This is a genomic window from Mycobacterium sp. E136 (assembly GCF_001666865.1).
In the GTDB taxonomy this organism is placed as follows: Bacteria; Actinomycetota; Actinomycetes; order Mycobacteriales; family Mycobacteriaceae; genus Mycobacterium.
In genome coordinates this window covers 1-55786 of record NZ_LZJE01000036.1, presented here as the reverse complement: position 1 = coordinate 55786, position 55786 = coordinate 1, and the positions used below count along the sequence as shown (strand labels likewise).

Genomic DNA, 55786 nt, shown 5'->3' with positions numbered 1-55786 from the left:
GCAACCGCCGGATACCAAGCCCCCATCGTCACCGTCAGCTCCTCGCTGCCCAAACGCAAGGTCGACGCCTCGGTGCTGATCGTGCCCGTGGTCAACGGTGACGACGACTCCTCGGCGAAGGTGTTGGCCAGCCCGTTCCTCGACACCTCGGCCGTCGCCGAGATCGAGACCGCGCTGGCGGCGCTCGGCGCCAAGGCAGGCAGCGAGCAGGTGACGCGCGTGGTGGCGCCGTCGCTCCCGGTGGGCAGCGTGCTGGCGGTCGGGCTCGGCAAGCGGCGCGACAGTTACTCACCCGACGCGGTGCGCCGCGCCGCGGGCGTCGCCGCCCGTTCGCTCAACGGCACCGAGTCGGTGGTGACCACGCTGTCGGGTGTGGACCTGACCGCGGCGATCGAGGGGCTGATCCTGGGCGCGTACCGGTTCAGCGACTTCCGCAGCGAGAAGACCGCCCCGAAGGACGCCGGCCTGCGCGAGATCACCGCGCTGGCCCCCGACACCAAGTCGGCCACCAAGGAGTCCGCGCAGCGTGCGGCGGACATCGCGACGGCGGTGGCCACCGCTCGAGATTTCGTCAACACGCCGCCCAGCCATCTCTTCCCCCACGAGTTCGCCCGGCGCGCAAAGGCTTTGGGTGAGGCGGCCGGCCTGTCGGTTGAGATCCTCGACGAGAAGGCACTGGAGAAGGCGGGTTACGGCGGCATCATCGGCGTCGGCAAGGGGTCGTCACGACCGCCGCGGTTGGTGCGGTTGACGCACAAGGGCGCCAAGCGCAAGGGCAAGAAGGTCGCGCTGGTCGGCAAGGGCATCACGTTCGACACCGGCGGCATCTCGATCAAGCCCGCGGCGAACATGCACCACATGACCTCCGACATGGGCGGCGCGGCGGCCGTCATCGCGACGGCTGTCCTGGCCGCCAAGCAGAAGCTGCCGATCGACGTCATCGCTACGGTGCCGATGGCCGAGAACATGCCGTCGGCGACCGCACAGCGACCCGGTGATGTGCTGACCCAGTACGGCGGCATCACGGTCGAGGTGCTCAACACTGACGCCGAGGGCAGGCTCATCCTGGCCGACGCGATCGTGCGGGCCGGTGAGGACGAACCGGATTACCTGATCGAGACCTCGACGCTCACCGGCGCGCAGACCGTCGCGCTCGGCTCCCGCACACCGGGCGTCATGGGCAGCGACGAGTTCCGCGACCGGGTGGCGAGGATTTCGCAGGCCGTCGGCGAAAACGCCTGGCCCATGCCGTTGCCGGAGGAACTCAAGGACGACCTCAAGTCGACGGTCGCCGATCTCGCCAACGTCAGCGGGTCCCGCTTCGCCGGGATGCTGGTCGCCGGCACATACCTGCGCGAATTCGTGCGCGAGGGCGTGCAGTGGGCCCACATCGACATCGCGGGACCGGCGTACAACACGTCAGGCCCGTGGGGCTACACCGGCAAGGGCGGCACGGGTGTGCCGACTCGGACGATGTTCGCGGTCCTGGAAGATATAGCCGCGAGCGGCTGACCGGCAGTAGCCGCGAGCGGCTGACCGGCAGTAGCCGCAAGCGGCTGATCCGACAGTAGCGGCGAGCGGCTAGAGGACCTTCCCGCGCGCGGTGCTGCGCATCACCTGCGGCAGCAGATGCGCGACGCCGTAGACGATGTGCGCCTCGGGCGTGACCGGGCGGATCGGTTTGTTCTTCTTGACCGACGAGACGATCGCGTCGGCGACCTTGTCGGGACCGTACTTGCGCCGGGAGAACGCCTTCTCCAGCTGTGCGCGGCGCGCCTCGACCTTGTCCAGCTTGGACGCGGGCGCGTCGAAGCGGGTGGTGTGCACGATGTTGGTGTCGATGACACCGGGGCACACGGTGGTCAGGCCGACACCCGCCTGATCCAGTTCGGCGCGCAGGCAGTCGCCGAACATGAACACCGCCGCCTTGCTGGTGGCGTACGCGTTCATCGACTGCTGCGGCGAGTACGCCGCCATCGACGAGATGTTCACGACGTGACCGCCCAGCCCGCGGTCGACCAGTCGGCGGCCAAATGACCTGCAGCAGTTGACGACTCCGCCGAAGTTGATGGCCAGCACGCGGTCGTACTCCTCGCGAGGGGTGTCGAGGAACATGCCCGCGTGCCCGACACCCGCGTTGTTGACCACGATGTCGGGCACGCCGTGATCGGCGCACACCTCGTCGGCGAACCGCTCGACGGCGTCGGCGTCGGACACATCGACGGTGTAGGCGTGCGCGACTCCGCCGCGGGCGGCGATCTGGGCCGCGGTCTCCTTCACGGTGCCCTCGTCGACGTCGCTGACGACGATCTCGGCACCCTCGCGGGCGAAGGCAAGCGCCGTCGCACGGCCGATGCCGCTGCCCGCACCGGTCACCGAAACCAGTGTGTCGCTGAAGTATTCGCGCGGCCGGCAGACCTGCGCGCGCAATAGCTCACGCGCCGGGGGCTCGCCCTCGAGATAGTCGACGAACTGCTCGACCGACGTGGCGACGGCCTGCGGATGCGACATCGGCGACCAGTGCCCGGCGGCGATGTCGCGGCGCCACAGCCGCGCCACCCACCGGCGGGTGTCCTCGTAGACGTGCGGCCGGACGAACGGATCCCTGGTGTTGACGATCAGCTGCACCGGAACGTCGACGTAGTGGTCCTTGCGTCCCGGCGCCATCGACCGCAGGTAGTTGGCGCCGTACACCTTGACGCCCTTCGCGGCGTCGGACTTGTAGGTCGCCGAATGGTGCAGTTGCTCGCGCGGGATGCCGTCGCGCACCAACAGGATCTGGCGCACGAGCTCGGCGACGAAGGCGCGCACCGCCAGCGGAGCCACCACCGGAATCGAGAAGAACCCCATGTACGAGAACGACAGGAACTGGCTCAGCGCGCGCACGAACCGGCGCGGACGCCACGGGCGCATCAGGGCGCCAGTGACGAAGATGTTGAGGTGATCGATGCTGGGACCCGAGATCGAGGTGAACGACGCGATCCGGTCGCCGGCGCCGGGCCGGGCAAGGTACTCCCACATGGCCGCCGAACCCCAGTCGTGGGCGAGCACGTGCACCGGCCCGCCCGGGCTGACCGCGGCGACGACCGCTTCGAAGTCGTCGGCGTACTTCGACATGCGGTAGCCCGAAACCCGTTTGGGCCCAGTCGATTCCCCGACGCCACGGTTGTCGTAGCGCACGATGCGGAACCGCTCGGCCAGCCGGGGTACCACTCCGTCCCACAGGACGTGCGTATCCGGCCACCCGTGCACGAGAACCAGCGTGGGACGGTCGGGGTTGCCCTCTTCGTAGACCGCGATCCGCACGTCATCCGTGCTATCGACGAATCGCTGCGCGATCTCCCCCATCACACCTCCCGTGAATTGGCGGAACCGCCGGTACCGTATCAGTGCTGCGGCTAGCGCTCCTCGAGTTCGCGCCGCACCGCACGTCGGCGCTCGATCCGGCGCCGCTCGTCGTAGTCGCGCATCCGCTGCGGATAGCCCACTTTCTGCACGTCATAGACGGGGATCTTCAGCCGATCGGACAGCTTGCGGGCACCCGCGTCTCCCCCGGCACGGCGCCGCGTCCACTCGCCGTCGGCGGCGACCAGCACGACGGTGACATCGGTGACGGTGGTCTTCGGTTCGACGAACGCTTCCACGTCGGTGTGGTCGGCGACCCACTGGCGCAGGTAGTTCAGATCGGCGGCGAGATCGTCGCGCGGGCCTGTGGACCCGCGCCTGCCGCGCCGGAACCTGTCGAGGACTCCCACTCCCGTCCGTTCTCCCTCCGATAGCTCTTTCGATAGTGCCAGAGCGTTGGGTCGGACAGTCTGCGGCGAACTGCGCGTCCGGACGTGACAGGATGGGTATGAAGACAATCACCCAGCACGATCGACGACCGTTCAAGGGAGCGAGGGAGTCAATCACATGGCCATCTCTGTTCAGATGCCCGCACTCGGTGAGAGCGTTACCGAGGGGACTGTCACCCGATGGCTCAAGCAAGAGGGTGACACGGTCGAACAAGATGAGCCGTTGCTCGAAGTCTCCACCGACAAGGTCGACACCGAGATCCCCGCGCCCGCTTCCGGTGTGCTGAAGAAGATCATCGCCCAGGAGGACGACACCGTTGAGGTGGGCGGCGAGCTCGCGGTCATCGGCGACGCCGACGAGGACGGGGGTGACTCCGGAGGCTCCGACGAGGACGAAGGCGACACCGGCGGCTCCGACGAAGCCGACGAGGAGCCCGAGGACCAGGAGGAGCCCGCCGAGGAGGAGAAGCCGGCAGAGGAGCCCGCCGCGCAGTCCGAACCCGCCTCCGAGGAGACGGAATCAGAACCCGAGCCCAAGGCCAAGCCCGCCGCGAAGTCCTCGGGTAAGGCGACACCGGTGCTGATGCCCGAACTCGGCGAGTCGGTCACCGAAGGCACCGTGACCCGTTGGCTGAAGAAGGTCGGCGACAGCGTGGAGGTCGACGAGCCGCTGCTGGAGGTCTCGACGGACAAGGTCGACACCGAGATCCCCTCGCCCGTGGCAGGCACGCTGATCGAGATCGTCGCCGAAGAAGACGACACCGTCGAGGTGGGTGGCGAACTGGCCAAGATCGGCGATGCCGATGCGCAGGCCGAACCCGAACCCGAGCCCGAACCGGAACCCGAGCCCGAACCGGAGCCCGAACCCGAACCGAAGCAGGAGTCGAAGAAAGAGCCCGAGCCGGAACCCAAGCAAGAGGCCAAGTCCGAACCCAAGCCCGAGCCGAAATCCGAATCGAAGCCGGAGCCCAAGCCCCAACCGAAGTCCGAACCGGAGCCGTCGAGCGACTCGGGCCCCTACGTCACCCCGTTGGTGCGAAAGCTGGCCGCGGAGAACAACGTTGACCTCGCCAGCGTGAAGGGCACCGGGGTCGGTGGACGGATCCGCAAGCAGGACGTTCTGGCGGCTGCGGAGTCGAGCAAGGCCCCGTCGACCGAACAGGCCGCCGAGGCCCCGGGCAAGTCGCCGGCGGCGGCGGCGGCGCCTGCAGACGCCAACGCCTCGCGCGCATCGCTGGCACACCTGCGCGGCACCACGCAGAAGGCCACCCGCATCCGGCAGCTGACCGCCAAGAAGACCCGCGAATCTCTGCAGGCGACAGCGCAATTGACGCAGACCCACGAGGTCGACATGACCAGGATCGTGTCGCTGCGGGCGCGGGCGAAGGCCAACTTCGCCGAACGCGAGGGCGTGAACCTGACCTATCTGCCGTTCATCGCGGTCGCGGTCATCGACGCGCTCAAGGCGCATCCGAACGTCAACGCCAGCTACAACGAAGAGACCAAGGAGATCACCTACTACGACGCCGAGCATCTCGGCATCGCGGTGGACACCGAACAGGGTCTGCTCTCACCGGTCATCAAGAACGCCGGCGACCTGTCACTGGGCGGGCTGGCCCGCGCGATCTCGGACATCGCCGCGCGCGCCAGGTCCGGTGACCTCAAGCCCGACGAGTTGTCCGGCGGGACGTTCACCATCACCAACATCGGTAGCCAGGGCGCACTGTTCGACACGCCGATCCTGGTGCCGCCGCAGGCGGCGATGTTGGGCACGGGTGCGATCGTCAAGCGGCCGCGGGTGATCGCCGACGAGTTCGGCAACGAGTCGATCGGCGTGCGGTCGGTGTGCTACCTGCCGCTGACCTACGACCACCGGTTGATCGACGGTGCCGACGCCGGACGCTTCCTGACCACTGTCAAGCGCCGCCTCGAGGAAGGCGCATTCGAGGCCGATCTGGGCCTGTAGAAGGTTCCGAGAGAAGGGCTTACGCCTGTCGTGTCCGAAGCCGTAATCGCGATCGCGGGATCGTCCGGTCTGATCGGCACGGCTCTGGTCTACGCGCTGCGCGCCACCGACCGCCGTGTGCTCCGCATCGTCCGGCGCGCGCCGTCGAACGCCGACGAGGTGTTCTGGAACCCCGACACCGGAGAGTTCGACCCGGCGACGCTGGCCGGGGTGGATGCCGTGGTCAACCTGTGCGGGGTGAACGTCGGCGAGAAGCGGTGGTCGGGTGCGTTCAAGCAGAGCCTGCGCGACAGCCGCATCGGACCGACCGAGGTGCTGTCCACCGCCGTCGCGGAGGCGGGGGTGCCCGTGCTGGTCAACGCCAGCGCGGTCGGGTACTACGGCGACACGGGACCCCGCGTCACCGACGAGACCGCTCCGGCCGGCGACGGGTTCCTCGCCAATCTCTGCGTCGACTGGGAGGCCGCCACCTGGCCGGCCCGCCAGGATGGCGCCCGGGTGGTGCTGGTGCGGTCGGGACTGGTGTTGGCGCAGGCCGGAGGGATGCTGGGCAGGCTCAAGCCGCTGTTCTCCCTGGGACTGGGCGCCAGGCTGGGCAACGGCCGCCAGTACATGCCGTGGATCAGCCTGGAGGACGAGATCCGCGCGCTGCTGTTCGCGATCTCGCACGACGAGCTGTCGGGTCCGGTGAACCTGACCGGCCCGGCGCCGGTCACCAACGCCGAGTTCACGACGGCGGTGGGCCGCGCGGTCAACCGCCCGACACCGTTGATGGTGCCCGGGTTTGCGCTGCGCGCCGCGCTCGGCGAGTTCGCCGACGAGGGTCTGCTCGGCGGTCAACGCGCCATTCCGGCCGCGCTCGAACGGGCCGGTTTCGTCTTCCACCACAACACCATTGGTGAGGCATTGGCGTTCGCCACCGCGTCGCCGGAGTAGCGTCGTCGGTATGGCGGATTCGATTCGTTCGGCGATAGCGCCGGTCGACGTGCGCCGGCTGGGGTCGGTCGAGTACGAGAACGCGTGGCAGCTGCAGCGCACGATCGCCGACCAGCGGGTGGCGGGCGGCCCGGACACGCTCCTGCTGCTCGAGCACCCGCCGGTGTACACCGCGGGGCGGCGCACGCTCGCCGAGGAGCGGCCCCGCCCCGGCGTCGGCACCACGCCCGTCATCGACACCGACCGCGGCGGGAAGATCACCTGGCACGGGCCCGGTCAGCTCGTCGGCTATCCGATCGTCGGCCTGGTCGAACCGCTGGATGTCGTCAACTTCGTGCGCCGCCTCGAGGAGGCGCTGATCAAGGTCTGCTCCGACCTGGGCGTGCCGGCCGGCCGCGTAGAGGGTCGCTCCGGGGTGTGGGTGCCTTCCGCGGCGGGCCGCGAATCCGGTACCGACGAAACCGGTCCGGCCCGCAAGATCGCCGCCATCGGGATCCGGGTGTCGCGGGCGACGACGCTGCACGGGTTCGCCCTGAACTGCGACTGCGACCTGTCGGCGTATTCGGCGATCGTGCCGTGCGGAATCGCCGACGCCGGGGTCACTTCGCTGACGGCTGAACTGGGGCGTCGCGTCGCGGTCGCCGACGTCGCCGACCCGGTGGCCGAGGCCGTGTGCGATGCGCTCGACGGTCGGCTGGTAGTAGCGTTGACGTAGTGACTGTCGCTCGTTCATCCAATGTCGCCGGCCATGCGGCTCCGGAAGGCCGGCGGCTGCTGCGTCTCGAGGTTCGCAACGCCGAGACGCCGATAGAGCGCAAGCCGCCGTGGATCAAGACCCGTGCCCGGATGGGTCCGGAGTACCAAGAGCTCAAGGCGCTGGTGAAGCGCGAGGGTCTGCACACCGTCTGCGAAGAGGCCGGCTGCCCCAACATCTTCGAATGCTGGGAGGACCGCGAGGCCACCTTCCTGATCGGCGGTGAGCAGTGCACGCGTCGGTGCGATTTCTGCCAGATCGACACGGGCAAGCCGGCCGAGCTCGACCGCGACGAGCCGCGCCGGGTCGCCGAGAGCGTGCAGGCGATGGGGTTGCGCTACTCGACGGTGACCGGTGTGGCCCGCGACGACCTGCCCGACGGCGGCGCGTGGCTGTACGCCGAGACGGTCCGCGCGATCAAGGCGCTCAACCCGAACACCGGCGTCGAGTTGCTGATCCCCGACTTCAACGGTGATCCGGATCTGCTGCGCCAGGTGTTCGATTCGCGCCCAGAAGTGTTGGCGCACAACGTCGAAACAGTTCCGCGGATCTTCAAGCGCATCCGGCCGGCCTTCCGGTACGAGCGCAGCCTCGAGGTTCTGACCGCGGCGCGCGAATACGGGTTGGTGACGAAGTCGAACCTGATCCTCGGCATGGGCGAGACGCCCGAGGAGGTGCGCACCGCACTGACCGATCTGCACGACGCGGGCTGCGACATCGTCACCATCACGCAGTACCTGCGGCCGTCGGCGCGCCACCACCCCGTGGAGCGATGGGTGCACCCCGACGAGTTCGTCGAGCACGAGCGGTTCGCGCAGGGGCTCGGCTTCTCCGGTGTGCTGGCCGGACCGCTGGTGAGGTCGTCATACCGCGCAGGTCGGCTCTACGCGCAGGCCAAGGCGATTTCGCAGACGGGAGCCGCGACGGCGCCGACATCGGACTCCGTATCCTGAAGCAATGGCGAAATCCCGCAACCCCGAGGCCCTGAAGGCCGCGAAGGCCGAGGCCAAGGCGGCCCGCAAGGCAGCGTCGAAAGAACGCCGCAGCCAGCTGTGGCAGGCGTTCCAGATGCAGCGCAAGGAGGACAAGCGCCTTCTGCCGTACATGATGGGCGCGTTCGTGCTGATCGTCGCCGCCTCGGTGGCGCTCGGCCTCTTCGCCGGCGGCTTCACCACTTACATGATGATCCCGCTGGGCATCGTGCTCGGCGCGCTGGTGGCCTTCATCATCTTCGGCAGGCGCGCGCAGAAGTCGGTGTACAGCAAGGCCGAGGGCCAGACGGGCGCCGCGGCCTGGGCGCTGGACAACATGCGGGGCAAGTGGCGCGTGACGCCCGGTGTCGCAGCGACGGGTCACTTCGACGCGGTGCACCGCGTTATCGGCAGGCCCGGCGTGATCTTCGTCGGTGAGGGTTCGCCGACGCGCGTGCGGCCGCTGCTGGCGCAGGAGAAGAAGCGCACCGCGCGGTTGGTCGGCGACACCCCGATCTACGACGTCATCATCGGCAACGGCGAGGGCGAGGTGCCGCTGGCCAAGCTGGAGCGCCACCTCAACAAGCTGCCCGCCAACATCACCGTCAAGCAGATGGACTCGCTCGAGTCGCGGCTGGCTGCGCTCGGCACGAAGGTGGGACCCGCCGCGATGCCCAAGGGTCCGCTGCCGGCACAGGCCAAGATGCGCGGCGTGCAGCGCACCGTTCGCCGCCGCTGACGGCACCGGCGCGCCGCCTTGCCGCCGCGCCGAACACTTCGCGATACTTCCCCGGCCATGTGTACCGCCTGCGAATGGGCACCCCATTTCTCCCGCCGGACGGTGCTGCGCGCGGGCGCGGTGGTCCTCGCCGCGACGGCGGCGAGCGCCTGCTCGGTGACGCCGGAACCCGAGACCGGCGCCGAGAACGCAACCGCCGACGTCGTCTTCCGTAACGGCCCGATCTACACCGTCGCGGGACCCCAGCCCTGGGCCCAGGCGGTCGCGGTGCGGGGCAACACCATCGCCCACGTCGGTGACGAGGCGGGCGCGATGGCGCTCGTCGGCCCCGACACCCGGGTCATCGACTTGCAGGGCCGGTTGCTGATGCCCGGCTTCGTCGAGGGCCACATCCACCCGTTTCTCGGCGCCTTCCTCACCTCGGGCGTCGACCTGCAACTGCCGACCGGGGCCGATGCGCTCGCCGCGATCGAGCGGTACGCAAAGGAGCATCCGACCGGTCCGGTGCGCGGATTCGGTTGGCGCGTCGACATGTTCGGCCCCGACGGACCCGACCGGGCCGACCTCGACCGCGTGCTGCCCGACCGGCCGGGGTTCTTCTTCGCCATCGACGGACACAGCCTGTGGGCCAACAGCAAGGCGCTCGAGATCGCGGGCGTGCACCGCGACACCCCCGATCCGATTCCGGGGTTCAGCTACTACGTGCGAGATCACAACGGCGACCCGACCGGATACGTGCTGGAGGTGAACGCGGTTCTCGGGCTGGTCGACGCGATCGAGCCGATCTCGCCCGAGACCATGGGACACCTGCTCGAAACGTGGCTGCCGAAGGCGTCGGCGGCCGGCATCACGTCGGTCTTCGATGCCGGGGTGCCGCCGATCGGCGAGGACCAGGGTGCGCTGATCGGCCTGTACATCGACATGGAGAAGCGCGGAGCGCTGCCGTTCCGGGTGGTGGCGTCCTACAGCGTGCGATCGGCGCCGGTGGACGACGCCGTGCAGAAGTTGACCGAAATCCGCGACCGGTTCGCGACCGATCTGGTGCGGGCCGACGTGGTCAAGATCGTCGGCGACGGGACCCAGGGCGGCTACACCGCGTGGTTGCTCGAGCCGTACGCGGACAGACCCGATTCCACGGGCGGATCGCCGTTCACCGAACAGCAGTGGCACGAGCTCATCGGCCGGGTCGACGCCGCGGGCTTCGACGTGCACGTCCACGCATGCGGTGAGCGCACCGCCCGCGTCGCGCTGGACGCGATCGAGCGGGCCGTCGCCGCCAATCCCCCGCGCGACCGCAGGCACGCCGTCGCGCACCTGGTGTACGTCGAGGACCCCGACAGCCGGCGCTTCGGCGCGCTCGGCGTCGTCGCGCAGTTCTCGGCCAACTGGATGTCCGCCGATCCCGACACGATGCAGAACATGGCCGCCCGCTACGGCTCGCCGCGCAAAGACCTGATGTATCGCCCGCAGGACGTGCTGAAATCGGGCGGGCGCATCTCGCTGGGCACCGATTGGCCCGCGGCGGGCTACTTTTCGACGTACAAGCCGCTCGACTCGATCCAGATCGGCGTCACCCGTGCGCTCATCGGCGAGCCGGATGCGCCGGTGTTGGCGCCCGCCGACCAAACGGCTGACCGTCGCGGAGGCGGTGCACGCGAACACGCTCGGCGCGGCCTACCAGCTCCGGATGGACGACAAGGTGGGCTCACTCGAGGTCGGCAAGCTCGCCGATCTCGTCGTGCTCAGCGAGAACATCTTCGAGGTCGACCCGCACGACATCCACCGGGCCGACGTGACGCTGACGATGATGAACGGCCAGATCCGCCACGAGGCATGACCTGCAGCCGCGAACGAACTAGCGCCGGACAACCGCGGTGTTGGTGAAGCGGTCCTGGTATCCGCGGAAGTCCTTGTCGGTGAACAGCGCGGGAATGATGAAGAACACCAGCAGCCCGCGCACCGCGGCACGGCCGACGCCGACGTGCTGGCGATGGTCGATCGAGGCGACCCGCAAACCCAGCGCCCACTGGCCGGGGGTGAACCCGTACAACCGCACCGAGACGATCCCGAGCAGCAGCCACACCACCGCGATGGCCGTCGAGCCCAGCGGTGAGTACAGGAAGGCATCCTTGCTGATCAGCCCGAGGTTGACGGCGAGCCCGACCAGCCCGTACGCGATGAACCAGTCGATCATCAGCGCGGCGATGCGCCTGCCGAAGCGGGCGATCGATCCGGGACCGGTCTCCGGCAAACCCAGGCGCTGACCGGGATAGTCGGTGGGTCCGGCGTCGCTGGTCGGATCGGGTCCCGACAGCCAGGACCCCAGTGTGCGGGCCATACACTGAAGGATATGGGACTCGACGAAGTCCATCGGCCGCCGGCGACAGGCACTGACGTGATTGCGTAACTTCAGCGCAACATTCGGTTGACGACCGTGCAACATCGTGTCCTTAGCGTCAACGCGCGAGTTACTGAATAAAGGAGAAAACTCAGTGGCAGAAAAGACGGCCGACGACATCCTCAAGCTGATCAAGGACCAGGACGTCGAGTACGTCGACATCCGGTTCTGCGACCTGCCCGGAGTCGTTCAGCACTTCTCGATCCCGGCTTCGGCCTTCACCCAGGATGTCTTCGAGGACGGCCTGGCGTTCGACGGCTCGTCGGTCCGCGGCTTCCAGTCGATCCACGAATCCGACATGATGCTGCTTCCGGACCCCGCGACCGCGCGGATCGACCCGTTCCGCGCCGCGAAGACGCTGAACGTGAACTTCTTCGTGCACGACCCGTTCACCCGCGAGGCCTACTCGAGGGATCCCCGCAACGTCGCCCGCAAGGCGGAGAACTACCTGGCCAGCACCGGCATCGCCGATACGGCGTACTTCGGCGCCGAGGCCGAGTTCTACATCTTCGACTCGGTGACGTTCGACTCCCGGATCAACGGCACCTTCTACGAGGTCGATTCCGAGGCCGGTTGGTGGAACACCGGTGAACCGGTCGAGGCCGACGGCAGCGCCAACCGCGGTTACAAGGTCCGGCCGAAGGGCGGCTACTTCCCCGTGGCCCCCTATGACCACTACGTGGACCTGCGCGACCAGATGGCCACCAACCTGATCAACGCCGGCTTCACCCTCGAGCGTGGCCACCATGAGGTGGGCACCGCCGGACAGGCCGAGATCAACTACAAGTTCAACACCCTGCTGCACGCGGCCGACGATGTGCTGCTGTTCAAGTACATCATCAAGAACACCGCATGGCAGGCCGGCAAGACCGTCACCTTCATGCCCAAGCCGCTGTTCGGCGACAACGGCTCCGGTATGCACGCGCACCAGTCGCTGTGGAAGGACGGCCAGCCGCTGTTCCACGACGAGTCCGGTTACGCGGGTCTGTCCGACACGGCGCGCCACTACATCGGCGGCATCCTGCACCACGCGCCGTCGCTGCTGGCGTTCACGAACCCGACGGTGAACTCCTACAAGCGCCTGGTGCCGGGCTACGAGGCGCCGATCAACCTGGTGTACAGCCAGCGCAACCGCTCGGCGTGTGTCCGCATCCCGATCACGGGCAACAACCCGAAGGCCAAGCGCCTCGAGTTCCGCTGCCCCGACAGCTCGGGCAACCCGTACCTGGCGTTCGCGGCGATGCTGATGGCAGGCATCGACGGCATCAAGAAGAAGATCGAACCGCTGACGCCCGTGGACAAGGACCTCTACGAGTTGCCGCCGGAGGAGGCCGCCAACATTCCGCAGGCGCCCACCTCGCTGTCGGCGGTCATCGACAAGCTCGAAGAGGATCACGATTACCTCACCGAGGGTGGCGTGTTCACCGAGGACCTGATCGAGACCTGGATCTCGTACAAGCGCGAGAACGAGATCATGCCGATCCAGATCCGGCCTCATCCCTACGAGGTTGCGCTCTACTTCGACGTGTAACGCCAGACATGTAAACAGCGGTCGACACTTCGGGCCGGGCGGGTCATTTCGCCCGGCCCGAAGCGCATCTGCAAGTAGGGTCAACACGCATGACGACCTTCGACGCACGCCTGTCCAGCTACTCGTCGCCATTTCTGAGCCTGTTCCGGATCATCGCCGGAATTCTCTTCGCACTGCACGGATCGCAGAAGGTGTTCGGCTGGCCGGTGGCGGCCCCGGTCCCGATCGAGGCCGGTTCGTGGCCGCTGTGGTGGGCCGGCCTCATCGAACTCGTGGCCGGTTTGTTGATCGCCGTCGGATTGTTCACCCGCATAGCGGCTTTCATCGCTTCGGGTGAGATGGCGGTGGCCTACTTCTGGCAGCACTGGCCTCCGCTCGAGGGCCCTCCGGCGAGCTTCTGGCCGATGGAGAACGGCGGCGAGGTCGTGCTCCTGTACTGCTTCGGGTTCCTCGCGATCTCCGCGCTGGGTGCGGGCGCCTGGTCGGTCGACGCGCGGCGCGGTACGCGGATGGGTGCTGGCGCACCCGGTCGCGTGGTCAGCGGCACCGCGGCACCCGCCGGTTACGCCCAACCTGTTCGGCGCCGCGGTCTGCTGAGCCGCTTCCGGCGGCCCGGCTAGCGGTCGAGCCCGAGGTCCTTGCGGAACCGTTTCATCCCGTCGATCTTCTCGGCCAGCGAGGCCTGCGGCCCGGCGTAGAACATCCACGGCATCGTGATGATGCCGGTGATGCCGCCGGCCTCCGCGCGGTCGTAGTGTTCAGGGGTGAACGCGTCGGTCAGCGGGGTCAGCACCTCGAAACCGTCCATCGTCAAACCCTTTTCGGCGCGCAGCTCACGCAGCTTGCCGATGCGTTCGAGCGCCCGATCGGTGGTGATCAGGTCACCGATCCAACCGTCGTGACGCGCCGCCCGGCGCAACGCGATATCGGAAAGGCCGCCGACGTACACCGGGATCGGCGGCGGCGTGGGTTCCATCTCGAGCTTCGGCGTTTGGTAGAACTCGCCGTCGAACTCCGTCCAGCCCGGCTTCCAGAGCTCCTTCATCAGCTCCAGCATCTCGTCGGTGCGCTTACCGCGACGCGCGAACTGCTGTCCCATCAACGTGAACTCTTCCTCGCACCAGCCCACCCCGATGCCGAGTTCGAGTCGCCCACCGGCCAATACGGCCGCGGTACCGATCGCCTTGGCCGCCGAGTACGGGTCCCGCATCGCGGGCAGATACACCGTGGTGACGAACCGCGTCCGCGACGTGACGAGCGCCAGCCCGCCGATGAGCACCCACGGATCGGGCCAGTCGGTGAACGCCTCCCAGCGCCGCTTGCCGTCCTTGGTGTAGGGATAGGGCGTGGCCAACGTCTCGAGGTTGACGACGTGGTCCGGGATGCCGAGGCCTTCGTAGCCGAGATCGTCTGCGGCCTTGGCGATTTCGACGACCTCGGTGGTGTCGAGGAACGCCAGGCTGACGTAGAACTTCATCCGGCGTCTCGCGCCCACGCCGGCTGGATGAACACACCCTCCGCCTCGACCGTCGGGCCCTCGGCGTCGAGCAGATACCCCCGCGCGAACGTCTTGACACCCTCGACCCGCTCGACGTACGCCTCGGCCCGCAACTCTCCCAGCGGTGTCCCGCGCAGATAGCGCAGCGAGATCGTCCCGGTGAACTTCGGTTTGGTGAGGCCCTCGCTGGCCGCCTCCCCGAGCAGGTGGTCGAGCACCAGCGCACAGATGCCGCCGTGTACCCAGCCCGGCGGCCCCTCGTAGGCGCCGCTCAGCGTGAACTCGCTCCAGCACCGGCCGTCGTCCTCGTGATGGATCATCATCGGAGGGGCGATCGCATTACGCAGTCCCACAGCCGGATTCGCCCAGGCCAGCGGGCGTCCGGTCTCTTCGTGGACCACCTGCACGCTGGAGCGCTGCTTGCTCTCGAGAATCTCCGCGACGGCCTCGATCTTCGCCTGCGCCTCCTCGACGGTGTCCGCGTCGATCTCGGTGTGCAGGCTGGCGTAGATCAGCCGGCGCACCGCCTCCGTCAGCGGCCCGTAGAGGGCACGTTGTCTCTCGTACTCCTCTTCGGTGATCACGTCGAACCCGAAATCCATGCTCATAGGCTGTGCCCGTCCACTATGTCTCACCACCGAAAATCTTGCGCACCACGGCTTTTGCGCGCCTCGTCACCCGCAGGTAGTTGTCGAGGAACTCTCCGCCGTCGTCGGTGTCCCAGCCCGCGGCCACCGCGACGGCGTTCAACTGCCGCCCGGGTCCGGGTAGCTGATCGGTCGGCTTTCCGCGCACCAGCACCAGTGCGTTACGCGCGCTGGTCGCCGTCAGCCATGCCTGCCGCAGCAGTTCGACGTCGCCCTCGGCGATCAGTTCCGCGGCGCCGATCGCGTTGAGCGACTGCAGCGTCGACGTGTTGTGAAGGGAGGGCACCTTGTGCGCATAGCGCAACTGCAGTAGCTGCACGGTCCACTCGATGTCGGCGAGGCCACCGCGCCCGAGTTTGGTGTGAGTGTTCGGGTCGGCGCCGCGCGGCAGGCGTTCGGCGTCCACCCGCGCCTTGATCCGCCGGATCTCCTGCACTGCCTCGGGTGACACGCCGCCGGGTGGGTAGCGGATCTTGTCGATCATCAACAGGAACCGCTCGCCGAGGTCGAGATCGCCGGCCACCCGGTGCGCCCGCAGCAGCGCCTGCACCTCCCACGTCTGGACGTAGCGCTGGTAGTAGGCCTGGTACGAGGACAGGGTGCGCACGAGCGGGCCGTTGCGGCCCTCGGGACGCAGGTTCGCGTCGACCTCGAGGGGCGGATCCGAGCTCGGCGTCCCGAGCAGGGCACGCACCTGTTCGGCGATCGTCACCGCCCATTTGACCGCGGCCGATTCCTCAACGCCCTCTTCGGGTTCGCACACGAACATTACGTCGGCGTCCGAGCCGTAGCCCAGCTCGCCGCCGCCCAGCCGGCCCATGCCGATGACCGCGATGCGCGCCAGCGGACCCCGGTCGGTGGTGTTGGCGCGGATGACCGCGTCCAGCGCGGCCTGCAGCACCGCAACCCATACCGACGTCAGCGCGCGACACACCTCGGTGACCTCGAGCATGCCGAGGAGGTCGGCCGACGCGATGCGCGCCAGCTCGCGCCTGCGCAGCGTGCGTGCCGCCGCGATCGCACGCTGCGGGTCGGAATACCGTGCGGCCGAAGCGACCAGGGCCCGTGCCACCGCCTCGGGTTCGGCGTCGAGCAGCTTGGGCCCGTTCGGTCCGTCGGCGTAGGACTGGATGACCTCCGGCGCCCGCATGAGCAATTCCGGCACGTAGGCCGAGGTGCCGAGCACCTGCATGAGGCGTTTGGCGACGGCGCCCTCGTCGCGCAGCGTCGCCAGGAACCACCGCTGTTCGGACAGCGCATCGCTGATGCGGCGGTAGGACAGCAGCCCCGCATCCGGATCGGGCGTGTCCGAGAGCCAGTTGAGCAACGTCGGCAACAGCACCTGTTGCACCCGGCCTCGGCGGGCGCTGCTGCCCGTCAGGGCCGCCAGATGCGTCAACGCGCTCTGCGGACCCTCGTAACCCAGTGCGGCCAGCTGCCGTTCGGCGGCCTTCTGCGTCATACCATCCGAGATGCTCACTGCCGGTTCGCCGACCGATTCCAGCAGCGGTTGGTAGAAGAGCTTCTCGTGCAGCCGCGACACCCGAAGGCTCTGGCGTTTGAGCTCTTCGCGCAGCACACCCAGCGCGTCGCGCGTGCCGTCGGGGCGCATGTGGGCGGCCCGTGCCAGCCAGCGCAGCGCCTCGTCGTCGTCTTCGTCGGGCAGCAGATGCGTGCGCACCAGCCGCTGCAGCTGCAGCCGATGCTCGAGCAGCCGCAGGAACTCATAGGACGCGGTGAGGTTGGCCGCGTCGTCACGTCCGACGTAGCCCCGCTCGCCGAGCGCGGCCAATGCGGCGACCGTCGACGCGACGTGCAACCGCTCGTCGTTGCGGCCGTGCACCAATTGCAGTAGCTGCACGGCGAATTCAACGTCGCGCAAGCCGCCGGTGCCCAGCTTGATCTCCCGCGACCGCTGGCCGGCGGGCACCAGCTCCTCGACGCGCCTGCGCATCGCCTGCACCTCGGAGACGAAGTCCTCGCGCTCGCAGGCCGTCCACACCATCGGCATCACGGCGTCGATGTAGGCCTGACCGAGCTCGGCGTCCCCCGCGGCCGGTCGCGCCTTCATCAACGCCTGGAATTCCCACGTCTTGGCCCACCGCTGGTAGTAGGCGACGTGCGAGTCGAGCGTGCGCACCAGCTGGCCGTGTTTGCCTTCGGGCCGCAGCGCCGCGTCGACCTCGAAGAAGGCGTCGGCGGCGAACCGCATCATCTCGCCGGCCACCCGCGTCGCCAGCGCGTCGGCGGGTTCGGCGACGAAGATGACGTCGACGTCGCTGACGTAATTCAGTTCGCGCGCACCGCATTTGCCCATCGCGATGACCGCGATCCTGGGCGGAGAGTCGCCGCCCGTCGTCTTGATCGCGAGATGCAATGCGGCGGCCAGCGCCGCGTCGGCGAGGTCCGACAGATGCTCGCCGACGGTCGGGAAGGGCAGGACGGGTTCGTTCTCGACCGTCGGCGCCAGGTCGAGGCTGGCCAGCACCAGCAGCCGGTCGCGGTAGAGCTTGCGCAGCGGCTGCAGCGCCGTCGAGGTGTCGGCTGATTCGTCGGCCAGCGCGACGAACATCTCGCGCAACTCGTCGGCGGTCGGCAGCGTGACGTCGCCGGCGAGCAGCCGCCAGTTCTCCGGGTTCGCGATGATGTGGTCGCCGAGCGCCAGCGAGGAACCGAGCAGGCTGAACAGCCGCCCGCGCAGGCTCCGGTCGGTGAGCAGCGCGCGGTTGAGTTCGTCCCAGCCGTCGTTGAGGGCTTCGGCGAGCCGCACCATCAAGCGCAACGCCGTGTCGGCGTCCGGCGCGCGCGCCAACGACCACAGAAGCTCGACGTGGCCGTCGGTGTTCCAGCCCAACCGGTCGAGATCGGCGGGCGCGGAGGGCTCGACGAGACCCAGCCGGCCGACGCTCGGCAGCTTCGGACGCTGCGTCGCTGGTTTGGCCACGCCTAAAAGGTAGCGCAGCGCCTATGTCGGCTAAGCACCTACAGAGCCACGCCTTACAGAGACAGGTAGGCCTTCAGCTCGAACGGCGTGACGTGACTGCGGTAGTTCTCCCACTCCGCGCGCTTGTTGCGCAGGAAGTAGTCGAAGACGTGCTCGCCCAATGCCTCCGCGACCAGCTCGGAGTTCTCCATCTCGGTGAGCGCGACGCCGAGGCTGCCGGGCAGCTCCTTGTAGCCCATCGCGCTGCGCTCCTCGGGCGTGAGCGTCCAGACGTTGTCCTCCGCCTCCGGCGGCAGCACGTAGTTCTTCTCGATGCCGCGCAGGCCCGCGGCCAGCAGCACCGCGAACGTCAGATACGGATTGCACGCCGAGTCGGGGCTGCGCACCTCGACGCGCCGCGACGAGGCCTTCCGCGGGGTGTACATCGGAACGCGCACGAGCGCCGAGCGGTTCGCCGCGCCCCAGGACGCCGCCGTGGGCGCCTCGCCGCCGTGCACGAGGCGCTTGTAGGAGTTGACCCACTGGTTGGTGACGGCGCTGATCTCCTTGGCGTGCTCGAGGATTCCGGCGATGAACGACTTGGCCACGTCGGACAGCTGCAGCGGGTCGTCGGGGCTGTGGAAGGCGTTGGTGTCGCCCTCGAACAGGCTCATGTGCGTGTGCATGGCCGAACCGGGATGCTCGGCGAACGGCTTCGGCATGAACGACGCCCGCACGCCGTCGCCGAGCGCGACCTCCTTGACGACGTAGCGGAACGTCATCACGTTGTCGGCCATCGACAGCGCGTCGGCGTAGCGCAGGTCGATCTCCTGCTGGCCGGGTGCGCCCTCGTGGTGGCTGAACTCGACGGAGATGCCCATCTGCTCGAGCGCGTCGATGGCGTGCCTGCGGAAGTTGGGCGCCGAATCGTGCACGGCCTGGTCGAAGTAGCCGCCGTTGTCGGCGGGTACGGGCGGGGTGCCGTCGTCCTCGCCGGGCTTGAGCAGAAAGAACTCGATCTCGGGGTGCACGTAGCAGGAGAAGCCGAGGTCGCTGGCCTTGGCCAGCTGCCTGCGCAGCACATGGCGCGAGTCCGCCCACGACGGCGAGCCGTCGGGCATCGTGATGTCGCAGAACATCCGCGCGGAATGGTGTCGGCCGGAGCCGTCGGCCCACGGCAGCACCTGGAAGGTGGACGGGTCGGGACGGGCGACCATATCGGCTTCCGACACCCGGGCGAAACCCTCGATCGACGAGCCGTCGAACCCGATTCCCTCTTCGAACGCGCCCTCGAGTTCGGCGGGGGCGATCGCGACCGATTTCAGGTATCCGAGCACGTCGGTGAACCACAACCGGACGAAGCGGATGTCGCGTTCCTCCAGCGTGCGCAGCACGAATTCCTTCTGCCGATCCATGACCGCAGCGTAGGCACCGGCTGTTAATTCCGTGTTACACGGCGGCTGCGTTTGCCGGGTCACCAGATGCGGCGCATCTGGGCCCCGGTACGACGGTGTCGCAGCTGGGCCCGGCGCTCCTCTGCGGTCAGCACCTCGGTGCCCGCCGGGAGGTGGTCGAGCACGTCGGTGACCAGCACTTTCGTGACCGTGACGTCGGGAAAATCGTCGGCCTTGTAGAAGCGCGCCTGCAGGATCCCCCACGGCCAGTCGGCCTTGTCGAGCCAGTTGTGCACGCCCGGGTCGCGCTTGGAGACCACGCCGCGAAACCAGCCGTCCGGGTCGATTTGCGCCTGGGTGTCGTTCAGGCTGGACTGCCGGTTCACCCAGTCGACGGTCGAGAAGCGGTCGTCGGCCACCAGGATCTGCCAGTAGTAGCAGTTGGCCGGCACCGGAAACTCGACGACCAGCGCCTCGTCGTCGGCGATCTGATGGATGCCGTCGTAGTAGGCCTGCTTGGTCGCCAAGCCGCCACCCTGCTGGATCCACTGGGACCGCAGCAGCACGTTGAAGCCGTGGTGTTCCCGGTAGTACCGGACGAGCTCCATGTCGAAGTCGATCATCCCTTTGATCCAATCGCCCAGTTCCGAGAACCGGCGCGCGATCTCGACCGGCGACATGTCCTCGCCGCCGTCGTCGAGGCGGTTGATCGCGACCTGGGCGTCGATCTCGGTGTTCCAGTCGCAGGCGCACTTGCGCATCAGCAGCTTGCCGACCTCCGGGTTCAGCGGCCACCAGTCGCCGTCGTATCCCTCGGGGCGTTCGACGGACATGACCACCCGGAAGGTGCCGTCCTCGGCGATGGTCAGGTCGTCGAGGTCGTGGGTGATGGCCTGGAACTTCATCTGCCGTTCGACGCCCTTGAGGCTCTTCATCATTCCCGGTGCCTGCTGCGTGACCTCGACGAAGCGCACGGTGCCGCGGCGGCCGGTCAGCTCGTACACGCCGGAGCCGTCGACCTCGGCCGACAGGTAGACGTAGTCCGGGTTTGGCCCACCCTGGTTGCATGCGTAGTTCCACAGCGGCATGAACACCGGGCGCCGGGAGTCGGTGTAGACGTGGCAGAGGTATCCGCACGCGAGGATCGACAGCGCGAGCTTGTTCATGTCCTGGATCTCGGCATCCGAGGCGCCATCGGGTCGCCACGTCGCCAGCAGGTGGTCGGCGACTCCCTTGAGCGCCTCCATCTGCGTGTCCCAGCTGGGCAGGGTGGTCATACGTGAGCCTCCTCAGGCCTCCACGGCCACGTCGAAGTGACGGATGTAGAAGTCGTAGTCCGAGCGGATCTCGTCGACCGAGAGGCCGAACTGTTCCGCTGTGTAGGAGTGCGTCCCTTTGGCGCCCACCGCGTTGGCGTCCTGCCAGTCGAAGATCGTTTGCGCGACATCGGGTTTGAGCTCCAGTTGCAGCCAGTCGTAGACGCGGCGCACCGTGCCACGCGGATCGGCCACCAGTTCGCGGTGGTGCACGTCGAGGAAGCGGTCCTCGCCGAGGCGGGCGCGTTCGGCGATGGCGCGCTCCATGCCCTCACGCAGATGCCTGCTCACCTCGCGGCCGAGTGCGCACAGGTCGCGCTCCCCCGCCGCGGGCGGGAAGATCGTCGACACCAGGCTGGTGTAGGACGGCACGACCTTGGCCGGGTCGCGGTGCGTCATCACGAACCGCACGTCCGGATAGGCCGCGGCGAGCGCCTCGAGGTGGAACTTGTGGTGCGGCGCCTTGAACAGCCACAGCCGCGGCGGGCATTTCGATCCGAGCAACTTCACCACCCTGCGGTGGTAGGCGTACGTCTCGGTCAGATCGGTGCCCCGCCACCACGATCGGTACCCCGCCACCGGCAGCGTCATCTGCTGGCCGTGGAAGGCCATCCCGAGGATCTCGGTGTCCTCCATGGTCGCGTCGACCTCGAAGATGTGCATGGCGGCCTGCGCGGCGGGCCGCTCCTCGTGCATCCGGATGAACGCCTGCCTGCGCGGGTCGTCGGCCTCGCCGCCGGCCAGCGGCGGTGGAACCGGTTGGTACTGCTCCCATCCGCGCAAGCATCGGAACTGCGGGTCGAGGGACAACATGTCGGCCAGTGCGGTGGTCCCGGTGCGCGGCAACCCGTTGATGTCGACGGGCCCCTCGATGACGACGTCCTCGACCTCGGGATGGTCGCGGTAGTGTGCCTCGACCTCGAGGCGATTGACCAGCCTGCGGCGCAGGTCGCCGATCACGGCGGCGTCGGTGGTCGGGTCCAGGTCGCCGTCGCGTTCCAGGCTCTCCAGCAGCACGGTCAGCCCTTCGCGGAAGTCGCCGGGGCCGAAGTCGGTGTGGCCCGCTTCGGCGACCGCCTCGTCGAGCAGTCGTTGTGGCTGCGGATAGCGCATGCCCATCAGGTTTTCACGCGGTCGGGATAGTGGTGTGCGGCCATGGCGCGGAATCCGTCTCGCCAGTCGACCGTGCAGGGGCCGGTGATCGTCGTGCGCTTGGCGTGGTCGCCGACCGAACCGACCGAAGCACCGGGAACGGGTTGCACGTCAATCCGCGGCGTCGCACCGAGAAGCTCGCCGAAGTACGCACACCACTGCTGGACGCTGACCGGGGTGTCGCCTGCGAAGTTGACGATGGTCGCGGGCACGCTCGCCGCGTCGAGCAGTGCCGGGATCTGAGCGTTGATGTCGTCGTAGTGAATGGGGCTGTACGGCAACGGGTCCCAGCGAGCGATGACGGGTTGCCCCTCCACGATGGCCTGCAGATGCCACATCGGCAGGCCGCCGCGATCTCCGTAGGCGCTGCCCATGCGGGCGATGGTGGTCGGTATGGCGAACTCGCGGGCGCAGTACCGCGCGACGGCCTCCTCGGCGATCTTGACGATCGAATACGGTTGCGGGCTGGGCAATCCGGCGTCGCCGATCGGATCGTCCTCGCGGAACGGATGCCAGGGGTCGGGGTGGGGTTTGTACACGGTGACCGTCGACATCACCAGCGCGGCCTTGACGGCACGACAGTGCGACAGCAGCAGCCCGGTGCCCTCGGCGTTGACACGCAACCCCTGCTCGTAGTCGTCGCCGAAGTCGGCGGCGATGTGCAAGAGGTAAGTGAAATTGGTTGGCATATCGGTGAAATCACCGACACCGAGGTCGACGCGGCGGGTGGTCACGCCCAGCGCCTCGACCTCCTCGCGCGCAGCGGGATCGGAGAACCTGGCGATGCCCCACACCTCGTTGTCGCGCGCGAGCGTCTTGGTGACGCCGTAGGCGATCCGGCCAGCCGGTCCCGTGATGAGGACCCGTTCACCGCTCAGCATCGCGCGGTCGTGCCATGATCGTGCGTATGGATCTCTTCGAACAGCCGTGGCCCGAAGGGGATTATCGCTTCTTCCAACTCGGGCACGTCGTCGAAGACGTGCTCGAAGCCGCCGCGGGGTGGGCGCGGGTGTTCGGCGTCGGACCGTTCCACGTGTTGCCGGCCGTCGATCAGGAGACCGACTACGGAGGCGAGATCCGCACGGTCCGAATCCAGGTCGCGGTCGCGCAGGCGGGCCCGGTGCAGATCGAGTTGATCCAGCAGCACTGCCAGACCCCCAGCATCTACTCCGAGTGGAGCCGCGGAGGAACCAGCTCGTTTCATCAAATCGCCACGGTGACAAACGATTTCGACGCCAAGACGACACATTTCGCGTCGCTCGGCTATCCGGTCGCCGCCCAAAGCGTCGGCGGCGGTTTCCGCGTGGCCTACGTCGACACGGTGGCGGACTTCGGCTTCTACACGGAGATCGTCGACGCCCCGCCCGCTTTTCTCGACCATGTGCGCCGCATCTCTGCGACCTGCGCCGAATGGGACGGCAGCGACCCGGTGCGCATCATGACCCGCGACGGCTACCGGGTGCCGGAGGATTCCAGGGGCCACCCCGGGACTCTAAAGTCTTAGAGACAACGGTGGCAAGCATCTGGCAGGATCCATCCGTGATGGCCACCGACGACACCGACCCACAGACCGAGCTGACCGGCCCGTTGCAGGGCACCGCGCTGGAGAAGGCTGTACTGGAATCCCTCGACACCCTCGAACGCGCGCTCGCCGTGCAGCCCGTGGGCGACGGCCGCTTCCGGGCGACGAACGAACGCGATCGCTTCGGCCGGATCTTCGGCGGTCAGCTGGTCGCACAGGCCCTGTACGCCGCCTCGCGCACCGTCGACCATCACGCGCCGCACTCCCTGCACGCCTACTTTGTCCAGACGGGCGCGTCGGACACACCGGTCGACATCGCCGTCGACACCGTCCGCGACGGGCGGTCGATGGCCACCCGTCAGGTCACGATCGCGCAGGGCGACCGCACCCTGCTCACGGCCCTCGCGTCGTTTCACACCAATCCCACCGAACCCGAACTCGATCACCCCCGACCGGACGCCCCGGCGCCCGAGGAGATGCCGCTGCTGCAGCACTGGGTGCACCAGGTCCCGCCTCAGCTCAAGGAGAACGCTCAGAACTGGATCGATGTCCCGCCCGCGGTGGAGATGCGCATCGCGGAGCCGACGAACTTCCTCGGCGGGCGCCAGGTTCCCGGGCCCCGGTCGCACTGGATGCGGCTGCCCCGGCCCATCGGCGACGATCCGGCGCTGCACAGCGCGATGCTCGCGTACGCCAGCGACTACCTGCTGCTGGACATGGCGTTGCGCAACCATCCGCATCGCGCCGACTACGCGTCCATCGCGGCGGTCAGCCTTGATCACGCGCTGTGGTTGCACCGCCCCGTCCGCTTCGACGACTGGCATCTCTACACCCAGGACACGGTCGCCGTCACCGGACACCGCGCGCTGATCCGCGGGACCATCCGCGACGTGGCGGGACGCACCGTCGCCAGCACGTCGCAGGAAGTGTTGATCCGCCCGATCGTGACGTAGATGGCCGAACGCCGGACCCCGGACGGGCGACAACGTCGTCGCGAACTCTGCGACGTCGCGATCAAGCTGCTCGCCGAGCACGGCGCCAAGGGGCTGAGCCATCCGCGGGTCGACCGTGCGGCGGGCGTGCCGGAAGGGAGCACCTCGTACTACTTCCGGACGCGCAGCGCGCTGATCCACGCGGTCGCCGAGCGGGTTGCCGAGCTTGATCTGGCAGATCTGCGCTCGGTCGCCGAGGCCGACGCCGACACGTCCCGACAGGCCGCGGTCACCAGACTGGCCGCGGTGGTGATGAAATCGCTGACCGGCGACGGGCTCACCCGCACTCGGGCCCGGATCGAGCTGCTCCTACAGGCCAGCCGCGATCCGGCGATATCCGCTGTCTTTCATGCGAATTCGCAGACCTATCTGGCGTTGCATCGCGAGCTTGCGGAGCGCTCGCGAAGTTCGGACGTCGACCCCTCCGCCGCGGACGACCGGGCTCTGCTCACGGTGATGTTCATCAGCGGACTCATGCTCAGCGCGGCGGCGGGCAGTCAGCCGGTGATCGAGAGGCATCGGCTGGAGTTCCTGCTCGCCCAGATCGCCGAGAGCCGGTCCTGAAGGGGTCGCCTGGGGTTTCGACGGCACGCTGCATGGGTAGCTGACGTTCAATCGGGGGGTCGCGCCGCTGAAACCGATGCGAGGAGCGACCAAATGAATCTGAAGAAATCCGCATTGTCGATGAGCCTGGCCGGGGCCGTGTGCGGCTTCGCCGCGCTCGGCGCGAGTGTGGGCACCGTGCACGCCGACCCGAAGTTTCCGTCCCCGCCCGTGCCTCCCATTCCCGGGCCACCGCCGGTTCCCAAGGTCCACGTGCCGCGGGTCGAGGCACCACGGGTGCCGGATGTCCACGTGAACGTGCCACCGGCCGAGTTGCCGCCACTGCCCAAGGTGAACGTGCCGCCGCCCCCAGCGCCCGCCGTCGACATCAACCTGCCCCGCCTGGCGCCCAACCTGCCCGACGTCGACGCCTACTTCGGCCTGCCGGGCGCTCGCATTCCACCGGGTCAACTGATGAACGCGGCCACCATCAACGGTGTCCCGAACCCGTTCTTCAAGATCCCGCCCGGGCAGCTCAAGAAGATGCGGACCGTCCAGGGTTATCCGAACCCGTTCTTCGACGAGGTTCCGGGCCACTGGGAGATCCCGGCGTCGGTCATACCCGACGCCTGGCCGGGCGTGCCGGGGATCAACGACTACTTCGGCCTGCCGGGCCAGCAGATCGGCCCGGTACAGCTGAGGGCGGAGGCCACCATCAACGGGGTGCGCAACCCGTTCTACGGCATTTCGGCCGATGAGCTGAGGAAACTTCCGACCGTGCAGGGCTTCGAGAATCCGTTCTTCGACGGCGCCCCCGGACACTGGGACATTCCGTAGGAGCTAGTCCGAGGAGCAGGTGGTGTCCGGCGGCGGCACCGTCACGTCGACGAGGTAGCGGGCGGCGATGTCGTCGATGCACTTGTTGCCCTGGAACACCACGGTGTGCTGGGTGCCCTGGAACGTCACCAACGTCCCCCCGAGCTGCTTGGCGAGCTCCACGCCCGCCTGGTACGGCGTCGCGGGATCGTTCGTCGTCGAAACCACCAGCGTCGGCGGCAATCCCTCGACCTTCAGCTCGTGCGGTTCGCTCGTCGGCGGCACCGGCCAGAACGCGCATGTACCCAGCGGAGCGTGCCCGGTGAATTCGCCGTAGCTCATGAACGGCGCAGCCTCCCGAACCCGCCGGTCCTCCTCGGCGACCTTGGCCCGGTCGGTCACCGCCGGCTTGTCCATGCAGTTGACCGCGACTCGCACATCGGTGGAATTGTTGTAGTGGCCCTGCGCATCTCGCCCCATGTACAGGTCGGCCAGCGCGAGCATGGTGTCGCCGGTTCCGCGCTCCATCTCACTGAGCGCCTGCGTCAGATGCCGCCACAGGTTCGGCGAGTACAGCGGCAGGATCGTCCCCACGATCGCGTCGGAGTAGCTCAGCCCCCGCGGATCCCGGGTCTTGAGCGGCTTATCCACCAGCGGGTCGACCAGGCTGTGGTAGACGTCGTTGGCCTTCGCCGGATCGGTGCCCAAAGGGCAGCCCGGGTTCTTGGCGCAGTCGGCGGCATAGTCGTTGAACGCGGTCTGGAAGGCGGCGGCCTGCCGGACGTTGGCCTCGGTGGGATCGGCGTTCGGATCGACCGCGCCGTCGAGGATCATCGCGCGCACCTTGTCCGGATACGCCTCGGCGTACGTGGCGCCGATCCGGGTGCCGTAGGAATAGCCGAGGTAGGTCAACTTCTCGTCACCGAGCGCCTGGCGCATCGCCTCGAGATCCTTGGCCACGTTGACGGTTCCGACGTTGGCGAGGAACTCCTTGCCCATCTTGTCCTCGCAGCGCTGGACGAACTCCTTGGTCTCCTTCTCGATCTCCGCGACGCCCTCCGGCGAATAGTCGACCTGGGGCTCGGCCCGTAGCCGGTCGTTGTCGGCATCGGAGTTGCACCACAGCGCGGGCGTGGAATTGGCGACGCCGCGCGGATCGAAGCCGACGAGGTCGAAGCGCTGCCGCACCGACTCGGGCAACGAGCCGACGACGCTGGCGGCGGCCTCCACACCGGACTCCCCCGGCCCGCCCGGGTTGATGACCAACGAGCCGATCTTGTCGCCGGTGGCCCTGAACCGGATCATCGCGATGCGGGCGACGTCACCGTCGGGGTCGTCGTAGTTCACCGGGACCGACAGCATGCCGCACTCCGCATCGGCGGGAATCCGCGACTCGTCGGGCTGTTCGGTCTGGCACTTGGTCCACTCGATCGGGGTACCGGGCGGCGGAACCGCGACGACGGCGCGGCCGTCCACCAGATGGCTGCATCCGGTGGCCGCGAGCAGCACAGTGGCCGCGAGGACCCCGATCTTGGCGTTCATGGCTCAACATGCTGCCATGAACCCTCATCGCCCCTGGCTAGGGCGCTATCGCGTGGCGGCCAGCAACTCGTCGAGGGCGGCGGAGAAGTCGTCGGCCATATCCCACAGGTCGGGCAGCAGTTCCGGACAGGACACGATGCCGACGTTCAGTGAGCCGGTCAGCGACATGACGGTGATGTTGAGCCCCGACCCGTGGAAGATCGGGCCGAGCGGGTACATCGCCTTGGCCTCGCAGCCCAGGTAGTACAGCGGCACCTGCGGGCCGGGCACGTTGGAGATGACGAGGTTGTGCACCGGCCTGGCCCCGCTGAGCCGGCTCGCGGCGTAGACGCGCATCGCGACACCGAAGACCGCAGGCGCGGCGAACTGCGTCCAGTCTTGCAGCAGGGTTGCGCCGATCGCCGAACTGTGTTGCTTGGCAACGGAATTCGATTCGGCGATCGACTTCAGCCGGGCGGCCGGGTCCTCGATGTGGGTTTCCAACCGCGAGAACATCCCCGACACTTGATTGCGGCCGGGCCGGTCGGATTTGTCGTGCACCGAGACCGGGACCATCGCCACGAGCGAGTTCTCCGGCAGTTGGCCGTGGTCGGCGAGGTACTTGCGCAGCACGCCGGACACCAGCGCCATGACCACGTCGTTGACCTTCACCCCGAAGTGGTTCTTGACGGTCTTGATGTCCTCGAGGTCCAGCTTGGCGAACGCGACGTTGCGGTGCCCGGTGACGTTCATGTTGAACACCGTCCGCGGCGCGGCGAACGGCGGCGCCATCGACAGCCCGGAGCGGGCCCGGCGCACCGTGTCGACCACCGACGTCACCGTCACGGGCAACGCGTTGACCAGTTTCAACGGTCGGGTCGCGAACTTGACCGCGCCGCTGACCGCGATCTCCAGCGAGCTCGCGTCGCCCGGACCGTCGACGGGGTCGGGCGGCGGCGCGTCAGGTTCGGTGCTGCACAGCTGCGACATCAGGCTCGCGCCGGTGACGCCGTCGACGCCGGCGTGGTGCACCTTCGTCATGACGACGAGGCGCCCGCCGTCCTGCGGATTGGTGCCGTCGATGTTCTCGATCACCCACTTCTCCCACAGCGGGCGGCTGCGGTCGAGCGGGAGCGACGCGATGTGGCCGCAGATCTCGGCGAGCTCGCGCGGCCCGCCGGGCGCGGGCAGCCCGATGCGGTGCAGGTGCCGGTCGACGTCGAAGTCCTTGTCCTCCACCCACACCGGATGGTCGAGGTTGAACCGGCTGTCGGCGAGCTTCTCGCGGAATTCCGGCATCGCCTTGATGCGTTGGTTCAGCGCCTCACGGAACCGATCGAACGTGTAGCCGCCGGGCATCGTCGAGGTGTCGAGTTCGAGGATCGAGCACACATGCAGCGGCTGCTGCGCGGTCTCGAGGTAGAGGAAACTGGCGTCGAGCCCGCTGAGCCGTTGCATGCCGCCGATGCTATGCCCGGTGACGGCGGGTGTGAGCAAATCCACTCAACAGCCCTTTTAACATCTCGGACACCAAGTGGCAGACTTGGTGGGTCAGACGAACCCGGGGACCGTACATCGGCCTCGAGGATTCGACCCGACCCACCCAATTGGGGGACAACGATGTCTGAGCAGACCGTGTACGGGACTGCCTCGTCCGCTCCGCGCACCAAAACCCGCACTCTCCACCTCCAGAAGTGGAAAGCCGAAGGCCACAGGTGGGCCATGCTCACCGCCTACGACTACTCCACCGCGCGCGTCTTCGATGACGCCGGCATCCCGGTGCTGCTGGTCGGCGACTCGGCCGCGAACGTCGTCTACGGCTACGACACCACCGTGCCCGTCACGATCGACGAGCTGATCCCGCTGGTCCGCGGTGTGGTCCGCGGTGCCCCGCACGCGCTGGTCGTCGCCGACCTGCCGTTCGGCAGCTACGAAGGCGGGCCGCAGCAGGCGCTCGCGACCGCCACCCGGTTCCTGAAGGAGACCGGCGCGCACGCGGTCAAGCTCGAGGGCGGCGAGCGCGTGGCCGAGCAGATCGCGACGCTGAGCGCCGCGGGCATCCCGGTCATGGCGCACATCGGCTTCACCCCGCAGAGCGTCAACGGGCTGGGCGGCTTCCGGGTCCAGGGCCGCGGCGACGCCGGCGAGCAGACCGTTCACGACGCCATCGCCGTGCAGGAAGCCGGTGCGTTCGCGGTCGTCATGGAGATGGTGCCCGCCGAGCTGGCCACCCAGATCACCGGCAAGCTGACCATCCCCACCATCGGGATCGGCGCGGGCCCGAACTGCGATGCGCAGGTGCTGGTGTGGCAGGACATGGCGGGCATGACGAGCGGCAAGACCGCGAAGTTCGTGAAGCGGTTCGGCGCCGTTGGTGACGAATTGCGCCGCGCCGCAGAGCAATACGCCGACGAGGTCGCCAGCGGGGTGTTCCCCGCCGACGAGCACTCGTTCTAGGCGAACTCCGCTTTCCGCTTGGCCAAAAAGGCGTCGACGCCTTCGCGTCCGTCGCTCGAGCCGGCGCGTGCGGCGATCAGCCGGCCCTCGAGCTCCATCTGTTCTTCGAGGCCGTTGCCGAAGGTGCCGAGCAGCAACTGCTTGACCCCACCGTTGGAGCCGGCCGACGTGGCCGCCATCTGATCGGCGAGCTTCGCCGCCCGCTCGGCCAGTTCGCCGTCCGCGACGACCTCGGTCACCAACCCCCACTGCGACGCCTCCTGCGCCGACAGGGTGCGGTTGGTCAGCATGAGCTCCTTGGTCTTGGTGATACCGATGAGCCGAGGCAGGTAGTAGGACGCGCTGCCGTCGGGGCTGAGGCCGACGCGGGTGTAGGCCATGGTGAACGACGCGGACTCGGCGGCCAGCACCAGGTCGCCGGTCACCGCGAGCGAGAATCCCGCACCGGCGGCAGTGCCGTTCACCGCGGTGATGACCACCGCGTTCATCCGGGCGAAGGTCGATATCGCGCGGTGCAGGTCGTCGGCGACGCCCTTGATGTGTGCACCGCGGTCGTCGGCGTCCGCGAAATCCTTCAAATCACCGCCCGCGCAGAAGAACCGGCCCGAGCCGGTGAGGACCACGACCTTGGTCGCAGCGTTGTCGCACCGCTTGGCAGCGTCGGCCAGCTCACGAGTCATGGTGCCGTTCATGCCATTTGCCGCATCGGGTCGGTTGAGGGTGATGCGGGTGATGGCGCCGGTCTGCTCGACGGTCAGCGTTTCGTAATCGGTCACAGTGGGACCTTATATTCGCCGCCCTCCCCGATGTTCACCTGCGTGTGGCAATCTGTCTCGCACCATGGGCAAATCGGGCGAGTCGGCGCGGCATCTGGAGGTCGAGCGCAAGTTCGACGTGGGCGAATCGACAGTATCGCCGTCGTTCGAAGGGTTGTCGTCGGTGGTTCGCGTCGAACGGTCGCCGACACACCATCTGGAGGCCGTGTACTTCGACACCCCCGACCACGACCTCGCGGCGCGGCGCATCACGCTGCGCAGGCGCACCGGCGGTCCGGACGACGGCTGGCACCTCAAGCTGCCCGCCGGGCCCGACGCGCGGACCGAGGTCAGGGAACCGCTGGGTGAGGACGCTCTGGATGAGGACACTGGGGTGCCGGATGCGCTGCGCGACATCGTGCTGGCGATCGTGCGTGACCGTCCGCTGCAGCCCGTCGCCCGCATCTCCACCCGACGCACCGTCGACCTGCTCTACGGTGCCGACGGTGCGCCGGTGGCGGAGTTCTGCGACGACGAGGTGAGCGCCTCCGCCGAGCCCGACGGCCCGGAGCAGGTGTGGCGCGAGTGGGAGCTCGAACTGGCCGACGGCGCCGACCGCGAGCTGCTGGACCGGCTGTCGAACCGGTTGATCGACGCAGGTGCCGAGCCCGCAGCGAGCGGTTCGAAACTGGCGCGGGTACTGGATTCGGCGCAGGAGGACGCGTCGCAACCGTCGGACGCGGTGCACCGAGCGGTGGCCGAACAGGTCGAGCAGCTGATCGAGTGGGACCGCGCGGTGCGTGCGGACGTCGAGGATTCGGTGCACCAGATGCGGGTGACGACGCGCAAGATCCGCAGCGTGCTGCAAACCTCGCGCGAGGCGTTCGGCATCTCCGACGACGCGTGGATTCTCGACGAGCTGAGACAGCTTGCCGCGATCCTCGGAGTGGCGCGCGACGCCGAAGTGCTGGCCGAACGCTACGCGAAGGCCCTCGATGAGCTGCCGGAAGAGCTGGTCCGCGGACCGGTGCGGGAGCGCCTGGTCGGCGGCGCCGAGCGGCGCTATGCGGCCGGGCTGCGCCGTTCGTTGATCGCGATGCGCTCGCAGCGGTATTTCCGGCTGCTCGACGCGCTCGAAGGGTTGGTCGCCGCAGAACCGGTTCCGGCGCAGGACGAGGACGAGCGCAGTCAGGCGACGATCGACGCGGCCTACAAACGTGTGCGCAAGGCGGCGAAGGCCGCTGCGGAGGCGGACGAGGACAAGGACGAGGCACTGCATCGAATCCGCAAGGGCGCCAAGCGGCTTCGGTACACCGCGGCGGCGACCGGTCAGGGCAAGGTGTCCGATCGAGCCAAGAAGATCCAGTCGATGCTGGGCGATCACCAGGACAGCGTGGTCAGCCGGACGCACCTGAGCCAGCAGGCCGAGGCGGCCCACGCCGCGGGCGAGGACACGTTCACCTACGGTCTACTCTTCCGGATCGAGGAGGAGCTTGCGCAGCGCTCGCGTGAGCAGTTGGACCGCGCGCTCAAGAAGCTCGCCAAGGCGGTGCGCAAGGCGCGCTGACCGAGGCCGGACTGGCCGCGCCGGTGCAGGGCGGATGAGTTGGCCTGTAAGCCGGATTCTGTCCCGCACCACCGCGGCTGACCGCGGCGGCGAGGTGGCGACCATCCATCTGGACACACCGTCACCGGGTGCCTCGAGCGGCCTACCCGCAGGCTCGGGCGAGCAACCCTCGGGCGCCTGCGCGGCCGCAACCAGGTTGCGGCCTTCTTGGCCTTGCTTCGGGTGGGGTTTGCCTAGCCACTCCGGTCACCCGGAATGCTGGTGCGCTCTTACCGCACCGTTTCACCCTTACCACCCCGAGTCCGAAAACCCGGTGGTGGCGGTCTGTTTTCTGTGGCACTTTCCCGCGAGTCACCTCGGATTGCCGTTAGCAATCACCCTGCTCTGTGAAGTCCGGACTTTCCTCGAAACCCAGGCGAACCTGGATCCCGCGGCCGCCCAGCCAACTCATCCGCTGGTTCAACGTAGCGCCTGTCGCCGCTGTTCCGCGAGTTCGACATACTTGGCGCATGGCGCAGGTGCCTCCGGCGCGCTATCTGATGCGCGCCAAGGATCTGGTCGACGCGCGGTACGCCGAGGCGATCACCGTCGACGACCTAGCCGCGGCCGCGGGTCTGTCCCGCGCGCACTTCAGCAGGATGTTCACCCGCACCTTCGGGGAAACGCCGCGGGCTTATCTGCAGACCCGCCGCCTGGAACGCGCCGCGGCGCTGCTGCGCAACACCGATCGCTCGATCGCCGACATCTGCGTGATGGTGGGGTTGCAGAGCGTGGGCTCGTTCACCACCAGCTTCGCCCGGGTGTACGGGCTGCCGCCTGCCGCGTACCGGGCCAGTCTGCCGCCGGCGGCGATTCACGCCCGGGTGCCGAGTTGCATCCTCAAGCGCGACACCCGGCCTCCCGCCGACAGCCGCGTGCGTAAGACAGCACACGGGGAGAAGACGCAGAACACCGACCGGTCGTAGCGTCGAGCCATGATCAAAATCGCAAGCGCCCACTTGTGGGTACACGACCAGGAAGCGGCATTGAAGTTCTGGACCGAGAAGGTCGGTATGGAAGTGCGGCAGGATGTTTCGCTGCCCGACGTGGACGGGCTGTTCCGATGGCTGACCGTCGGGCCGCCCGGTCAAGACGATGTGTCGATCGTGTTGATGGCCGTACCCGGCGAACCGGTCATGGACGAGGCGACCCGCAAGCAGGTGCTGGACCTGACCGCCAAGGGCTTCGCGGGGACGGTGTTCCTGACGACCGAGGACTGCCAGGCCTCCTATGAGGAAATGCGTTCGCGCGGAGTCGACTTCACCGAGGAACCACACGAAATGCCCTACGGTGTCGACTGCGGGTTTCGCGATCCGTCCGGTAACAGCGTGCGCCTGACGCAACTCGCCGACATCTCGGCCATCACGGGATAGCGCGTGCGGATTCCCACCGCTGCGCTCGCCTCGGCGGCGTTCTTCGTGGCCGCACCCGGCACGTTCGTCGGGCTCGGCCCGTGGTTGATCACGCGCTGGGAGTTGTCCGACGCTCCGGCATGGCGGATGGTCGTGGGCGGGATCGTGGTCATTGTCGGCCTGATCCCGCCCATCCACGCGTTCGTCGAATTCGTCAGGGCCGGTGGCACTCCCATGCCCGTAGCACCCACGCAACGTTTGGTCGTGACGGGCTTCAACCGGTTCGTCCGCAATCCGATGTACGTCGGGTTGATCGTCGCGATCCTCGGTCAGGCAGTGCTTTTCGGCAGCCTGTGGCTCGTGCTCTATGCGGCGATCGGGTGGGCGGTCACCGCGTCGTTCGTGCGTTGGTACGAAGAACCGACGCTGGTGCGAACGTACGGGGCGCAATACGAGACGTATCGCGCAAACGTGCGCGCGTGGCTCCCCCGGCTGACGCCGTGGACGCCGGTTGGGGACGTCAGCGGTTAGGCCACGTCGCGCGCGGCGCCGGTCCTCCCGGCGGGGCGGGCTTGAGGTTCGCGCCGGGAACCTGCGAGTTCTGCCAGGCCGACATGCACAGCCCGATCCTGCCGGGTTTACACCAGCCTCCCGTGCCCGGAATTCCGAGCGTGGTTTGGGATTGCGCCCAGCACACCCCGGTCCGCTGATCCCACACCTCGCTGGCCTTGCACTGGGCGTGCGCGGCCGGAGCGGTCACGAGGGGCGACGACAGCAGCACGACGCTGCACACCGAAGCCAGTAGGAGGACTGGTGCCGTGGTCCGGATTCTCATATCGATGCGTCTCCGTCGGTAAGCGGGGTCCTGGGGTCTCGGAGCGAGCGGCCGGTCATGACGGCGGGGTGATGGTCGTCTGTTCGTCGATGACCTTGATGGCGTCGAGCACGGCGTTCTGTTCGGTTTCGGGACTGTCCGCATTCAGCTGCAGGACGAAGATGCCGTCCGATGCCGGCACCACGACGGTCTTCTGGGCGACGAATCGCTTCTGGCCGTCGTTCATGAACGTGCCTGCGTACGAAAGGGCATCGAAGCCACCGAGTTTGCCCCTCTCGGGCGCCGCCAACGGCTTGAACTCGGCCATGTCCTCCAGCTGCTCCGGGGCGTATTCGAAGATCTTCGCCTGATCTACGTTGCCGGTGAGCTTCGAGGCGATCGCGTACATGTCCGGCGGGTCATTCGGATCCTTCGGGCTGTCGTAGGCGATGGCGCCGTAGGCCCATTCCGGCGTCGCCTCACCCGCGTCGCTCCATCCGGGCGGCAGCGGGAAGTCGAATGTCGGGGTTCCCGGTTCCCCCGGCTTGATCGGCGTTTCGGCGATCCCACTGTCGGTGATGTATTCGTTGATCGTGTCGTCGTCGTCGGCGGCGGGACTGGGTGTGGCCGTCGCCGTGCCGGTCTCGCTGGTGGCCGATGTCGTGGTCGTTGCTGACGTATCAGCGTCGGAACCGCAGCCGACGAGTCCAAAGCTCAGTGCGATGGCGAAAAGACCCGCCGCCGTCCCTACGGGGAGATTCTTCATCGGCTCGCCGCCTCCTACGGTTCTTGTTCACACGCCGAGGATTGATCTTGAAAGCGAGCCTAATGGGTAAGCACCGAAAATTTTCTACTTCGTCAATTTTCAGAACGGTGGGGGCTTGTAGATGACCGCGAGCCACGCCTGATGCTGCCGTTCCTCCTCGGCGATCAGCTCGCTCCGTCGCCGCCGTTCGGCGTCGATGCGGTCGAGGCGATCTTGTTGTCGGGTTTGTCTGCGGCGAGGCATCATTGCCATGCGGTCGGGGTTCTCGGGCGGAGGCGCGGCGACCGTGGGGACGCCGGTGGGCTGGCCGAGCACGGGAAACATGCTCGCGCCGTGAGGTTCTGACCGGTACACGTGGCCGGTCGGAGCGGTGAGAACGATTGTGCCGTCGCTAAGCTGTTCATCCTTCCAGCCACCGCTGCCGCAATAGAACGTCTTGATCAGATGGTGAATACGGCAGTAGTGCTTGGTGTTCGACGGATGCGTCGGACCGTACGGCCACGGCACCGTATGGTCCACATCGCATTTCGACACCGGCCTGTCGCATCCGGGCCAGCGGCACGTCAGATCCCGCCACTGCAGGAAGTCGGTCAACTTGGCGCTGGGCCGATACCCGGTGCCGGCGTTGCCGTTCGCCACGGCAGCGTCGGCGGCCGGCACGTCAACCGGCTTAAGTTCGGCATTGCGCACAAGCCCGCGGACCGACTCGGCCGGCAGAATCCCGAAACCCGGCAGATATCCCGGCGTGTTCCCGGACCCGTCCACCGTGGCCTGCTCGGCGAGAACATGGATCACCGCCGCGGACGCCGCGGCGCGGTAGGCGGCCGCCGGGCACTCGTCGGAGCCACACTGACACGCCAGCGTGGCCTCGAGCCGCGACAGCGGACCCACGGCGTCGGCACGGCGCTGAGACTTCGTCCGCGGATCGTTCTCACACACGGTGGCCGCCAACGCATCCAGCCGCGCATCCAGCGAGGCACCGTCCTCGGCGCGCAACTTGCCACCCAGGAACGCCAATCCCGCGGTATCGACAGGGCTGATCTCGACGTAGCGATGCTGATCGGCTTCCGGCGGTACCCGCACCGCGGCGGGGTCGAATTCGGCGATGAACAGATCGATGCGGTCGCGCAGCTTTGGTTTGGACAGCTTCATCCACTTGTCGACCCGCCATGCCAACGCCTCATCGAGGTTCACCATGACGTCGTCGTCGACGTTCTCGGTGCGCGCGACGATCGTCGACACCATCCGATAATCGATCACACCCCGACAGAACCGCCTGAGGACCTGCGGCAGCCGATCCCGCAGTGCGATCGCGACCTCGACCTGACCGACCGCTCGCGCATGGCTGATGTTCTGCACCGGCGCGATCTCGGCCGCCACCGCCGCGATCGCATCGGCCACGTAGAACCGCGACTCGACCATCTCGGGATTGCGCCTGGCGAACAACTCACCGACCAACGACAACCGGCGCCCCATCGCCGCCGACTCCTCGCGCGCCTCTTCACCCATGAAGGTGATGAGATCGGCATCCGAGGCGTCTTCGAACATGCTTTCGACACTAGTCCTGCCCACTGACGTGTCGACACGAAAATCGTGACCCTGTGGATCAATTCGCTGTCTGGGAGAACCTCACGAAATGTCGATCCCGGGCGTCTACTGGGTATGCATCGCCAAATGGCGCATTCGCAATGGCACGCGCGTGTCGCCGCCGCCGATTGGGACGCCGTCGTCACCGAACTCGACGCCACCGGCGGCGTCCTGCTTCCACGCCTACTGACCAAGCCCGAGAGCGCCGCGCTGAAGCGCCTCTACATCGACGACGAGAGCTTCCGTTCGACCGTCGACATGGCCCGCCACCGCTTCGGCGAGGGCGAGTACCGCTACTTGCGCGAGCCCTACCCCGAACCGGTCCAAGCGCTCAGGCGGGCGCTGTATCCGCGGCTCCTCCCGATCGCGCGGGACTGGTGGGCCCGATTGGGCCGCCCCGCGCCTTGGCCCGACCAATTCGACGACTGGCTCGACATCTGCCACGCCGCCGGCCAGACCAAATCGACCGCGCTCATGCTCAAATACGGACCCGGTGACTGGAATGCGCTGCACCGAGACCTCTACGGCGATCTGGTGTTTCCGCTACAGGTCGTGATCAACCTCAGCGAACCGGGCGTCGACCACACCGGTGGTGAGTTCCTGTTGGTCGAACAACGCCCCCGCGCTCAGTCGCGCGGCACATCGACCCTGCTGCCCCACGGGCGCGGCTACGTCTTCACCACCCGGGAGCGGCCGTGCGGTCGGCGCGCGGATGGTCCGCCGCGCCGGTACGGCACGGGGTGTCGGTGGTGCGCTCCGGAGAGCGATACACGCTCGGGCTCATCTTCCACGACGCCGCATGAACCGATCGATGCAGCGGGTAGCTCAGCGTCGCCGCAACACGATCACGTTGTCGGCCCACTGCGCGGTCTCGCCGTCCGGGGTCGTCACGTCACGCACCGGTTTGCGGATCTCGGCCGGATCCCATTCGGAATCAGGGAGATTCAGCGCTGCGACCACCTCCTCGGGCGGCGTGAACGTGTGGTGGTGGTCATGGAGCTCCGACAGCCACGGCGGCGGCGACCCGTGGTCGACGATCAGCAGGAGCCCGCCCGGACGGACCGCCCGTGCCGCGGCGCCGAAGATCGCCGTCCGGTCGAGCGGGAAAGTGGAGTGCAGGAACTGCGCGTTCACCAGATCGAACTCGCCCTCGGGGAAACTGTCCAAGAGGTCGTGCTGTGCGAAGTCGATGCGGTCGGCGACCCCGCGCGCGGCGGCGTCTTCGGCGGCGCGCTGCAAGGCGGTTTCTGCGATGTCGACGGCGAGGACCCGCCATCCCCGTTCGGCGAGCCACATCGCGTCCCCGCCCTCGCCGCTGCCCAGGTCCAGCGCGGTCCCGGGCTCGAGGTTCGAGGTGACCTCAACGAGGCGAACGTTCGGCCGCCCGCTCCAGATCCGGTCCTGCGAGCTGTAGCGCTCTTCCCAATGTTGTTTGGCGTCAGGCGTTGACATATCCACTCCCTTCCAGCACGACCGCCGGGAAATCCTCCTCCATCAGGCTCTGCACGACGGCGGCGGCCGCGGCCGAGCCGGACGCCACCGCGGTGGCCACCTGCGGCATCTGGGCGACCACATCACCGGCGGCGAAAACCCGTTGCGCACTGGTCCGATACAGAGCATCGACCTGAACCGGGTTTGGCGCCAGCGGCGTCGGCTCCGCCGCAGCGGCGCCCAGTTGCTCGGCGAGCGGTGACCGCTGGTGCAACGTCGTCGCCACCAGAAGACCCTTGCGCGGCAACCGGTCGCCGTCGGCGAACACGATGGCCGTCAGATCTCCTGCCGCGGAATCCAATTCGGCTACCGGCCGCTCATCGATCATCACACCCGCCGCGGCCAGCCGTTCACGCTGCGCGTCATCGAGATCGGCCGGACCATCGGTCAGCAGAATGACGTCGTCGCTCCAGAGACGCAACAGCAGCGACGAATGCACCGCGCGCTCACCACGCGCCAGCACCGCCAGAGGCTGATCGCGCACTTCCCATCCGTGGCAGAACGGGCAGTGAAACACCGACCGTCCCCACAGCTCCGCCAGCCCAGGCAGTGACGGCGGCCGGTACTCCATACCGGTGGCCAACAACACCCGCCTGGTCCGCTCGACCCGGCCGTCGTCCATCCGCAGGACCAACCCGTTCTCGGCTCGCTCACCGGCGACGATGTCGCCCGCCACGACCTCCACGGACGGATACGCCGACAATTCTTCGCGGCCCAACGCGTACAGTTCCGCGGGCGGTCGGCCGTCATGGCCCAGCAGCCCGCCGATGCCATGCGCGGCCAGGTTGCTCTGCGCACCCGCATCGACCAGCAGTGTGCGGCGCCGGGCCCGGCCGAGCACCAATGCGGCGCTCAACCCGGCGGCACCGCCGCCGACGATCACGCAATCCCAATCTTTGTCCATACGACCACCTTGCATTCGCTTCACCCAGGATGCCAAGCTCTATTGCCATGCAGGCAAACGATGAGGACGGCGTCGACGCCCGGGTGCGCCGCAGACTGCGCGAACTGCGCACCCGGCACGGCCTGACCCTCGAAGAGGTCGCCCGGCGCTCGAACATCGACGTGTCGACGCTGAGCCGGCTGGAATCCGGCAAGCGCCGCCTCGCCCTGGACCACCTGCCGAGACTGGCCGCAGCGCTGTCGGTCAGCACCGACGAACTGCTTCGCGCCCCGGAAGCCGAGGATCCGCGGGTGCGCAGCGGATCTCACACCGCACACGGGATCACCTACTGGCCGCTGACCCGACAGGCCGCAGGCGGTCTACACGCGTTCAAGATCCGGATCAGTGCCCGGCGCCGCAACCCGCCCACCGAACTCCCCGTGCACGAGGGCCAGGACTGGATGTACGTACTGTCCGGTCAGCTGCGTCTGATCCTCGGCGAACGGGACTTCACCGTGAAACCCGGTGAGGCGGTGGAATTCTCGACATGGACACCCCACTGGTTCGGCGCGGTCGACGGCCCGGTCGAGGCCATCACCATCTTCGGGCCGCACGGCGAGCGGCTCCACTTACACGACTAGTCCAGGTACGCCGTCTGATTGACCAGCCGCACCGATGCCGCACCGTCGGGATAGAACTCGGCGATCGACAACGACGCGAGGTCGAGGTGCAGGCGGTACAGGATGTTCGGGCCCCCGTCGAGCGCCATCCGCAGCAGCGTCTTGATCGGCGTCACGTGCGACACCACCAGCACCGTCTCCCCCGCATGCTCGGTGATGATCCGCGCCCGGGCCCTTCCGACCCGCTCGGCCGCGGAATCGAAGCTCTCACCCTCCGGGGGCGCCAGGGAAGTATCGCGCAGCCAGCGCCGGTGCAGATCCGGATCCCGTTCCGCTGCTTCGGTGAACGTCAGACCCTCCCACGCTCCGAAATCGGTCTCGATCAGATCGTCGTCCACGGTGACGTCGAGCCCCAGCACCTTGGCCGCCGCCGCCGCGGTGTCGTAGGCGCGCTGCAACGGCGACGTGACGACCGCTGCGACGCCGCCCCGCTGCCCGAGGTACTGCGCGGCGGCTTCGGCCTGACGACGCCCGAGGTCGGTCAGCGCCGGGTTGCCGCGTCCCGAATACCGACGGTCGACAGACAATTCGGTCTGGCCGTGGCGGAGCAACAGCAACCGCGTCGGCGCACCCCGCGCACCGCTCCACGCGGTGGGGTTCGACGCCTGATGCGGCTTGGATTCCTCCCCACTCGTGGGCATTTCGGCCGCCGCGTCCATCGCCTCGTTGGCCAACCGGTCGGCGTGGCTGTTCTCCGCGCGCGGAATCCACTGATAGGTCACGCGGTCGAACCGGGCCGCCAGCGCCGTGGCCTGCTGGTGCAGAGGCGCGATGTCCGGGTGCTTGACCTTCCACCGGCCAGACATCTGCTCCACCACCAGCTTCGAGTCCATCAACACGTCGACCTCGGTGGCACCCAGGCTCGCCGCCTCGCTCAACCCGGCGATCAGGCCCCGGTACTCGGCGACGTTGTTGGTGGCGCGCCCGATCGCTTCCTTGCTCTCGGCGAGCACCGCGCCGTGGTCGGCCGACCACACCACCGACCCGTAGCCGGCCGGCCCGGGGTTCCCGCGCGAACCGCCGTCCGCCTCGACGATCACCTTCACGCGCCGAACCCCTTGACCCGCAACAGGATCGCACCGCATTCGGGGCAACGGAGCACCTCGTCGTCGGCCGCCGCGGAGATCCGCGCCAACTCCCCCTTGTCGATCTCGATCCGGCACGCGCCGCACCGGCGGCCCTGCAACTGACCAGCACCCGCGCCGCCGCGGGCGCGCTGGCGTTCGTAGAGCCCCACCAGATCGGCGTCGAGCGCCGCGACCAGCTCATCGCGCCGCGACAGGCTCTGGTGACGATGCTGATCCAATTCGGAGCGCACCTCATCGCAGGCGGTCTGCGCGACGCCCAGATCGTGCTGCAGGTCGTCGATCTTCGTCAAAGCCTCTTGTTGGTCGCGCTGCAACTCCTCGCGCCGCTCCATCACCTCGAGCTGAGAATCCTCCAGCGCGGCCTGCCTGCGCTCCAACGTGTCGAGTTCGTGCTGCAACTCGGTGAGCTGTTTGGCATCCACCGACCCGCCCGCGAGCAGCTTTCGGTCCCGCTCCTCGCGCTGGCGCACCGAGTCGATCTCGGATTCGAACTTGGCGACCTGCGCGTCGAGATCCTCGATGGCGATCTGCAGTGCGGCCAGCCGGTCGTTGGCCTCCCGGTGTGCGGCTTGAACCTCCTCGAGCCGACGCTGTTCGGCGAGGTTCTTCACCCGGTGCTCGAGGCGAGCGAGGGTGGCATCGAGTTCGGCCAACTCGAGTAGCGACTGTTGTTGTCCTACGTCAGCTTTCATACTCAACTTTCGACGTTCCATGGATCGGTGCGCACATCCGAGACCCGCACGGGCAGTGCGTCACCGAAGTGCGCCCGCAGCAGGTCCGCGGCCTGGCCGCACCACGGGTACTCGCTGGCCCAGTGCGCGACGTCCACGAGCGCGACTTCGGAGGCGCGTCGATGTTCGTCGGCGGGATGGTGCCGCAGATCCGCCGTCACGTACGCGTCGACACCGGTGCGGGCGACGAGGCCGAGCAGCGAGTCCCCCGCTCCGCCGCACACCGCGACCCGCGACACCTGCGCGTCCGGATCGCCGGCGGCGCGCACCCCCCAGGAGGTGGCGGGCAGCGCCCGACGCACGCGGGACACAAACGCCGACAACGGTTCCGGGCGGTCCAGCACCCCGATCCGCCCCGGGCCCGCATTACCCGGGATCGGTGCGAGCGCGAAGACGTCGAATGCGGGTTCCTCATAGGGATGCGCCCCCCGCATCGCGGCCAGCACATGACCGCGCAATCGTGCGGGGGCGATGACCTCCACCCGGTCCTCGGGAACGTGTTCGACGGATCCCACGCTGCCGATCGCCGGTGACGCGCCGTCGTGCGGCAGGAACTGCCCCGTGCCGGTCGTGGTCCAGCAGCAGTGCGAGTAGTCGCCGATGCGGCCGGCGCCCGCGGCGAACATGGCCTCCCGCAGCGCCTCGGAGTTCTCGGCGGGTACGAAGACGACCCACTTGTCGAGGTCGGATTCCGCGCTCGCGGGGGCCAGCACCTCTTCGACGGTCAGCCCGAGCGTCTCGGCCAGCGCGTCGGAAACGCCGGGTGACGCGGAGTCGGCATTGGTATGGGCGGTGAACAGCGCCCGTCCGCTGCGAATCAGCCGGTGGATCAGGGCGCCCTTGGCGGTGCTGGCCGCCACGGTGTCGACCCCGCGCAGCAGAAGGGGGTGATGCGCGAGCAGCAGGCCCCGGTCGGGCACCTCCGCGACGACGTCGGCGGTGGCGTCGACGGCCACCGTCACCGTCTCGACCGTCTCCGACGGGTCCCCGCAGACCAGGCCGACCGAATCCCAGTCCTGCGCCAACTCCGGCGGATACGCCGCCTCCAACACGTCGATGATGTCGCCGAGACACGCGCTCATCGCAGCGCCTCGGTCATCGCCTCGACCAGCACCGGCCATTCGGGCCGGACCGCCGCGCGCAGGAACTGGCCGCCGTCGAGCCCGACGAACGTGTCGCAGCGGCGCACCGCAATGCCTTTGCGGTCCAGATATTTTCGCATCAGTTCGGCATCCGGCACGGAGAACAGGACGAAGGGGGCCGAACCGCAGACGACATGCACGCCGATGCTAGTCAATCCGGCCACCATCTCGGCGCGCACCTCCGTCAGGCGCCGGGCGGCACGGTCGGCCTCGGCCACCGCCTCCGGCGAGTTGCACGCGGCGATGGCCTCCAATTGCAGCGTGCCCAGTGGCCAGTGCGGCCGGCGCGCCGTCAGCCGCACCAGCACCTCGGACGGGCCGAGCGCGTAGCCGACCCGCAGCCCCGCCAGCGCCCACGTCTTGGTCAGACTGCGCAGCACCACGACGTCGGGCAGCGCCTCGCCGGCCAGCGATTCGGGTTCACCGGGTATCGCGTCGGCGAACGCCTCGTCGACCACCACGATGCGGCCCGGGCGCCGCAGCGCGCGCACCTGCTCGCGGGTGTGCAGCACTCCGGTCGGATTCGTCGGGTTCCCCACGACGACGAGGTCCGCGTCGTCGGGCACCGCGTCCGCGCGAAGGGTGTACGGCGGTTGGAACACCACGTGGGTGAAGGGGACCCCGGCCGCGGCCAGCGCCGCCTCCGGTTCGGTGAACGACGGCGCGATCAGCACGGCCCGCCGGGGTCGCAGGTCGGCCAGGCGCGCGAAGCCCTCGGCGGCGCCCGCCAGCAGCGCGACCTCGTCGACGGGACGGCCGTGCCTGCGCGCGACCGCCTCGAGCGCGCGCTGCTCGTCGGCGGCGCCCGGATACCTGCCCAACTCGCTCAGCCGGGCCGCCAGGCGGTCGACCAGCCACGACGGCGGCGCGTCGGTGCGGACGTTGACGGCGAAGTCCAGCATCCCGGGCGCGACGGCCTGGTCGCCGTGGTAGCGCGCGGCAGCGCGCGAAGGACTCGCCACAGCACGACACTAGTGCGCCGACCGGCGGAGTTCTGCGATCGGGGAGAATGGACGCGTGACCGACACGCTGTCGACCGGCCTGTCCACCGGCCCGTCCCCCGCAACCGAGGCGACCCGCCCCGAACTGGTGATCTTCGACCTCGACGGCACCCTGACCGACTCGGCGCAGGGCATCGTCTCGAGCTTTCGCCACGCGCTGGGATCCGTGGGCGCCAAGGTGCCCGATGGCGACCTCGCCACGATGATTGTCGGCCCGCCGATGCACCACACGCTGGGGCGCCTCGGCCTCGGGGCGAAGACCGACGAGGCGATCGCGGCCTACCGCGCCGACTACGTCGACCGCGGCTGGGCGATGAACGAGGTCTTCGACGGCATCCCGGCGCTGCTCGCCGACCTGCGCGCGGCCGGTGTGCGGCTGGCCGTCGCCACCTCTAAGGCCGAGCCGACCGCCCAGCGGATCCTCGCGCACTTCGGCCTCGCCGACTGCTTCGAGGTGATCGCCGGCGCGAGTGTCGACGGCTCGCGCGCCCGCAAGGTCGACGTCGTCGCCCACGCGTTGACCCAACTGGGCACCGTGCCCGAGCGGACCCTCATGGTCGGCGACCGGTCACATGACGTCGAAGGCGCCGCCGCACACGGAATCGACACCGTGATCGTCGGGTGGGGCTACGGCAAGGGCGATTTCGACGAGCCCGACGCCGCCGCGCCGGCCGCGCACGTCGCGACGGTTGCGGACCTGCGTGAGGTGTTGGGTGTCTGAACTGCTGCACGTGACGTTCGTCTGCTCGGGCAACATCTGCCGGTCGCCGATGGCCGAGAAGATGTTCGCCCATCAGATCTCGGAGCGCGGCCTGGGCCATGTGGTCCGGGTGACCAGCGCGGGCACCGGCGGTTGGCACGCGGGTGAACCCGCCGACCGCAGGGCCACGCACGTGTTGCGCGAGCACGGGTATCCGACCGCGCATCGCGCCGCGCAGGTCAACGAGGATCACATGTCCGCCGACCTGGTGATCGCGCTGGGCCGCAACCACGTTCGGATGCTCAACGACCTTGGTGTGCCCGCCGACCGGATCCGGATGCTGCGGTCGTTCGATCCGCGATCGGGCGCCCATGCGCTGGACGTCGAGGACCCCTACTACGGCGACCACGCCGACTTCGAGGACGTCTTCGCCGTCATCGAGGCGTCGCTGCCCGGCCTGCACAAATGGGTCGACGCGCAACTCGCCGGCAGGGGGCTCGCCAGCTGATGCGCCGGTGGACGTTCCTGCTGCGGCCGTCATGGCTGGCGTTGTTCGTCGTGGTGGCGGGCTTCGCCTACCTGTGCTTCACGGTGCTGGCGCCGTGGCAGCTGGGCAAGAACTCCAAGACCTCGCGCGAGAACGCGCAGATCTCGCATTCGCTGAAGGCCGATCCCGTACCGCTCACTTCTCTACTGCCAGAGCAAGATTCGGCGGCACCGGAGGACCAGTGGCGACGCGTCACGGCGAGCGGGCGCTATCTGCCCGAGGGGCAGGTGCTCGCGCGGCTGCGCATGGTCGAAGGTGAACCCGCGTTCGAGGTGCTCGTGCCGTTCGCGGTCGACGGCGGGCCGACCGTCCTGGTCGACCGCGGATACGTCCGGCCGATACAGGCTTCGGGCGTGCCCGAGATCCCGCCGGCGCCGGACGGTACGGTCACCATCGCCGCGCGGCTGCGCGACTCCGAGGGGCTGGCCCAGGGCAAGGAGCCGTTCCGCCAGGACGGCATCCAGCAGGTGTACTCGATCAACACCGGACAGATCTCGTCGCTCACCGGTATCCCGCTGGCCGGTTCGTATCTGCAGTTGGAGCCCGACCAGCCGGGTGGGCTCGGCGCGATCCCGCTGCCCCACCTCGACGCCGGACCGTTCCTGTCGTACGGCATCCAGTGGATCGCGTTCGGCATCATCGCGCCGATCGGGCTGGGCTACTTCATCTACGCCGAGGTGCGCCAGCGCAGGCTGGAGAAGGCCGCACGGGAGGCGGCGCAAGCCAAGCCCGACGCGCCGCTCAGCACGGAGGACAAGCTCGCCGACCGGTACGGCCGGCGGCGCTGAGCCCGATCGCGGCCAACGCCGCGGCCCCCTGAACCGCCCGCGACAACCGCGCGGCCCGCCGCAGATCGGCGGCCTGCGGCGGCGGACCGTCGCCGAGGGTGGGGCGGATCTCGAGTTCGTGGGCGTACTGCGTCGGCCCGCCGAGCCGCACCCCCAGCGCCCCCGCGAAGGCCGCCTCCGCGACACCCGCGTTCGGGCTGGGATGGCGTCGCGCGTCGCGCTTCCACGCGCGCAGGGCCGCGACCGGCGAGCCGCCCACCACCGGTGCACACACGGCCGCCAGCACCGCGGTCACCCGCGCGGCGAGATAGTTCGCGGCGTCGTCGAAACGCGCTGCCGCCCAACCGAACCGCCGGTAGCGAGGCGACTTGTGGCCGATCATCGCGTCGAGGGTGTTCGCGCCGCGGTACACCAGGACACCGGGGACCCCGCCGACCGCCGCCCACAGCAGCGGCGCCACGTGCGCGTCGGAGGTGTTCTCCGCGACCGACTCGAGCGCAGCCCGCGCAAGTCCCGCCTCGTCGAGCACCGACGGGTCGCGTCCACACAATGAGGGCAGCAGGCGGCGGGCCGCGTCGACGTCGCCCCGCTCGAGGTGACCCGCCATCTGGTTTCCGGCGCGGGCCAGGGAGGTCCCGCCCAGTGCGACGAACACCGACGCGGCGGTGGTGACGACGACCGACGCAGCGCCCCGCCGCGACGCCCGCTCCGCCGCGATTCCGAGCAGCGAGAGCGTGCCGAGCAGGGCGGCGGTATACAGCGCGCCCGCCGCGCGGTCGTCGGCGTAGGTGCGACGCTCCAAAGCCGCTGCCGCACCGCCGAAGAGCGCTACGGGGTGTCCGCGACGGGGATCGCCGAACACCCGGTCGGCGGCATATCCGGCCGCAATCCCCACTGCGCGCGGGCGTGAGGTCTGCGCAAACACTCCGCGAGCGTCTCACAAGGTGATCTACTCGAACGCATGAGGTTCGGGCCACCGCGCCGCCCGAGGCGCGTCGTCGATCTGCTCAATCCCGCGGCTGTGCTGGCACCGGCGGCCAACGTGATCATGCAGTTGACCTCGCCTGGGGTGGGTTATGGGGTGCTCGAGAGCCCGGTCGACAGCGGCAATGTCTACAAGCATCCGTTCAAGCGGGCCCGCACCACCGGCACATATCTCGCGGTGGCGACGATGGGCACCGAGAGCGATCGCAGGCTGATCCGCGACGAGGTCGACCGCGTGCACGCGCTGGTGCGATCCACTCCGTCAAGCCCGGTGTCGTACAAGGCTTTCGACCCTCGGTTGCAGTTGTGGGTGGCCGCCTGCCTGTACCGCTACTACGTCGACCAGCACGAGTTCTTGTACGGCCCGCTCGACGACGAGGCGGCCGACGCGATCTACCACGACGCGAGGAAGCTGGGCACCACGCTGCAGGTGCGCGAGGACATGTGGCCGCCGGACCGCGCCGCGTTCGACGAATACTGGAAACGCTCGCTGGACGAACTGCGCATCGACGAACCGGTGCGTGAGCATCTGCACGGGGTGGCTGCGATGGTGTTCCTGCCCGCTCCGCTGCGGCTGCTGGCGGGCCGGTTCAACCTGTTCGCGACGACCGGCTTCCTGCCTCAGGAGTTCCGTGAGCACATGCAGCTGCCGTGGTCGGGCCGTCAGCAGCGCAGGTTCGAGACACTGTTGACCGGGCTGCGCGTCGTCGACCGCGTCGTCCCGCGCGATGTCTGGCTTCTCGGCTACCGGTTGTACCTCTGGGATATGCGGACCCGGGCGCGCCTCGGCAGGCGAGTCGTGTGAACCGATCAGAAAATCAGGAGGCACCATGCCCTTTCCGTCACTGAACCACGTCGCCCTGACGGTGCGTGACCTCGCGGTCAGCGCGCCGTGGTACCAGGAACTGATCGGGGAGGAACCGGCCCTCGACGAACACACCGACACCGGATTCCGCCATGTGGTGTGGCAATTCGACAACGGCACGCTGTTCGGCATCCACGAACACGACCGGTCGGTGCCCGACGAGCAGTTCACCGAATTCCACTCGGGTCTCGACCATGTCGGCTTCGGGTGCGCGAGCCGCAGCGAGCTCGAGGGCTGGGTGGAGCGCTTCGACAAGCTCGGTGTCGAACACGGGGACATCGTGGATGCGCCGTACGGTTCGGGGCTCAGCTTCCGCGACCCCGACGGCATCGCGCTGGAGTTCTTCGCTCCGCCGAGCTAATTGGCAGCCATCTCGGAGAATTCGCGCTGGATCTCGTCGTTCTCGCGGGCGGTCATCAGCGATACCGCCACGGCGACCGCGAGGCACGCGATAAATCCGGGGACGATCTCGTACATCGCGCTCGACAGCGCCTCGATCTGACCCCAGATGCCGACCACCACCGCGCCGGCGATCATGCCGGCGATCGCACCGGCCGAGGTGAGCTTGCGCCAGAACAGCGACAGGATGATCAGCGGTCCGAACGCGGCGCCGAAGCCGGCCCACGCGAAGCCGACGAGATCGAGGATCGTGTCATCGGGGTTGAGTGCCAACAGGACCGCGACCACCGCGACCGTCAGGACCCCGAGCCGACCGTAGGTGACCAGCCTCGTCGGATTGGCCTCCTTGCCGAACGCCCGGTAGATGTCTTCGACGAGTGCCGACGAGCACACGATGAGCTGCGAGGAGATCGTCGACATGATGGCCGCCAGCACCGCTGCGAGCACGATCCCGGCGACCAGCGGATGGAACATCGCCTGCGCCAGGCGCAGGAACACGGTTTCGGGATTGTCCAGCGTCACACCCTCTTTGAAGAAGTACGCCAGGCCCACGAAGCCGGTGGTGATCGCACCCACCGAGGTGAGGACCATCCAGCTGATACCGATGCGACGACCGGCCTTGGCATCGGCGGACGAGCGCATCGCCATGAACCGGACGATGATGTGCGGCTGGCCGAAGTAGCCGAGTCCCCACGCCGCCGCCGAGACGATGGCGAGGAAGCTTCCCCCGAAGAACAGTGACGTGCGGTGCATTTCGTCACCGGGATCCGCGGCGTTGTGCGCGGCGTCCGCGGCACGAACCAGATCGACCACCTCGCCCGGCCCGCCGGTGACGATGATCGCGGCGATGGGGATCGTGACCAGCGCGGCCAACATCAGCAGCCCCTGCGCGACATCGGTGAGTGAGGCACCGAGGAAACCGCCGAACAGCGTGTAGCACAGGGTGACTCCCGCGACCAGCAGCATGCCCGTCAGATAGGACGAACCGAACGACGACTCGAAGAACACACCGCCGGCGACCATGCCGGAGGACACGTAGAACGTGAAGAAGACCAGGATGATGGTGCCCGCCGAGATCCGCAGGACATGGGACTTGTCGCGCAGCCGGTTCTCGAAGAAGCTCGGCACGGTGATCGAGTTGTTGGCGATCTCGGTGTAGGTCCGCAGCCGCGGCGCAACGAATTTCCAGTTCAGCCAGGCGCCGATCACCAGGCCGATCACGATCCACGACTCGAGCAGACCGGACGCATAGATCGCGCCGGGGACCCCGAGTAGCAGCCATCCGGACATGTCGGAGGCGCCGGCCGAAAGGGCGGCGACGGTCGGAGGGAGCCTGCGTCCACCGAGCATGTAGTCGTCGAGGTCGCTGGTCTGCCGGTAGGCGTAGAAGCCGATCGCGAGCATCACGGCGAAGTACAGACCGATCGCCAGCATCTGGAACGCGGTGTCGGATATGGGTCGTCTCGTTCCGTCGAAGGGACCTGCGGGCCATCCGATCGTATGAGAAATCTGGTGGGCGCGGACGGTATCGGCAGTCGTCGCACCTGCATGCCAACCGTGTCGGCGCGCGCCTCCGGATCACGCCCGCGAAAGCTAATTGCCCCGCCCGGGTGTCAGTCCAGTGCTAGCGTTCAGACATCCGGATTCATCCGGGTTCACGACGGGGGCTGGACATGTCCGCAGGCAATCAAGATTGGTCCAAGCCAGCCGCGATGGCCATCCCTGAAGAGGGTTACTTCGAGCTCAAACAGGGTCGTTACGGTCCAGTGTTCCCCCGGACGCCGGCATGCTACGGCTTCTCGATCATCGCGAAGGTCAAAGAAGGCCGTGAAGAAGCTGTCCGCGCCTACGGCAAGACCATCGAGGAGACGATCGCGGCCAGTCCCGATGCGCTGGCCCCGCTTCGTCTGCATTACCTGCGTTGGCAACTTTTCGACGTCGGCTCAGGACTGCATTTCCAATACCAAGGCATCTTCGACACCGACTTCGATAAGTACACCGAGGATGCCGTCCAGCTGTTCAGCGCCACGGGTATCACGACCGTGTTCACCAACCTCGAAGGGTTCCCCGAGGACTGGAAGGAAAATCCGGAATCGTTCGTGAAATTCGTTCGTGAACACCAGGTTCCGAGTTTCCTCGAGTATGGCGAGTACCCATTTGTGACCGCCGACGAGATCAAGAAGGCGCTGCGGCTCAAAGCCGCGTTCTCCACCATGCTCGATCAGATGCAGTAGCTGCCGTGGGCACGTCCGACCCTCTGGTCGCGGTCAGCCGCTATGTCGAAGCGTTCAACCGCGGCGACATCGCCGGCATGGAATCGATGTTCGACTCCGAGGGTGTGATTTTGGACGGCATGGCGCCGCACGTCTGGTTGGGTCCGTCAGCCACCCAAACTTGGTACCGCGACGTGCTGATCGAAGGCGAACATCAGGGCGCGTCCGGCTACGCCGTCACCCTCGGCGAACCGCGGCATCACGCAGTAACCGGTGATCGCGCCTACCTCGCGATGCCGGCGACGATGACCATCAGCCTCAAGGGCACCACGGTGACGCAGACGGGCGCATTTTTCACAGCCGCCCTTCGCCGCGTGGGAAACGACTGGCGCATCACCGCCTGGTCATGGACGAAAGGCACGCAGCAGCAGTGACATCGACAACCAGTGCACTCGAACTCGACGACATTCAGCACATCCTGCTGACCCGCACTCCGGCTATCACCGGACGGTACGAATTCCTCACATTCGACACGCCCGCAAGCGGGCGCGCCTACGTCAGCGCGCTGCTTGACAAGGTCCAATCCGCCGCCGATGTCCGTACCACGATGGACACGTCGAACCGCTGGGTCACCCTGGCCTTCACCTGGCAGGGCTTGCGCGCACTGGGAGTTCCTGAGGACTCACTGGCCACGTTTCCTGATGCGTTCCGTGAGGGCATGGCGGCTCGTGCCGGCATCCTGGGTGACACGGGCGCGGCCGCACCGCAGCACTGGCTCGGCGGGCTCGCGGGCGACGATCTGCATGCCATTGCGATCCTGTTCTCGCGGACCGACGAGCAGTACCGAGTGTCTATCGCCAACCACGATGCACTCTTGGCAAGCTTGGACGGCGTACGCAGCCTCTCGCACTTGGACCTGAACGCGACTCCGCCGTTCAACTACGCGCACGATCACTTCGGCTTCCGCGACCGGTTGTCGCAGCCGGTGATGAAGGGCTCCGGCGAGGAACCGACGCCGGGGTCCGGTGCGCCCTTGGCGCCAGGCGAATTCATTCTCGGTTATCCCGACGAGAACGGCCCCGTCGCTGATCTCCCCCAGCCCGAGGCGTTGTCGCGCAACGGCAGCTATATGGCCTACCGCCGGCTCGAGGAACACGTCGGCACGTTCCGTGACTATTTGCGCGCGAACTCAAAAGACGCCGACGAAGAAGAACTTCTTGCAGCGAAGTTCATGGGCCGCTGGCGAAGCGGCGCCCCGCTTGTCCTCGCGCCTGCCAAGGATGATCCCGAACTCGGCGCCGATCCGATGCGCAACAACGACTTCAACTACAAAGAGATGGATCCGTTCGGATACGCGTGCCCGCTCGGATCGCACGCGAGACGACTCAATCCCCGGGACACGGCCCACTACATGAACCGCCGGCGGATGATCCGCCGTGGCGCGACCTATGGCCCCGCGTTAGCCGAGGGCGCGCCCGACGATGGTGTCGAACGTGGTATCGCCGCGTTCATCATCTGCGCCGACCTGGTGCGGCAGTTCGAGTTCGCCCAAAACGTCTGGATGAACGACAAAACCTTCCACGAACTCGACAACGAACACGACCCTATCGCCGGGACGCAGGACGGCACATTGGACTTCACCGTGCCGAAGCGCCCCATCCGCAAGGTGCACAAGGGAATCCCGGCGTTCACCACGCTGCGAGGTGGGGCCTACTTCTTTCTGCCCGGTATGGGCGGCTTGAGGTACCTGGCAACGCTGGGAGAAACATCATGACCACTGCCCGCACTTACAATCAAGGGCACGTCGCGCGCGCGCATGACGGCCGCCGACGGATCAGCATCTACTGGACGTGGAGCTACCCGTGGGAAGCACAGCGTAGTCCCCGCGAGATGTACAACCGCTTTTCCACCATGACAGAAGTGCGAAACGCGTTGTGGCCCAACTACGAGACGGTCGAGTACGACGAAGCCCACTTCCTGCAGGGCATCGCCGGAACTCTGGAACTGTTCCACCGGTCGACGCTGGCCTTCCAAGATCTCGCCGGTGAGGCGACCGGCCATCCTGTGGCGGTGTTCCAGCGCATCGATCAAGCCGGCTATCAGCTGCCGATCGACGAACGCATCCTCGCCGACACCGACACACTGATGGTTTTCGGTCTCGACCACATCTTGTCGGAACAGGAGGCGACCGCTGACGAGATAGCCGCCATCAGGCAGTGGTTGCAGCGGGAGGGCACCTGCCTGCTGCTGGCGCCGCACCACGACGTCGGCTTCACCGACGACTTCGACCAGCGCGCCGTGGAATTCGCCCACCACGGCGACCCGCTGGTACCCCGCCAACAGCGGTTCGGCCAGTACACCCGCTCGCTGATGAAGGCGCTCGGCGTACCGGTCCACAACACGTGGGGTTTACGCCCGGCAGTTGTCGAGGGCACCCGGGAGATTGCCCCGCTGAACGGATTTCGTGATCTTGACACCGCCCGACTGCTCGACAGCGTGACGACCTTCAACTTCCACCCCCACCTACCGCACTACGAACTCACCGCACCCGAGAGTGACGGCCTGAGAGTGCTGGGGAGACAACGCGTGGACCCCACTAGACCGCACCCGTTCACCTCCGAGGGCAAAACCGAATTCAATGCCCTGATTTGGATGCCACCTGCGGGTGAGCGAGCCGGCGACATCGTGCTGATCGACTCGACACACTTCACCACCCTCTTCGGCGGCACCGATAGCCTGCGCAATCTCTGGCACAATCTAGCCACCATGAAGTAAACGACCATGCAGATATTGGCCGGATGACCGGCCAGTTTGAAGTCCTCGAGAGGGCCGTTCCCGTTGCGACGCTTGTCTTCGTCGTGTCGAGCATGATCGCAATGGGGCTTGGGCTCAAGATCGCGCAACTAGCGGCTCCGCTGAAGAATCCTCGCTTGGTGACGATGTCGGTGCTGGTCAACTTCGTCGCGGTGCCCGCTGGCGCGATCGCGATCACCCGGATACTGCGACTCGACGAGCCCTTCAGCATCGGGTTGCTATTGCTGGGTGTGGCTGCCGGCGCTCCGTTTCTCCCCAAGCTCGCCGAGATCGCCCACGGAAACTTGGCGTTCGCGGTCGCCCTGATGGTGTTGCTGATGATCGTTACGGTGGGCTATCTGCCGCTGGTGTTGCCCTTGCTGCTGCCAGGCGTCTCGGTTGACCCGGCGAGAATCGCGCGATCGCTCGTCGTGTTGATGCTTCTACCCTTGGCGATCGCGCTTGGCATCAACGCGAAGTGGCCCGCTGTCGCCGCGCGCGCGAAACCGCTGTTCGACCGGTTGTCCAGCCTCGGCCTTGTACTCGTCGTGGTGCTGTTGGTGGTGGTGAACTTCGGCAAGGTGCTTTCCGTCTTTGGCACCCGCGCCATCCTGGCCGGCTTGCTGTTCATCGCACTTGGATACGTCGTGGGATGGGCGGCAGGAGGGACAGGCGCTGACACCCGCGTCGTGCTGGGGCTGGGAACAGCCCAGCGCAATATCGCCGCGGCGCTCGTGGTCGGCGGCCAGAGCTTCAGCGACCCCAGCGTCGTGGTCATGGTGGTCGTCGTCGCGATAACGAGTCTCCTGGTCCTCCTGCCGTTGTCGCGCTTCATGGCCAGACGAAGTCAGTCGCCGGAAGTGACCACGTGACCGTGAGCGAAAGAAGGGTGGGCGCGGACGGTATCGAACCGCCGACCGCTGGTGTGTAAAACCAGAGCTCTACCACTGAGCTACGCGCCCTTGCAGGGCAAGCTACACGGCCATGACCTGCGACAGGAAATTCGTCAGCCGGAGCGCAGCGCCGCCAGCGCGTCAGTCCACAGCGCCTGGTCCCGGGCCTCCCCCGGCTGCTTCATCTCGGCGAAGCGGATGATTCCCTCGCGGTCGACGACGAACGTCCCGCGATTGGCGATCCCGGCGTCCTCGTTGAACACGCCGTACGCCGACGCCACCGCGCCGTGCGGCCAGAAGTCGGACAGCACCGGGAACGTGAACCCGCTCTCGGTCGCCCACACCTTGTGGGTGGGCGGCGGCCCCACCGAGATCGCCAGTGTCACGGTGTCGTCGTTCTCGTACTCGGGCAGCCGGTCGCGGATCTCGTCGAGCTCACCCTGGCAGATGCCGGTGAACGCCAGCGGGAAGAACACCAGAAGCACGTTCTTCGAGCCGCGAAAGCTGCTCAGCGTGACGGGCTGACCGTTCTGGTCCTTGAGCGTGAAGTCGGGCGCTTCCGCGCCGACCGCGATCACCCTCTCCTCCCGGCGGCCTTCGACTTCGGCTGCACCAGCCGCGTGCCGATCCAGTCGCCGAGGTTGGCCGAGGACGTCTGCATCAGTCCGGCGGTGGGCGCCGACTCGGCGATCTCGGCCGGTTGGACGTGGCCGGGCTTGCCGGTCTTCGGGGTCACCACCCAGATGACGCCGTCGTCGGCCAGCGGGGTGATGGCGTCCATCAGCGCATCCACGAGGTCTCCGTCGTCGTCGCGCCACCAGAGCAGCACGACGTCGATGACCTCGTCGGCATCTTCGTCGAGCAGCTCACCGCCGCACGCTTCCTCGATGTCGGCTCGGATGTCGTCGTCGACGTCCTCGTCCCAGCCCAGTTCCTGTACAACCTGATCTTTTTGGATGCCCAGTCTGTGGGCGTAGTTCGGGGCGTCATCCGCCGCGACCACGGTCGGTCCTCCTTCAGCCGGCTCGGGCGCACAATGCGCTCGGCGTTATCTTGCGCCCTATCGTCGCACGAAGCACTATGCCCGCACGTGACTGGCGGCAAGGTTGGTCAATTATCAACGTTGGTCAATACGCCGCGTCGCAAAGGTTGAGCGCGGTGGTCTTGGTGTCGTTGAGCCGGGTGATCGCGTCGTTGAACTCGTCGGGACCGTAGTTGCCCGCGATCGCGGTGGCCACGTCCCTGGCGGAGTCCACCCAGCCGTTCAGCGCGTCCTTGAGTTCGGGGCCCACCGTATCGGCGATGCTGCGCGCGACCATATCGGCGCTGTGGTTCAGGGCATCGCTCGCAGGCCGCGCCTTGGCCGGCACATCGCTGGCGTTCCGGTTGACCGCGTCAACGTAAGCGTTGACCGCGGTGATCGCGTCGACGCTGGTCGAGCTCAGCGTCTCGCACGACGAGTGGATCGCCTCCTTGGTGATCGACGACTGCCGTTCGGACTCCCTGGCGCTGGAACTGGCGGCCGACTCCTCGAGAGACGCCGTCACCGACGCCCGGTACACCGGCGCCTCGGCCCTGTCGACCTGTGCGGAGCCCTTGGTGACGCTGCTGCAGCCGACGACGATCATGGCTGCGGCGGCCGACAGGCCGACCACGAGTGCACCGATCCGCAGCGGTTTCTGCACCAGCGGGGTTGCCGACTGGAATGAACCGGCGATCGACAGAGCGACCCGGTAACGTCTGCAGCCGTGGTGATTGGTGCGCTGGTGCAGAAACCGCTGCGGATCGGTGCACTCGTGGTCGGCCTGTCGGCCGCCGCAGCCATGATCGTCGTCGGC

General features: G+C 67.8%; 55 protein-coding genes, 1 tRNA gene, 1 other RNA gene and 2 pseudogenes (1 of these 59 cut by a window edge). 30 read left to right on the top strand and 29 right to left on the bottom strand.

The window, feature by feature from the left end; all coding sequences use genetic code 11:
• Positions 1–1512, top strand: partial view of a leucyl aminopeptidase gene (locus A5698_RS02885; RefSeq protein ID WP_068293075.1) — the 3' portion only. The gene continues 9 nt to the left of window position 1, outside the view; 1512 of the gene's 1521 nt are visible here — the last part of the coding sequence; its start codon lies beyond the left edge, outside the window; the stop codon is at positions 1510–1512.
• A 69-nt stretch (positions 1513–1581) separates the two neighbouring features.
• Here the strand turns inward: A5698_RS02885 and A5698_RS02880 are convergent, their stop codons facing one another.
• On the bottom strand, positions 1582–3348 hold the full coding sequence (locus tag A5698_RS02880) for an SDR family oxidoreductase (RefSeq protein ID WP_068293167.1): 1767 nt from the start codon (positions 3346–3348) through the stop codon (positions 1582–1584).
• A 50-nt stretch (positions 3349–3398) separates the two neighbouring features.
• Positions 3399–3755, bottom strand: coding sequence for an oxidoreductase (locus tag A5698_RS02875; RefSeq protein WP_068293071.1), 357 nt, complete (start codon positions 3753–3755; stop codon positions 3399–3401).
• A 157-nt stretch (positions 3756–3912) separates the two neighbouring features.
• Between A5698_RS02875 and sucB the strand changes: the two genes are divergently transcribed.
• The 6 genes and pseudogenes from sucB (at position 3913) to A5698_RS02845 (ending at position 10997) form a co-directional block, all read left to right on the top strand.
• Positions 3913–5760, top strand: a complete 1848-nt coding sequence (sucB, locus tag A5698_RS02870) for a 2-oxoglutarate dehydrogenase, E2 component, dihydrolipoamide succinyltransferase (RefSeq protein WP_068293069.1) — start codon at positions 3913–3915, stop codon at positions 5758–5760.
• A 30-nt stretch (positions 5761–5790) separates the two neighbouring features.
• Entirely contained in the window at positions 5791–6696 is a 906-nt protein-coding gene (locus A5698_RS02865) for a TIGR01777 family oxidoreductase (protein WP_067087784.1), read from the top strand.
• Positions 6697–6706: 10 nt separating this feature from the next.
• Positions 6707–7411 carry a lipoyl(octanoyl) transferase LipB gene (lipB, locus tag A5698_RS02860; protein ID WP_068293066.1) on the top strand — a complete coding sequence of 235 codons (705 nt, stop codon included), beginning with the start codon at positions 6707–6709 and terminating at the stop codon, positions 7409–7411.
• A complete protein-coding gene (lipA, locus tag A5698_RS02855; protein ID WP_068293061.1) occupies positions 7411–8403 on the top strand; it encodes a lipoyl synthase in 993 nt (330 codons plus the stop codon). The genes lipB and lipA overlap by 1 nt, the downstream gene beginning before the upstream one ends.
• A gap of 4 nt (positions 8404–8407) precedes the next feature.
• A complete protein-coding gene (locus A5698_RS02850) occupies positions 8408–9160 on the top strand; it encodes a DUF4191 domain-containing protein (protein ID WP_068293058.1) in 753 nt (250 codons plus the stop codon).
• 57 nt (positions 9161–9217) lie between these two features.
• Positions 9218–10997: pseudogene (locus A5698_RS02845) on the top strand (amidohydrolase).
• An 18-nt stretch (positions 10998–11015) separates the two neighbouring features.
• Here the strand turns inward: A5698_RS02845 and A5698_RS02840 are convergent.
• Positions 11016–11498 (bottom strand): RDD family protein, encoded by a 483-nt coding sequence (locus A5698_RS02840; RefSeq protein WP_068293055.1) that lies wholly within the window; start codon positions 11496–11498, stop codon positions 11016–11018.
• Between the two features lie 154 nt (positions 11499–11652).
• Here A5698_RS02840 and glnA (A5698_RS02835) point away from each other — a divergent pair, with 154 nt between their 5' ends.
• Positions 11653–13089 carry a type I glutamate--ammonia ligase gene (gene glnA, locus A5698_RS02835; protein ID WP_067087797.1) on the top strand — a complete coding sequence of 479 codons (1437 nt, stop codon included), beginning with the start codon at positions 11653–11655 and terminating at the stop codon, positions 13087–13089.
• An 89-nt stretch (positions 13090–13178) separates the two neighbouring features.
• On the top strand, positions 13179–13709 hold the full coding sequence (locus tag A5698_RS02830; protein WP_068293052.1) for a DoxX family protein: 531 nt from the start codon (positions 13179–13181) through the stop codon (positions 13707–13709).
• On the opposite strand, the gene A5698_RS02825 is transcribed toward A5698_RS02830, so the two are convergent.
• From A5698_RS02825 to A5698_RS02795, 7 genes are read right to left on the bottom strand one after another with little or no spacing between them, the layout of a single operon-like run.
• The gene (locus tag A5698_RS02825; protein WP_068293164.1) at positions 13706–14566 is read right to left on the bottom strand and encodes a TIGR03619 family F420-dependent LLM class oxidoreductase; all 861 of its coding nucleotides are present in this window, start codon (positions 14564–14566) and stop codon (positions 13706–13708) included. The genes A5698_RS02830 and A5698_RS02825 overlap by 4 nt on opposite strands.
• Positions 14563–15189: a PaaI family thioesterase gene (locus tag A5698_RS02820; RefSeq protein ID WP_197506609.1), complete on the bottom strand. Its 627-nt coding sequence runs from the start codon at positions 15187–15189 to the stop codon at positions 14563–14565. Before A5698_RS02820 ends, A5698_RS02825 begins: the two co-directional genes overlap by 4 nt.
• A gap of 22 nt (positions 15190–15211) precedes the next feature.
• Positions 15212–18178: a bifunctional [glutamine synthetase] adenylyltransferase/[glutamine synthetase]-adenylyl-L-tyrosine phosphorylase gene (locus tag A5698_RS02815; RefSeq protein WP_068293044.1), complete on the bottom strand. Its 2967-nt coding sequence runs from the start codon at positions 18176–18178 to the stop codon at positions 15212–15214.
• A gap of 53 nt (positions 18179–18231) precedes the next feature.
• Positions 18232–19572 (bottom strand): type I glutamate--ammonia ligase, encoded by a 1341-nt coding sequence (gene glnA, locus A5698_RS02810; RefSeq protein ID WP_067087807.1) that lies wholly within the window; start codon positions 19570–19572, stop codon positions 18232–18234.
• 59 nt (positions 19573–19631) lie between these two features.
• On the bottom strand, positions 19632–20828 hold the full coding sequence (locus A5698_RS02805; RefSeq protein WP_068293041.1) for a DUF1214 domain-containing protein: 1197 nt from the start codon (positions 20826–20828) through the stop codon (positions 19632–19634).
• 12 nt (positions 20829–20840) lie between these two features.
• Positions 20841–21980 (bottom strand): sulfotransferase family protein, encoded by a 1140-nt coding sequence (locus A5698_RS02800; RefSeq protein ID WP_068293161.1) that lies wholly within the window; start codon positions 21978–21980, stop codon positions 20841–20843.
• Between the two features lie 5 nt (positions 21981–21985).
• Positions 21986–22900, bottom strand: coding sequence for an NAD-dependent epimerase/dehydratase family protein (locus tag A5698_RS02795; protein ID WP_084792221.1), 915 nt, complete (start codon positions 22898–22900; stop codon positions 21986–21988).
• 26 nt (positions 22901–22926) lie between these two features.
• On the opposite strand from A5698_RS02795, the gene A5698_RS02790 reads away from it, so the two are divergent.
• From A5698_RS02790 to A5698_RS02775, 4 genes are all read left to right on the top strand, one after another.
• The gene (locus A5698_RS02790) at positions 22927–23523 is read left to right on the top strand and encodes a VOC family protein (RefSeq protein WP_231967280.1); all 597 of its coding nucleotides are present in this window, start codon (positions 22927–22929) and stop codon (positions 23521–23523) included.
• Between the two features lie 38 nt (positions 23524–23561).
• Positions 23562–24494: an acyl-CoA thioesterase gene (locus A5698_RS02785; RefSeq protein ID WP_068293034.1), complete on the top strand. Its 933-nt coding sequence runs from the start codon at positions 23562–23564 to the stop codon at positions 24492–24494.
• Positions 24495–25097 carry a TetR/AcrR family transcriptional regulator gene (locus A5698_RS02780; protein WP_068293030.1) on the top strand — a complete coding sequence of 201 codons (603 nt, stop codon included), beginning with the start codon at positions 24495–24497 and terminating at the stop codon, positions 25095–25097.
• Between the two features lie 93 nt (positions 25098–25190).
• Positions 25191–25913 carry a hypothetical protein gene (locus A5698_RS02775; RefSeq protein WP_068293026.1) on the top strand — a complete coding sequence of 241 codons (723 nt, stop codon included), beginning with the start codon at positions 25191–25193 and terminating at the stop codon, positions 25911–25913.
• Between the two features lie 3 nt (positions 25914–25916).
• On the opposite strand, the gene A5698_RS02770 is transcribed toward A5698_RS02775, so the two are convergent.
• Both A5698_RS02770 and A5698_RS02765 read right to left on the bottom strand, forming a co-directional pair.
• Complete coding sequence (locus A5698_RS02770; protein WP_068293024.1) at positions 25917–27434, bottom strand: alpha/beta hydrolase; 1518 nt, start codon at positions 27432–27434, stop codon at positions 25917–25919.
• Positions 27435–27479: 45 nt separating this feature from the next.
• Complete coding sequence (locus A5698_RS02765; protein ID WP_067088077.1) at positions 27480–28871, bottom strand: WS/DGAT/MGAT family O-acyltransferase; 1392 nt, start codon at positions 28869–28871, stop codon at positions 27480–27482.
• Positions 28872–29033: 162 nt separating this feature from the next.
• Between A5698_RS02765 and panB the strand changes: the two genes are divergently transcribed.
• Positions 29034–29870, top strand: a complete 837-nt coding sequence (panB, locus tag A5698_RS02760) for a 3-methyl-2-oxobutanoate hydroxymethyltransferase (RefSeq protein ID WP_068293022.1) — start codon at positions 29034–29036, stop codon at positions 29868–29870.
• Here panB and A5698_RS02755 read toward each other — a convergent pair.
• The gene (locus tag A5698_RS02755; protein ID WP_068293011.1) at positions 29867–30646 is read right to left on the bottom strand and encodes an enoyl-CoA hydratase/isomerase family protein; all 780 of its coding nucleotides are present in this window, start codon (positions 30644–30646) and stop codon (positions 29867–29869) included. The genes panB and A5698_RS02755 overlap by 4 nt on opposite strands.
• 64 nt (positions 30647–30710) lie before the next feature.
• On the opposite strand from A5698_RS02755, the gene A5698_RS02750 reads away from it, so the two are divergent.
• The gene (locus tag A5698_RS02750) at positions 30711–32192 is read left to right on the top strand and encodes a CYTH and CHAD domain-containing protein (RefSeq protein WP_068293007.1); all 1482 of its coding nucleotides are present in this window, start codon (positions 30711–30713) and stop codon (positions 32190–32192) included.
• Between the two features lie 31 nt (positions 32193–32223).
• Here the strand turns inward: A5698_RS02750 and rnpB are convergent.
• Positions 32224–32642, bottom strand: an RNA gene (gene rnpB, locus A5698_RS02745) — RNase P RNA component class A.
• A gap of 59 nt (positions 32643–32701) precedes the next feature.
• Here rnpB and A5698_RS02740 point away from each other — a divergent pair.
• Genes A5698_RS02740 through A5698_RS02730 form a run of 3 tightly spaced genes read left to right on the top strand, consistent with a single transcriptional unit; the run spans position 32702 to position 34114 of the window.
• On the top strand, positions 32702–33157 hold the full coding sequence (locus tag A5698_RS02740; protein ID WP_068293004.1) for a helix-turn-helix transcriptional regulator: 456 nt from the start codon (positions 32702–32704) through the stop codon (positions 33155–33157).
• 9 nt (positions 33158–33166) lie between these two features.
• Positions 33167–33604 carry a VOC family protein gene (locus A5698_RS02735; protein ID WP_084792219.1) on the top strand — a complete coding sequence of 146 codons (438 nt, stop codon included), beginning with the start codon at positions 33167–33169 and terminating at the stop codon, positions 33602–33604.
• 3 nt (positions 33605–33607) lie between these two features.
• Positions 33608–34114, top strand: coding sequence for a methyltransferase family protein (locus A5698_RS02730; RefSeq protein WP_068293002.1), 507 nt, complete (start codon positions 33608–33610; stop codon positions 34112–34114).
• Here the strand turns inward: A5698_RS02730 and A5698_RS28360 are convergent.
• From A5698_RS28360 to A5698_RS02720, 3 genes are all read right to left on the bottom strand, one after another.
• Positions 34104–34418: a hypothetical protein gene (locus tag A5698_RS28360; RefSeq protein ID WP_156670589.1), complete on the bottom strand. Its 315-nt coding sequence runs from the start codon at positions 34416–34418 to the stop codon at positions 34104–34106. The two genes, A5698_RS02730 and A5698_RS28360, sit on opposite strands and share 11 nt — an antisense overlap.
• A 55-nt stretch (positions 34419–34473) precedes the next feature.
• Entirely contained in the window at positions 34474–35163 is a 690-nt protein-coding gene (lpqN, locus tag A5698_RS02725; protein WP_068292999.1) for an envelope biogenesis lipoprotein LpqN, read from the bottom strand.
• Positions 35164–35262: 99 nt separating this feature from the next.
• Entirely contained in the window at positions 35263–36711 is a 1449-nt protein-coding gene (locus A5698_RS02720; protein WP_068292996.1) for an HNH endonuclease signature motif containing protein, read from the bottom strand.
• Positions 36712–36837: 126 nt separating this feature from the next.
• Between A5698_RS02720 and A5698_RS02715 the strand changes: the two are divergent.
• A pseudogene (locus A5698_RS02715) lies at positions 36838–37553 on the top strand (2OG-Fe(II) oxygenase).
• 22 nt (positions 37554–37575) lie between these two features.
• On the opposite strand, the gene A5698_RS02710 reads toward A5698_RS02715, so the two are convergent.
• On the bottom strand, positions 37576–38202 hold the full coding sequence (locus tag A5698_RS02710; RefSeq protein WP_068292994.1) for an SAM-dependent methyltransferase: 627 nt from the start codon (positions 38200–38202) through the stop codon (positions 37576–37578).
• Entirely contained in the window at positions 38189–39145 is a 957-nt protein-coding gene (locus A5698_RS02705; protein ID WP_068292990.1) for an NAD(P)/FAD-dependent oxidoreductase, read from the bottom strand. The genes A5698_RS02710 and A5698_RS02705 overlap by 14 nt, the downstream gene beginning before the upstream one ends.
• A gap of 47 nt (positions 39146–39192) precedes the next feature.
• On the opposite strand from A5698_RS02705, the gene A5698_RS02700 reads away from it, so the two are divergent.
• The gene (locus A5698_RS02700; protein WP_068292987.1) at positions 39193–39765 is read left to right on the top strand and encodes a helix-turn-helix domain-containing protein; all 573 of its coding nucleotides are present in this window, start codon (positions 39193–39195) and stop codon (positions 39763–39765) included.
• Here the strand turns inward: A5698_RS02700 and A5698_RS02695 are convergent.
• From A5698_RS02695 to cobC, 4 genes are read right to left on the bottom strand one after another with little or no spacing between them, the layout of a single operon-like run.
• Complete coding sequence (locus A5698_RS02695) at positions 39762–40850, bottom strand: bifunctional RNase H/acid phosphatase (RefSeq protein ID WP_068292984.1); 1089 nt, start codon at positions 40848–40850, stop codon at positions 39762–39764. The two genes, A5698_RS02700 and A5698_RS02695, sit on opposite strands and share 4 nt — an antisense overlap.
• Positions 40847–41584, bottom strand: a complete 738-nt coding sequence (locus tag A5698_RS02690; protein ID WP_068292981.1) for a zinc ribbon domain-containing protein — start codon at positions 41582–41584, stop codon at positions 40847–40849. The genes A5698_RS02695 and A5698_RS02690 overlap by 4 nt, the downstream gene beginning before the upstream one ends.
• Positions 41585–41586: 2 nt before the next feature.
• Positions 41587–42705, bottom strand: coding sequence for a Nif3-like dinuclear metal center hexameric protein (locus A5698_RS02685; protein WP_068292979.1), 1119 nt, complete (start codon positions 42703–42705; stop codon positions 41587–41589).
• The gene (cobC, locus tag A5698_RS02680) at positions 42702–43727 is read right to left on the bottom strand and encodes an Rv2231c family histidinol phosphate aminotransferase CobC (RefSeq protein ID WP_068292974.1); all 1026 of its coding nucleotides are present in this window, start codon (positions 43725–43727) and stop codon (positions 42702–42704) included. Before cobC ends, A5698_RS02685 begins: the two co-directional genes overlap by 4 nt.
• A 55-nt stretch (positions 43728–43782) precedes the next feature.
• Between cobC and A5698_RS02675 the strand changes: the two genes are divergently transcribed.
• From A5698_RS02675 to A5698_RS02665, 3 genes are read left to right on the top strand one after another with little or no spacing between them, the layout of a single operon-like run.
• Positions 43783–44487 (top strand): HAD-IA family hydrolase, encoded by a 705-nt coding sequence (locus A5698_RS02675; protein ID WP_502688863.1) that lies wholly within the window; start codon positions 43783–43785, stop codon positions 44485–44487.
• Positions 44480–44974 (top strand): low molecular weight protein-tyrosine-phosphatase, encoded by a 495-nt coding sequence (locus A5698_RS02670; RefSeq protein WP_068292971.1) that lies wholly within the window; start codon positions 44480–44482, stop codon positions 44972–44974. The genes A5698_RS02675 and A5698_RS02670 overlap by 8 nt, the downstream gene beginning before the upstream one ends.
• Positions 44974–45801 carry an SURF1 family cytochrome oxidase biogenesis protein gene (locus A5698_RS02665; protein ID WP_068292969.1) on the top strand — a complete coding sequence of 276 codons (828 nt, stop codon included), beginning with the start codon at positions 44974–44976 and terminating at the stop codon, positions 45799–45801. Before A5698_RS02670 ends, A5698_RS02665 begins: the two co-directional genes overlap by 1 nt.
• Here A5698_RS02665 and A5698_RS02660 read toward each other — a convergent pair.
• Positions 45755–46726, bottom strand: coding sequence for a cobalamin biosynthesis protein (locus tag A5698_RS02660; RefSeq protein ID WP_068292965.1), 972 nt, complete (start codon positions 46724–46726; stop codon positions 45755–45757). The genes A5698_RS02665 and A5698_RS02660 overlap by 47 nt on opposite strands.
• Before the next feature lie 36 nt (positions 46727–46762).
• On the opposite strand from A5698_RS02660, the gene A5698_RS02655 reads away from it, so the two are divergent.
• Positions 46763–47590, top strand: a complete 828-nt coding sequence (locus tag A5698_RS02655; protein WP_068292961.1) for an oxygenase MpaB family protein — start codon at positions 46763–46765, stop codon at positions 47588–47590.
• A 25-nt stretch (positions 47591–47615) separates the two neighbouring features.
• Positions 47616–48011 carry a VOC family protein gene (locus A5698_RS02650; protein ID WP_068292956.1) on the top strand — a complete coding sequence of 132 codons (396 nt, stop codon included), beginning with the start codon at positions 47616–47618 and terminating at the stop codon, positions 48009–48011.
• Here the strand turns inward: A5698_RS02650 and putP are convergent.
• Positions 48008–49504, bottom strand: a complete 1497-nt coding sequence (gene putP, locus A5698_RS02645; RefSeq protein ID WP_068292953.1) for a sodium/proline symporter PutP — start codon at positions 49502–49504, stop codon at positions 48008–48010. The genes A5698_RS02650 and putP overlap by 4 nt on opposite strands.
• 218 nt (positions 49505–49722) lie before the next feature.
• Between putP and A5698_RS02640 the strand changes: the two genes are divergently transcribed.
• From A5698_RS02640 to A5698_RS02620, 5 genes are read left to right on the top strand one after another with little or no spacing between them, the layout of a single operon-like run.
• Positions 49723–50283: a hypothetical protein gene (locus A5698_RS02640; RefSeq protein WP_068292949.1), complete on the top strand. Its 561-nt coding sequence runs from the start codon at positions 49723–49725 to the stop codon at positions 50281–50283.
• Positions 50284–50288: 5 nt separating this feature from the next.
• The gene (locus tag A5698_RS02635) at positions 50289–50696 is read left to right on the top strand and encodes a YybH family protein (RefSeq protein WP_068292946.1); all 408 of its coding nucleotides are present in this window, start codon (positions 50289–50291) and stop codon (positions 50694–50696) included.
• Positions 50693–52036 carry a Dyp-type peroxidase gene (locus A5698_RS02630; protein WP_068292944.1) on the top strand — a complete coding sequence of 448 codons (1344 nt, stop codon included), beginning with the start codon at positions 50693–50695 and terminating at the stop codon, positions 52034–52036. The genes A5698_RS02635 and A5698_RS02630 overlap by 4 nt, the downstream gene beginning before the upstream one ends.
• Positions 52033–53037 carry a hypothetical protein gene (locus A5698_RS02625; protein ID WP_068292941.1) on the top strand — a complete coding sequence of 335 codons (1005 nt, stop codon included), beginning with the start codon at positions 52033–52035 and terminating at the stop codon, positions 53035–53037. The genes A5698_RS02630 and A5698_RS02625 overlap by 4 nt, the downstream gene beginning before the upstream one ends.
• A 23-nt stretch (positions 53038–53060) precedes the next feature.
• Positions 53061–53927 (top strand): bile acid:sodium symporter family protein, encoded by an 867-nt coding sequence (locus A5698_RS02620; RefSeq protein ID WP_068292938.1) that lies wholly within the window; start codon positions 53061–53063, stop codon positions 53925–53927.
• Between the two features lie 18 nt (positions 53928–53945).
• On the opposite strand, the gene A5698_RS02615 is transcribed toward A5698_RS02620, so the two are convergent.
• The 4 genes from A5698_RS02615 to A5698_RS02600 all read right to left on the bottom strand — a co-directional run bounded on the left by A5698_RS02615 (position 53946) and on the right by A5698_RS02600 (position 55576).
• Positions 53946–54017, bottom strand: a tRNA-Val gene (locus A5698_RS02615).
• Positions 54018–54061: 44 nt separating this feature from the next.
• Complete coding sequence (locus A5698_RS02610) at positions 54062–54526, bottom strand: peroxiredoxin (protein WP_068292935.1); 465 nt, start codon at positions 54524–54526, stop codon at positions 54062–54064.
• The gene (locus A5698_RS02605) at positions 54523–54951 is read right to left on the bottom strand and encodes a DUF3052 domain-containing protein (RefSeq protein ID WP_067087880.1); all 429 of its coding nucleotides are present in this window, start codon (positions 54949–54951) and stop codon (positions 54523–54525) included. Before A5698_RS02605 ends, A5698_RS02610 begins: the two co-directional genes overlap by 4 nt.
• A gap of 124 nt (positions 54952–55075) precedes the next feature.
• Positions 55076–55576, bottom strand: coding sequence for an Rv2240c family protein (locus A5698_RS02600; RefSeq protein WP_068293144.1), 501 nt, complete (start codon positions 55574–55576; stop codon positions 55076–55078).
• Between the last annotated feature and the right edge of the window lie 210 nt (positions 55577–55786).

Bases quoted from the DNA above. Each gene is read 5' to 3' on its own strand.
- A5698_RS02880 (WP_068293167.1), bottom strand. From the start codon at position 3,348: ATGGGGGAGATCGCGCAGCGATTCGTCGATAGCACGGATGACGTGCGG.
- sucB (WP_068293069.1), top strand. From the start codon at position 3,913: ATGGCCATCTCTGTTCAGATGCCCGCACTCGGTGAGAGCGTTACCGAG.
- lipB (WP_068293066.1), top strand. From the start codon at position 6,707: ATGGCGGATTCGATTCGTTCGGCGATAGCGCCGGTCGACGTGCGCCGG.
- A5698_RS02850 (WP_068293058.1), top strand. From the start codon at position 8,408: ATGGCGAAATCCCGCAACCCCGAGGCCCTGAAGGCCGCGAAGGCCGAG.
- A5698_RS02840 (WP_068293055.1), bottom strand. From the start codon at position 11,498: ATGGCCCGCACACTGGGGTCCTGGCTGTCGGGACCCGATCCGACCAGC.
- A5698_RS02830 (WP_068293052.1), top strand. From the start codon at position 13,179: ATGACGACCTTCGACGCACGCCTGTCCAGCTACTCGTCGCCATTTCTG.
- A5698_RS02825 (WP_068293164.1), bottom strand. From the start codon at position 14,566: ATGAAGTTCTACGTCAGCCTGGCGTTCCTCGACACCACCGAGGTCGTC.
- A5698_RS02820 (WP_197506609.1), bottom strand. From the start codon at position 15,189: ATGGATTTCGGGTTCGACGTGATCACCGAAGAGGAGTACGAGAGACAA.
- glnA (WP_067087807.1), bottom strand. From the start codon at position 19,572: ATGGATCGGCAGAAGGAATTCGTGCTGCGCACGCTGGAGGAACGCGAC.
- A5698_RS02805 (WP_068293041.1), bottom strand. From the start codon at position 20,828: ATGACCACCCTGCCCAGCTGGGACACGCAGATGGAGGCGCTCAAGGGA.
- A5698_RS02800 (WP_068293161.1), bottom strand. From the start codon at position 21,980: ATGCGCTATCCGCAGCCACAACGACTGCTCGACGAGGCGGTCGCCGAA.
- A5698_RS02795 (WP_084792221.1), bottom strand. From the start codon at position 22,900: ATGCTGAGCGGTGAACGGGTCCTCATCACGGGACCGGCTGGCCGGATC.
- A5698_RS02790 (WP_231967280.1), top strand. From the start codon at position 22,927: ATGGATCTCTTCGAACAGCCGTGGCCCGAAGGGGATTATCGCTTCTTC.
- A5698_RS02785 (WP_068293034.1), top strand. From the start codon at position 23,562: ATGGCCACCGACGACACCGACCCACAGACCGAGCTGACCGGCCCGTTG.
- A5698_RS02780 (WP_068293030.1), top strand. From the start codon at position 24,495: ATGGCCGAACGCCGGACCCCGGACGGGCGACAACGTCGTCGCGAACTC.
- A5698_RS02775 (WP_068293026.1), top strand. From the start codon at position 25,191: ATGAATCTGAAGAAATCCGCATTGTCGATGAGCCTGGCCGGGGCCGTG.
- A5698_RS02770 (WP_068293024.1), bottom strand. From the start codon at position 27,434: ATGAACGCCAAGATCGGGGTCCTCGCGGCCACTGTGCTGCTCGCGGCC.
- A5698_RS02765 (WP_067088077.1), bottom strand. From the start codon at position 28,871: ATGCAACGGCTCAGCGGGCTCGACGCCAGTTTCCTCTACCTCGAGACC.
- panB (WP_068293022.1), top strand. From the start codon at position 29,034: ATGTCTGAGCAGACCGTGTACGGGACTGCCTCGTCCGCTCCGCGCACC.
- A5698_RS02750 (WP_068293007.1), top strand. From the start codon at position 30,711: ATGGGCAAATCGGGCGAGTCGGCGCGGCATCTGGAGGTCGAGCGCAAG.
- A5698_RS02740 (WP_068293004.1), top strand. From the start codon at position 32,702: ATGGCGCAGGTGCCTCCGGCGCGCTATCTGATGCGCGCCAAGGATCTG.
- A5698_RS02735 (WP_084792219.1), top strand. From the start codon at position 33,167: ATGATCAAAATCGCAAGCGCCCACTTGTGGGTACACGACCAGGAAGCG.
- A5698_RS28360 (WP_156670589.1), bottom strand. From the start codon at position 34,418: ATGAGAATCCGGACCACGGCACCAGTCCTCCTACTGGCTTCGGTGTGC.
- lpqN (WP_068292999.1), bottom strand. From the start codon at position 35,163: ATGAAGAATCTCCCCGTAGGGACGGCGGCGGGTCTTTTCGCCATCGCA.
- A5698_RS02720 (WP_068292996.1), bottom strand. From the start codon at position 36,711: ATGTTCGAAGACGCCTCGGATGCCGATCTCATCACCTTCATGGGTGAA.
- A5698_RS02710 (WP_068292994.1), bottom strand. From the start codon at position 38,202: ATGTCAACGCCTGACGCCAAACAACATTGGGAAGAGCGCTACAGCTCG.
- A5698_RS02705 (WP_068292990.1), bottom strand. From the start codon at position 39,145: ATGGACAAAGATTGGGATTGCGTGATCGTCGGCGGCGGTGCCGCCGGG.
- A5698_RS02700 (WP_068292987.1), top strand. From the start codon at position 39,193: ATGCAGGCAAACGATGAGGACGGCGTCGACGCCCGGGTGCGCCGCAGA.
- A5698_RS02690 (WP_068292981.1), bottom strand. From the start codon at position 41,584: ATGAAAGCTGACGTAGGACAACAACAGTCGCTACTCGAGTTGGCCGAA.
- A5698_RS02685 (WP_068292979.1), bottom strand. From the start codon at position 42,705: ATGAGCGCGTGTCTCGGCGACATCATCGACGTGTTGGAGGCGGCGTAT.
- A5698_RS02665 (WP_068292969.1), top strand. From the start codon at position 44,974: ATGCGCCGGTGGACGTTCCTGCTGCGGCCGTCATGGCTGGCGTTGTTC.
- A5698_RS02655 (WP_068292961.1), top strand. From the start codon at position 46,763: ATGAGGTTCGGGCCACCGCGCCGCCCGAGGCGCGTCGTCGATCTGCTC.
- A5698_RS02650 (WP_068292956.1), top strand. From the start codon at position 47,616: ATGCCCTTTCCGTCACTGAACCACGTCGCCCTGACGGTGCGTGACCTC.
- A5698_RS02640 (WP_068292949.1), top strand. From the start codon at position 49,723: ATGTCCGCAGGCAATCAAGATTGGTCCAAGCCAGCCGCGATGGCCATC.
- A5698_RS02625 (WP_068292941.1), top strand. From the start codon at position 52,033: ATGACCACTGCCCGCACTTACAATCAAGGGCACGTCGCGCGCGCGCAT.
- A5698_RS02620 (WP_068292938.1), top strand. From the start codon at position 53,061: ATGACCGGCCAGTTTGAAGTCCTCGAGAGGGCCGTTCCCGTTGCGACG.
- A5698_RS02600 (WP_068293144.1), bottom strand. From the start codon at position 55,576: ATGATCGTCGTCGGCTGCAGCAGCGTCACCAAGGGCTCCGCACAGGTC.